Source organism: Aureimonas sp. AU4 (assembly GCF_001463765.1).
Taxonomy (GTDB): Bacteria; Pseudomonadota; Alphaproteobacteria; order Rhizobiales; family Rhizobiaceae; genus Aureimonas.
This window is the reverse complement of record NZ_BBWK01000048.1, coordinates 56,938-106,759: the sequence shown is the minus strand read 5'-3', so window position 1 is coordinate 106,759 and position 49,822 is coordinate 56,938. Positions and strand designations below refer to the sequence as shown.

Annotated in this window: 46 protein-coding genes, 2 tRNA genes and 1 pseudogene (1 of these 49 cut by a window edge); 33 read left to right on the top strand and 16 right to left on the bottom strand. The window is 65.7% G+C overall.

Annotated elements, in window-relative coordinates; translation table 11 throughout:
- Window positions 1–653, top strand: a 653-nt coding sequence (locus tag AUL35_RS22625) for a hypothetical protein (protein WP_192847103.1), incomplete at its 5' end; no start/stop codon positions are given.
- A gap of 46 nt (window positions 654–699) precedes the next feature.
- Here AUL35_RS22625 and AUL35_RS14700 read toward each other — a convergent pair.
- Window positions 700–912 carry a hypothetical protein gene (locus AUL35_RS14700; RefSeq protein ID WP_062016032.1) on the bottom strand — a complete coding sequence of 71 codons (213 nt, stop codon included), beginning with the start codon at window positions 910–912 and terminating at the stop codon, window positions 700–702.
- Window positions 913–1,098: 186 nt separating this feature from the next.
- On the opposite strand from AUL35_RS14700, the gene AUL35_RS22205 reads away from it, so the two are divergent.
- The 3 genes and pseudogenes from AUL35_RS22205 to AUL35_RS22935 all read left to right on the top strand — a co-directional run.
- On the top strand, window positions 1,099–1,386 hold the full coding sequence (locus AUL35_RS22205; RefSeq protein WP_156418010.1) for a hypothetical protein: 288 nt from the start codon (window positions 1,099–1,101) through the stop codon (window positions 1,384–1,386).
- A gap of 209 nt (window positions 1,387–1,595) precedes the next feature.
- Window positions 1,596–2,714 carry an acyltransferase gene (locus tag AUL35_RS14695; protein ID WP_062016030.1) on the top strand — a complete coding sequence of 373 codons (1,119 nt, stop codon included), beginning with the start codon at window positions 1,596–1,598 and terminating at the stop codon, window positions 2,712–2,714.
- A gap of 38 nt (window positions 2,715–2,752) precedes the next feature.
- Window positions 2,753–3,724: pseudogene (locus AUL35_RS22935) on the top strand (transposase); the annotation flags it as partial.
- Here the strand turns inward: AUL35_RS22935 and AUL35_RS22930 are convergent.
- Together AUL35_RS22930 and AUL35_RS14680 are read right to left on the bottom strand one after the other, a co-directional pair.
- On the bottom strand, window positions 3,655–4,026 hold the full coding sequence (locus AUL35_RS22930; RefSeq protein ID WP_244493786.1) for a HEPN domain-containing protein: 372 nt from the start codon (window positions 4,024–4,026) through the stop codon (window positions 3,655–3,657). The pseudogene AUL35_RS22935 and the gene AUL35_RS22930 sit on opposite strands and share 70 nt — an antisense overlap.
- 419 nt (window positions 4,027–4,445) lie before the next feature.
- Window positions 4,446–4,521: transfer RNA gene (locus AUL35_RS14680), tRNA-Val, on the bottom strand.
- A gap of 349 nt (window positions 4,522–4,870) precedes the next feature.
- Here AUL35_RS14680 and AUL35_RS14675 point away from each other — a divergent pair.
- The 22 genes from AUL35_RS14675 to bla all read left to right on the top strand — a co-directional run bounded on the left by AUL35_RS14675 (window position 4,871) and on the right by bla (window position 28,329).
- A tRNA-Asp gene (locus tag AUL35_RS14675) sits at window positions 4,871–4,947 on the top strand.
- A 349-nt stretch (window positions 4,948–5,296) separates the two neighbouring features.
- The gene (locus tag AUL35_RS14670; protein WP_062016025.1) at window positions 5,297–5,662 is read left to right on the top strand and encodes an NADH-quinone oxidoreductase subunit A; all 366 of its coding nucleotides are present in this window, start codon (window positions 5,297–5,299) and stop codon (window positions 5,660–5,662) included.
- A complete protein-coding gene (locus AUL35_RS14665; protein WP_374754498.1) occupies window positions 5,653–6,213 on the top strand; it encodes an NADH-quinone oxidoreductase subunit B family protein in 561 nt (186 codons plus the stop codon). Before AUL35_RS14670 ends, AUL35_RS14665 begins: the two co-directional genes overlap by 10 nt.
- 2 nt (window positions 6,214–6,215) lie before the next feature.
- Window positions 6,216–6,815, top strand: coding sequence for an NADH-quinone oxidoreductase subunit C (locus tag AUL35_RS14660; RefSeq protein ID WP_082666348.1), 600 nt, complete (start codon window positions 6,216–6,218; stop codon window positions 6,813–6,815).
- A 102-nt stretch (window positions 6,816–6,917) separates the two neighbouring features.
- Window positions 6,918–8,111: an NADH-quinone oxidoreductase subunit D gene (locus AUL35_RS14655; protein ID WP_062016019.1), complete on the top strand. Its 1,194-nt coding sequence runs from the start codon at window positions 6,918–6,920 to the stop codon at window positions 8,109–8,111.
- A gap of 179 nt (window positions 8,112–8,290) precedes the next feature.
- On the top strand, window positions 8,291–9,502 hold the full coding sequence (gene nuoE / locus AUL35_RS14650) for an NADH-quinone oxidoreductase subunit NuoE (RefSeq protein WP_062016018.1): 1,212 nt from the start codon (window positions 8,291–8,293) through the stop codon (window positions 9,500–9,502).
- Between the two features lie 11 nt (window positions 9,503–9,513).
- Entirely contained in the window at window positions 9,514–10,821 is a 1,308-nt protein-coding gene (gene nuoF / locus AUL35_RS14645; protein ID WP_062016016.1) for an NADH-quinone oxidoreductase subunit NuoF, read from the top strand.
- A 72-nt stretch (window positions 10,822–10,893) separates the two neighbouring features.
- Window positions 10,894–12,969, top strand: coding sequence for an NADH-quinone oxidoreductase subunit NuoG (nuoG, locus tag AUL35_RS14640; RefSeq protein WP_062016014.1), 2,076 nt, complete (start codon window positions 10,894–10,896; stop codon window positions 12,967–12,969).
- A 10-nt stretch (window positions 12,970–12,979) separates the two neighbouring features.
- A complete protein-coding gene (nuoH, locus tag AUL35_RS14635) occupies window positions 12,980–14,035 on the top strand; it encodes an NADH-quinone oxidoreductase subunit NuoH (RefSeq protein WP_062016012.1) in 1,056 nt (351 codons plus the stop codon).
- 128 nt (window positions 14,036–14,163) lie between these two features.
- On the top strand, window positions 14,164–14,655 hold the full coding sequence (gene nuoI / locus AUL35_RS14630; protein WP_062016009.1) for an NADH-quinone oxidoreductase subunit NuoI: 492 nt from the start codon (window positions 14,164–14,166) through the stop codon (window positions 14,653–14,655).
- A gap of 129 nt (window positions 14,656–14,784) precedes the next feature.
- Entirely contained in the window at window positions 14,785–15,399 is a 615-nt protein-coding gene (locus AUL35_RS14625) for an NADH-quinone oxidoreductase subunit J (protein WP_062016057.1), read from the top strand.
- A 25-nt stretch (window positions 15,400–15,424) separates the two neighbouring features.
- Window positions 15,425–15,733 carry an NADH-quinone oxidoreductase subunit NuoK gene (gene nuoK / locus AUL35_RS14620; RefSeq protein ID WP_062016007.1) on the top strand — a complete coding sequence of 103 codons (309 nt, stop codon included), beginning with the start codon at window positions 15,425–15,427 and terminating at the stop codon, window positions 15,731–15,733.
- An 8-nt stretch (window positions 15,734–15,741) separates the two neighbouring features.
- The gene (gene nuoL / locus AUL35_RS14615) at window positions 15,742–17,730 is read left to right on the top strand and encodes an NADH-quinone oxidoreductase subunit L (protein WP_062016005.1); all 1,989 of its coding nucleotides are present in this window, start codon (window positions 15,742–15,744) and stop codon (window positions 17,728–17,730) included.
- Window positions 17,730–19,238: an NADH-quinone oxidoreductase subunit M gene (locus AUL35_RS14610; protein ID WP_062016003.1), complete on the top strand. Its 1,509-nt coding sequence runs from the start codon at window positions 17,730–17,732 to the stop codon at window positions 19,236–19,238. Before nuoL ends, AUL35_RS14610 begins: the two co-directional genes overlap by 1 nt.
- Before the next feature lie 18 nt (window positions 19,239–19,256).
- A complete protein-coding gene (gene nuoN / locus AUL35_RS14605) occupies window positions 19,257–20,702 on the top strand; it encodes an NADH-quinone oxidoreductase subunit NuoN (RefSeq protein WP_062016001.1) in 1,446 nt (481 codons plus the stop codon).
- Entirely contained in the window at window positions 20,663–21,496 is an 834-nt protein-coding gene (locus AUL35_RS14600; RefSeq protein WP_306304376.1) for a biotin--[acetyl-CoA-carboxylase] ligase, read from the top strand. Before nuoN ends, AUL35_RS14600 begins: the two co-directional genes overlap by 40 nt.
- Window positions 21,497–21,612: 116 nt before the next feature.
- Window positions 21,613–23,223 carry a ribonuclease J gene (locus tag AUL35_RS14595; protein WP_082666346.1) on the top strand — a complete coding sequence of 537 codons (1,611 nt, stop codon included), beginning with the start codon at window positions 21,613–21,615 and terminating at the stop codon, window positions 23,221–23,223.
- Between the two features lie 83 nt (window positions 23,224–23,306).
- Window positions 23,307–23,573 (top strand): DUF1467 family protein, encoded by a 267-nt coding sequence (locus tag AUL35_RS14590; protein ID WP_062015997.1) that lies wholly within the window; start codon window positions 23,307–23,309, stop codon window positions 23,571–23,573.
- Window positions 23,574–24,056: 483 nt separating this feature from the next.
- On the top strand, window positions 24,057–25,382 hold the full coding sequence (proS, locus tag AUL35_RS14585; protein ID WP_062015995.1) for a proline--tRNA ligase: 1,326 nt from the start codon (window positions 24,057–24,059) through the stop codon (window positions 25,380–25,382).
- Entirely contained in the window at window positions 25,379–26,689 is a 1,311-nt protein-coding gene (locus AUL35_RS14580; protein WP_062015993.1) for a lipoprotein-releasing ABC transporter permease subunit, read from the top strand. The genes proS and AUL35_RS14580 overlap by 4 nt, the downstream gene beginning before the upstream one ends.
- Window positions 26,690–26,703: 14 nt before the next feature.
- Window positions 26,704–27,399: an ABC transporter ATP-binding protein gene (locus AUL35_RS14575; RefSeq protein WP_062016053.1), complete on the top strand. Its 696-nt coding sequence runs from the start codon at window positions 26,704–26,706 to the stop codon at window positions 27,397–27,399.
- 54 nt (window positions 27,400–27,453) lie between these two features.
- Window positions 27,454–28,329 carry a class A beta-lactamase gene (gene bla / locus AUL35_RS14570; protein ID WP_062015991.1) on the top strand — a complete coding sequence of 292 codons (876 nt, stop codon included), beginning with the start codon at window positions 27,454–27,456 and terminating at the stop codon, window positions 28,327–28,329.
- Between the two features lie 2 nt (window positions 28,330–28,331).
- On the opposite strand, the gene AUL35_RS14565 is transcribed toward bla, so the two are convergent.
- Window positions 28,332–28,760, bottom strand: coding sequence for an organic hydroperoxide resistance protein (locus tag AUL35_RS14565; protein WP_062015989.1), 429 nt, complete (start codon window positions 28,758–28,760; stop codon window positions 28,332–28,334).
- Window positions 28,761–29,280: 520 nt separating this feature from the next.
- On the opposite strand from AUL35_RS14565, the gene dnaE reads away from it, so the two are divergent.
- Window positions 29,281–32,745, top strand: coding sequence for a DNA polymerase III subunit alpha (gene dnaE, locus AUL35_RS14560; protein WP_192847101.1), 3,465 nt, complete (start codon window positions 29,281–29,283; stop codon window positions 32,743–32,745).
- On the opposite strand, the gene AUL35_RS14555 is transcribed toward dnaE, so the two are convergent.
- From AUL35_RS14555 to AUL35_RS14545, 3 genes are all read right to left on the bottom strand, one after another.
- Window positions 32,742–34,079, bottom strand: coding sequence for a DNA polymerase IV (locus AUL35_RS14555; protein WP_062015987.1), 1,338 nt, complete (start codon window positions 34,077–34,079; stop codon window positions 32,742–32,744). The two genes, dnaE and AUL35_RS14555, sit on opposite strands and share 4 nt — an antisense overlap.
- Before the next feature lie 86 nt (window positions 34,080–34,165).
- Window positions 34,166–34,828 (bottom strand): hypothetical protein, encoded by a 663-nt coding sequence (locus tag AUL35_RS14550; RefSeq protein WP_062016050.1) that lies wholly within the window; start codon window positions 34,826–34,828, stop codon window positions 34,166–34,168.
- Window positions 34,829–34,833: 5 nt separating this feature from the next.
- Window positions 34,834–35,145: a DUF3572 domain-containing protein gene (locus tag AUL35_RS14545; RefSeq protein WP_062015985.1), complete on the bottom strand. Its 312-nt coding sequence runs from the start codon at window positions 35,143–35,145 to the stop codon at window positions 34,834–34,836.
- 117 nt (window positions 35,146–35,262) lie between these two features.
- Here AUL35_RS14545 and AUL35_RS14540 point away from each other — a divergent pair, with 117 nt between their 5' ends.
- Complete coding sequence (locus AUL35_RS14540; protein WP_062015984.1) at window positions 35,263–35,634, top strand: response regulator; 372 nt, start codon at window positions 35,263–35,265, stop codon at window positions 35,632–35,634.
- Window positions 35,635–35,640: 6 nt separating this feature from the next.
- Window positions 35,641–36,999, top strand: coding sequence for a PleD family two-component system response regulator (locus AUL35_RS14535; RefSeq protein WP_062015982.1), 1,359 nt, complete (start codon window positions 35,641–35,643; stop codon window positions 36,997–36,999).
- A 347-nt stretch (window positions 37,000–37,346) separates the two neighbouring features.
- Here the strand turns inward: AUL35_RS14535 and rpmG are convergent, their stop codons facing one another.
- The 8 genes from rpmG to AUL35_RS14495 form a co-directional block, all read right to left on the bottom strand.
- Window positions 37,347–37,514 (bottom strand): 50S ribosomal protein L33, encoded by a 168-nt coding sequence (gene rpmG, locus AUL35_RS14530; RefSeq protein ID WP_007626161.1) that lies wholly within the window; start codon window positions 37,512–37,514, stop codon window positions 37,347–37,349.
- Window positions 37,515–37,720: 206 nt separating this feature from the next.
- On the bottom strand, window positions 37,721–38,164 hold the full coding sequence (locus tag AUL35_RS14525; protein WP_062015980.1) for a DUF983 domain-containing protein: 444 nt from the start codon (window positions 38,162–38,164) through the stop codon (window positions 37,721–37,723).
- Complete coding sequence (gene rnr / locus AUL35_RS14520) at window positions 38,161–40,422, bottom strand: ribonuclease R (protein WP_062015978.1); 2,262 nt, start codon at window positions 40,420–40,422, stop codon at window positions 38,161–38,163. The genes AUL35_RS14525 and rnr overlap by 4 nt, the downstream gene beginning before the upstream one ends.
- Before the next feature lie 2 nt (window positions 40,423–40,424).
- Window positions 40,425–43,154 (bottom strand): type I DNA topoisomerase, encoded by a 2,730-nt coding sequence (gene topA, locus AUL35_RS14515; protein WP_062015976.1) that lies wholly within the window; start codon window positions 43,152–43,154, stop codon window positions 40,425–40,427.
- A gap of 112 nt (window positions 43,155–43,266) precedes the next feature.
- Window positions 43,267–44,379 (bottom strand): DNA-processing protein DprA, encoded by a 1,113-nt coding sequence (gene dprA, locus AUL35_RS14510; RefSeq protein WP_062015974.1) that lies wholly within the window; start codon window positions 44,377–44,379, stop codon window positions 43,267–43,269.
- Entirely contained in the window at window positions 44,376–44,990 is a 615-nt protein-coding gene (gene plsY / locus AUL35_RS14505; RefSeq protein ID WP_062015972.1) for a glycerol-3-phosphate 1-O-acyltransferase PlsY, read from the bottom strand. The genes dprA and plsY overlap by 4 nt, the downstream gene beginning before the upstream one ends.
- Entirely contained in the window at window positions 44,987–46,297 is a 1,311-nt protein-coding gene (locus tag AUL35_RS14500) for a dihydroorotase (RefSeq protein WP_062015971.1), read from the bottom strand. The genes plsY and AUL35_RS14500 overlap by 4 nt, the downstream gene beginning before the upstream one ends.
- On the bottom strand, window positions 46,294–47,253 hold the full coding sequence (locus AUL35_RS14495) for an aspartate carbamoyltransferase catalytic subunit (protein ID WP_062015969.1): 960 nt from the start codon (window positions 47,251–47,253) through the stop codon (window positions 46,294–46,296). The genes AUL35_RS14500 and AUL35_RS14495 overlap by 4 nt, the downstream gene beginning before the upstream one ends.
- Before the next feature lie 158 nt (window positions 47,254–47,411).
- Between AUL35_RS14495 and AUL35_RS14490 the strand changes: the two genes are divergently transcribed.
- Window positions 47,412–47,933 carry a hypothetical protein gene (locus AUL35_RS14490; RefSeq protein WP_062015967.1) on the top strand — a complete coding sequence of 174 codons (522 nt, stop codon included), beginning with the start codon at window positions 47,412–47,414 and terminating at the stop codon, window positions 47,931–47,933.
- Window positions 47,933–48,265 (top strand): DUF6105 family protein, encoded by a 333-nt coding sequence (locus AUL35_RS14485; RefSeq protein ID WP_062016048.1) that lies wholly within the window; start codon window positions 47,933–47,935, stop codon window positions 48,263–48,265. The genes AUL35_RS14490 and AUL35_RS14485 overlap by 1 nt, the downstream gene beginning before the upstream one ends.
- On the opposite strand, the gene ruvX is transcribed toward AUL35_RS14485, so the two are convergent.
- Window positions 48,205–48,696 carry a Holliday junction resolvase RuvX gene (gene ruvX, locus AUL35_RS14480; protein ID WP_062015965.1) on the bottom strand — a complete coding sequence of 164 codons (492 nt, stop codon included), beginning with the start codon at window positions 48,694–48,696 and terminating at the stop codon, window positions 48,205–48,207. The two genes, AUL35_RS14485 and ruvX, sit on opposite strands and share 61 nt — an antisense overlap.
- 98 nt (window positions 48,697–48,794) lie before the next feature.
- Here ruvX and AUL35_RS14475 point away from each other — a divergent pair, with 98 nt between their 5' ends.
- Entirely contained in the window at window positions 48,795–49,496 is a 702-nt protein-coding gene (locus AUL35_RS14475; protein ID WP_062015963.1) for a metal-dependent hydrolase, read from the top strand.
- A gap of 99 nt (window positions 49,497–49,595) precedes the next feature.
- Window positions 49,596–49,822 carry the 5' portion of an Asp-tRNA(Asn)/Glu-tRNA(Gln) amidotransferase subunit GatC gene (gatC, locus tag AUL35_RS14470; RefSeq protein ID WP_062015962.1) on the top strand. Its footprint extends 61 nt past the window's final position, so 227 of the gene's 288 nt are visible here — the first part of the coding sequence; its start codon is at window positions 49,596–49,598; its stop codon lies off the right edge, out of view.

The following is a 49,822-nucleotide window of genomic DNA, read 5'->3' as shown; positions in this document are numbered from 1 at the left end:
TGGAGCGAGTCGACGCGTTGCTTGCCCGACCGGAAATTGCGCCGGGTGACGCCGAATCCAATCTGACAAACGAGCGCGCCGAGCGCTGCCGGATCGGCATCGCATATGTGCGTGAGTCCGTGTTCTTGATGGTCGTCGAACCGGGCGACTTCGTCCACCGTGATTTTGTCGCCTTCATGCGTCGCGACGGAGACGAGACGGGACGGCAAATCGAGCAAGGTTATCTTTGGTCCGAGGGTGGCCGCTCTTTGTTTGAAACTCGGGGGCTTTCAGCGCACAGAACAGCGTATCAGATCGTTCGAACGACGTTCTACGACCTCGACGGCGACGGTCGAGAGGAACGGCCCGTCGCTGACTTGTCGATCTATCTCGACGCGGCGGCCGTCGCTAAGGAACACGATCGACGCGGCATACCACTGCGCGCGCTTCCTTTTGCCGGTGTCGTGCACCGGGTCTCGACCCATGGTCGTCGACCTGAAGAGCAGCGGTCGGATGGGGCGGGGCGGAGGCTCCCCGTCTTGCTGCTCCGCTATGTGCTGGGCCTGCGCTTGTTGACCAAAACGATGCGGGACCAATTCGGCATGGAAATTGCCGGAAGTTCCGACGTCGTCGCGGGGATGCATCCGGCGACGCGGACGGTCGATCTGGGTTGAGTCTGGCGCGCGCCGACCGGCCGCTCGCGCGACGCGCCGCTGTCCACTACCAGAGAATATGAGCCACGAGCATGCATATGGCGACGATGGCTGCGAGCGGGACCGCAGCACCTGCGAGCACGATCAGCGCCGCAAAGGTTAGGTTCGGCGGCATGGGCTCCTCCTGAAAGGTAGGATGGAGCGCCTCGTCATGCGCGACGAAGCTGCGCGTGATGCGTGGTGTCGCCAAGAAATCGGTGCGGTGCGTATCGGTAGTCATCGTTGTGGCCTCAACTGTCGCCACTCATAACATCAACTTACCCGTGCGCTTTCGCATCCCCCGATTGAGGTAGGCAGCATGAAAAGTCGGCGCAATCCTGGTTGAAATAACCGTTTGGGCGCGTTGTCTCGCCGAGTCCGGTTGCGAGCCATATGTTAGCTACGCGGAAGACAGGAGATCAGTGACATGAGACGCGCGATTCTTGCTGCCGTTTGCCTTGCTTTGGGTGGCGCAGTCCCGCTGGCACCGGCTTACGCGCAATCGACGGACGCGAGCGACTTGCGGCAGCGCCTCGAAGACCAGCGCACCAGCGACCGTCGGACCGTTGGTGAGCGCTCTCTCGAACGGACGAACACCGAACTCGAGCAACGGCGCAGACTTCTGATTCGGCGGCAAACGGGAACGGTCGGTGCGGCGCGCAGCATCCCGATTCCGCCGAAGTCGAACAGCTCCAGCGTTGTGGTCAACCAGTAGGACCGGGCTACAGACATCAGCGCCATCACTCACCGACGAGATTGGCCTGGGCGTTAGGGGTAGCATCTAAAGGGCCACGCAAGGCGTCCAACCGCGATGCGGATCGTCGCGTAACCGAGAGGACGCAACACGCCTTGCCGACGTAGGGGAAATCGGCTCAGTACGCCGCGACGCCGAGAGTTGTGGGCGACTGGGGCTGAGGAGCCGCGATGGCATCGATCAATCAGGCGCGGACCCAGTATCCGATTCAATATCTGCGCGGCCTGGCAGCGAGCCTCGTGGTCTTCCACCACACGGCGTTCCAGGTGGTCAGCGCACGGACCGATCCTTTCGTTCTGCGGGAGCACCCGGCGATTTGGGAATTTGGTGCCGCCGGCGTCGACATCTTCTTCGTCATCAGCGGGTTCATCATATTCTACACGATGGGCGCAGCAACGGGGGTAAGGGCGGCCGGCCTCCACCTGTGGCATCGCTTCACGCGCGTCGTGCCTCTCTACTGGTTCTGGACGACCATCCTTCTCGGCGCCATGACCGCGGGCCTCGCACTGGCAAACACGCGACTGACGTTCGGCTGGATCGTCGCGTCCTACGCGCTGATACCGTTTGAACGTGCGCCGGGCCAGGTCCACCCCGTCCTCGATCAAGGTTGGACCCTCTCGTTCGAGCTCTACTTTTATGCCGTCGCGGCAGTCATGATTCTTTTCCTGCCGCTGCGAAGGCGTTTGCTGGGTCTGGCGGTCGCGATGGTCGCTCTTCAGGCCCTAACCCTCGCCGCCGTCGAGACATTCGCCTTCCGCCAGTGGCTCGGATCGTCCTTGATCTACGAATTCCTAGCGGGCGCTGCGATCGCTTGGTGGGTGCGCTTCGGCCAGACGCGGCCGATGGTGCGGCAACCGATTCCTGCCGTCGTTCTCACCATCGTCGGCCTCACTTGGTTGGCCGCGACTATAGCCTTCCCGTTCGACGGCGCTCCCCGGTTCGTCACCTGGGGCGTGCCGTCGATCTTCCTCGTCCTTGCGGCTGTCATCTCGAACAGACCGAGCTCGAATCGCATCGAACATGCACTCTTCCAGCTCGGTACGGCATCCTATTCGTTGTATCTGACCCATACGCTCGCAACGGTCACGCTGGGGGGGCTTTTAAAGCGAGGCTTCCTCTCGAGCATCGATCCGACACTGATCACGATCGTCGCGACGCTCATCATCATCGTCGGCGGCTCGCTGAGCTACTGGATCGTCGAGAAGCCGATTCTCGCCGTCTTCCGCCGTAAACGCCAACCGCCCTTCACGGAACATCTCGGACCGACCGAGGCTGTGTCAAAACCCTAATCTGAGTTAAGCTTGCGGTCTCACCTGAGGAGGCCGGCATGGGTCGGTTCATCGAAGGGGAAGATCGGCGCCAGTCCTGGCTTCTTCCCACTTCGCTAGACGACTACGTGACCGAGGACAACCCGGTGCGCGTCGTCGAAGCCTTCATCGACGAACTCGATTTGAGTGCGCTAGGCTTTGCCCGTTCGGAGCCTGCTTCGGCGGGACGTCCGGCCTACGATCCGGCGACGCTACTGAAGCTCTACCTCTACGGCTATCTGAACCGCGTCCCGTCCAGCCGCCGACTGGAGCGCGAGGCGCAGCGCAATGTCGAGGTCTTGTGGCTGGTGGGCCGCCTGGCGCCCGACCACAAGACGTTCGCCCTGTTGCGGCGCGACAACGGGCTCGCGATCCAGGCGGCGTGCCGGCACTTCGTGGTGCTGTGCCGCCAGCGTGGGCTCTATGCCGGAGCGGTGGCAGCCATCGACGGCTCGAAGTTCAAAGCCGTGAACAACCGCGATCGCAACTTCACCGCGGTCAAGGTGGCCAAGCAGATCGAGCAGGTCGATGCCAGCATTGTCCGCTAACCTTGCGGCCCTCGACCGGACCGACAAGGAGCCGAACGATGTTCCCGAAGCCGGGTCCAGCGCATCGGGGAGAAGATCGCGGGGCTGCGCCGTCAGATGGCGTTCCTGTGCCAGATGCAGCTTGAAGTCGGAGCATCCGAACGGGGACAGGTCTCGCTGACCGACCCCGACGCGCGCTCGATGGCAACCAGCGGGCGCGGCACCGGCATCGTCGGCTACATCGTCCAGATCGCAGAGGATCCCGAGCACCATCTCGTTGTCGCGCATGACGTCGTCAACGAGGGGCACGACCGCACGCAGCTCGTCTCGATGGGCGGCAAGGCCCAAGAGGCGATCGGTGCCACGCAGGTCACGGTCGTCGCCGATCGTGGGTACTACAACGGCGAAGAGGTGCTGGCCTGCGAGGGCACGAGCATCCTGCCTGTCAAGATCCCGGAAACGAGCTTCTGCAACCCTTCCAGGATGGGCCTCAGGGGCCGCTCGATCGTGTCCTCGCCCGGGTTCAGACCGAGCTCGCTCGCGACCATGTTGTAGAGGGTCCGGATGTCGCCCTGACTCGCCTTGAACTCGACGCCTCGTTCCCGCAGGACCGCCTTCAGGAGCTGCTCGACCAGGTTGTAGCAGTACAGGATGGCGTCGGCGTACTCGCCGGCCGCTAGATCCTCGTTGGCCTTCGCGATGTGTTCGTGGACCGCTTCCTCCGTCGCCGCCGTGAGATCCCGCACGTCGACGGTCCGGACTGTCATGCTCGCCGACACCAGGCGGCCGTTCTCTCGCTTGAAACCGTCACGCTCCAACCGAGCGATGAGACGGTCGAAGGCTCGTGCCCTCTCTGCGTCCGTCGCGTCGTGGAGCTGGAAGAGGACCTCTTCGAACACGAGTAGGAGTGGGGCGACGGACGTCGGGGACGTGAAGTCGATGCTGGCGTAGAAGCCCTCGACCTGCGATCGACGATGACCTGGCGCGACGTCGGTCTCGCGCCATGGGATGTCGACGATCGAGAACGCGTCGTCGATCGTCCTGAGCGTGAAGAGGCTGACGAACACCTCGCGAAACTCGTCGCGGATGCCCTTGGAGATCAGATCGCGAGGCGTGCCAGACCGGGTTTCCTCCGCGGTTTTCTCCGCGGATCTCAAGGGCCGAGCGTCGAAAGGCCTGCAAACGATGGTGGGCGATGAGAGACTCGAACTCCCGACATCCTCGGTGTAAACGAGGCGCTCTACCAACTGAGCTAATCGCCCGCCCGAGCTGCGAAATCGCTGGATAAAGCCTCGCGGGCGGTCTCGCAAGACGTTTGTCGTCCATTCCTTTGTAAGGGGTCAGGGCGAGACATGCGGGCTGGAGAAGCCAGCCTTCGACGGTTGTCGGGTCCGACCTCCAGTCGAACCTGCTGCCGCGCTGGCGCATCGCCATTTCGCTCTCATGATGCCTCGAGCGCCCGGTTGTTCGCAGCCGCACATGGCACGAGGCGGCATTGCGGAAGAATCTTCGAGCGTCCGAGCGATAAGCGACGAAGGGCTGTTGACAGGGGCGGGCAGCTTCCGTAAACCGCCGCTCATGCCGCTGACGAACACGCCAGCGGCACCAAGCGCGGGTGTAGCTCAGTCGGTTAGAGTGCCGGCCTGTCACGCCGGAGGTCGCGGGTTCGAGCCCCGTCACTCGCGCCATTTTCGGTCTCATATGTTCATATGATGATCGATAGGACGTCTCCTCCTGTCCTCACCATTCCGAACCAAGTCCCTTGTTCCGCGCTCGATAGTCCGCGTGTCGGCCCAAACTGTATCGTGTCGCCGACGCTCCTAAATTCGCATCGGGCATCGCGTCGCGCTGCCTTGCGCGTAGTTTGGGAAGGGTCTAAGCGTCGCTGCAGATGCGAAGGGTCGGCCGTGGCCGTTGGACGCATTGCGGCAACCCTTCCAGTGCTTACCTGACCCGTGCGATCCGATGCTTTCCGCAGCGGGTCGTCCGGGTGCAGGCGAACGCCGTTTTAGGCGAGTCGAACGAGGTCTGCGAGCGGTGAATCAGCTTCTGGGATCGTATCTTCCGATCGTCATATTCGTGGGCGTCGCCCTCCTTATCGGGCTGGCGTTGCTGATCTCGCCGTTCCTTCTCGCCTTCAAGGCGCCGGACGACGAGAAGCTCTCGGCCTACGAATGCGGCTTCGATGCCTTCGACGACTCCCGCATGAAGTTCGATGTCCGCTTCTACCTCGTCTCGATCCTGTTCATCATCTTCGACCTCGAGGTCGCCTTCCTGTTTCCGTGGGCGGCGTCGTTCGGCGAACTCGGCTGGGCTGGTCTCTGGTCGATGATGGTGTTCTTGGGCGTGCTCACGGTCGGCTTCGTCTATGAATGGAAGAAAGGTGCCCTCGAATGGGATTGAACCCCGCTTCCGCGCCGTTCGCCGCGCGTTCTGACCTGCAGAAGGTTTCGCCGGCCGCTGACCCCTTCGTCGCGGACGTCGATAACGAGCTCGCCGACAAAGGCTTCATCGTCACCTCGACCGAAGATCTCATCCAGTGGGCCCGCACGGGCTCGCTCATGTGGATGACCTTCGGCCTGGCGTGCTGCGCCGTCGAAATGATGCAGATGTCGATGCCGCGCTACGACGCGGAGCGCTTCGGCTTCGCGCCGCGTGCCAGCCCGCGCCAGTCGGACGTCATGATCGTCGCCGGCACGCTGACCAACAAGATGGCCCCCGCGCTCCGAAAGGTCTACGACCAGATGCCGGAGCCGCGCTACGTTATCTCCATGGGATCGTGCGCCAACGGCGGCGGCTACTACCACTACAGCTATTCGGTGGTGCGTGGCTGCGACCGGGTCGTGCCGGTCGACATCTACGTTCCCGGCTGCCCGCCGACCGCCGAGGCGCTGCTCTACGGCGTTCTGCTTCTCCAGAAGAAGATTCGCCGCGTCGGAACGATCGAGCGTTGATGATGGCCCTGGCTGAACTCTCCGACCATCTCGCTGAGCGCTTCGGCGATAAGCTGCTGGCGCGCGACGTCGCTTTTGGCGACCTGAGCGTCACCGTTGCGCCCAGCGATCTGCCCGAGCTCGTCACCTTCCTGCGGGACGACGCGCGGTGCTTGTTCACCTGCTTCATCGATCTGTGCGGTGTGGACTATCCGAACCGCCCGGACCGCTTCGAGGTCGTCACGCACCTTCTGTCGCCGCGCCACAACATGCGCATCCGAGTGAAGGTGTCGACCGAGGAGGACGAGCCGGTTCCCTCGATCACCGGCATCTTCCCGGGTGCGGACTGGTTTGAGCGCGAAGCCTACGATCTCTACGGGATCCTGTTCACCGGGCATCCGGATCTTCGCCGCATCCTGACGGACTACGGCTTCGAGGGACATCCGCTACGCAAGGACTTCCCGATGACCGGCTTCGTCGAGGTCCACTATGACGAGCACCTGAAGCAAGTCGTCTACGAACCCGTCGAGCTTCGCCAGGAAATGCGCTCCTTCGACTTCCTCTCGCCTTGGGAGGGTACGGACTACGTGCTGCCGGGCGACGAGAAGGCAAAGGCCAACTGACGGCAGGGGCGGGCCCGTTCGGTCTGCCCTCCATTGAATGAGACTGCGGGTCTTGGCGCGCTCCGACGCGACGAGACCTTCTCCCCGACAAGAGGTGTCGCCATGGCCGAGATGATCGACGTCCGGAACTTCAACATCAACTTCGGACCGCAGCATCCGGCGGCGCACGGGGTTCTGCGTCTCGTTCTCGAACTCGACGGCGAGAACGTCGAGCGCGTCGATCCGCATATCGGCCTTTTGCATCGCGGCACCGAGAAGCTGATCGAACAGAAGACGTATCTGCAGGCGATCCCGTATTTCGACCGTCTCGACTACGTCGCGCCGATGAACCAGGAGCACGCCTTTTGCCTGGCCGTCGAGAGGCTGGCCGGCGTCGAGGTGCCGATCAAGGCGCAGCTGATCCGCGTTCTCTACTGCGAAATTGGCCGCATCCTATCCCACCTTCTCAACGTCACGACGCAGGCCATGGACGTCGGCGCCCTGACGCCTCCGCTCTGGGGCTTCGAGGAGCGCGAGAAGCTGATGGGCTTCTACGAGCGGGCGAGCGGCGCGCGCCTGCATGCGGCCTACTTTCGTCCGGGCGGCGTCCATCAGGATCTCGACCCGCAACTGGTCGACGATATCGGCGCGTGGTGCGACCCGTTCCTGAAGGCGGTCGCCGACATCGACGAGCTGCTCACTGGCAACCGCATCTTCAAGCAACGTAACGTCGACATCGGCGTGGTCGCGCTGGACGACGCCTTTGCGCTCGGCTTCTCCGGCGTGATGGTGCGCGGTTCCGGCGCCGCATGGGACCTGCGCAAGTCGCAGCCCTACGAGTGCTACGGCGAGATGGAATTCGACATTCCGATCGGCAAGAACGGCGACTGCTACGACCGCTACCTCATCCGCATGGAGGAGATGCGTCAGTCTACCTCCATCATGAAGCAGTGCATCGAGCGCTTGGCCGGCCGCGACCGCGCCGGTCCGATCGCCTCGACCGAAGGCAAGGTCGTGCCGCCCAAGCGCTCGACCATGAAGCGTTCGATGGAAGCGCTGATCCACCACTTCAAGCTCTATACCGAAGGCTTCCACGTGCCCGAGGGCGAGATCTACGCGGCGGTCGAGGCGCCCAAGGGCGAGTTCGGCGTCTATCTCGTCGCCGACGGCACCAACAAGCCCTACCGCTGCAAGATCCGTGCGCCGGGCTTCGCCCATCTCCAGGCGATGGACTTCCTGTGCCGCGACCACATGCTGGCGGACGTGTCGGCGATCCTCGGATCGTGCGACATCGTCTTCGGCGAGGTCGATCGCTGACGTTGAACGCCTGACCGTCCGACATGCGCGAGCCCATCGCCGCGCCGGACGAAAGCCTTGCGCGACAGGCCGTCGCGATCCGGCTGTCGGAGCTCCGGCGGCTGGCCTTTTGTCGATACTGTGATAGAACGCGCCGCAAAACGAGCGTGTCCTTGGAACCGTTCTGAAATCGAGGTCCGATGTCCGTCCGACGCCTTGCGGAAGAGGCCGCACAACCCCAGACCTTCGCCTTCTCCAGCGACAACGAGGCCTGGGCCGAGACGCTGATCCGTCGCTATCCGGAAGGGCGGCAGCAGTCCGCCGTGATCCCGCTCCTGATGCGGGCGCAGGACCAGGACGGCTGGGTGACGAAGGCCGCGATCGAGCATGTGGCCGATCGGCTGCGCATGCCGATGATCCGCGTCCTCGAGGTCGCGACCTTCTATACGCAGTTCCAGCTGAAGCCGGTCGGCACACGGGCCCACGTTCAGGTCTGCGGCACGACGCCTTGCATGCTGCGCGGGTCGGACGAGCTGAAGCGCGTCTGCCGCGAGAAGATCCATCCAGAGCCGCTGCACCCGAACGCATCCGGCACCCTGTCCTGGGAGGAGGTCGAGTGCCTGGGCGCTTGCGTGAACGCGCCGATGGTCATGATCTTCAAGGATACATACGAGGATCTCACGGGCGAGCGCCTGGGCGAGATCATCGACGAGTTCGAAGCCGGCCGCGGCGAGAGCGTCCGCAAGGGGCCCCAGATCGATCGTCACCTTTCGGTGCCTGTCGGTGGCCTGACGACGCTCACCTCGTTCCGGGACGAGGGTGACCAGAGCGGGAATCGCGTTGAGCGCACACCTGCCGCGAACGACGCGCCAGCGCAGGGAGCCGGTGCGGGCGGGAATGTTTCGGCCGAGTCGCAGGCCGCTCGCGTCGATACGCATGCCGCTGAAACCGACAGTTCGATGAAGGGGCCGAGCCCGGCGGCCGCGGCAGCAGCCGACAATCGGGCTGATGATGCCGCCAGCGTCGATCCCTCGAAGGGCGCCAAGACGCCCGGTGCCGGGCGCGAGGGTGGCTCGAAGCAGGGTCCGACCGGGCAGGTCGAGCGGGATGCCGCCGAGTTCGGCGAGGCCGCCGGCAACAGCGACGGCGAGCCCCGCTCCGATGGTCCGCTGAAGACCAAGGGCGAGGCAGCCGAAGACCGCGTCGTGCAGGACTTCAAGCGCGTCCCGGGCGACGCGCCACCGGCAGCTAGCGGTGCCGAAGATCTCGGCAATCGGAATGCCAGCGCCTCCGGCACGTTCGAGGGCGAGCGGCGGAACACGAGCGACGAGGCCGTCAATCCCGCAGCCTCGACGCCATCGGGTGCGGAGAACCGTTCGCAGCCCAAGACCGACCGCGATACGAAGGACTGAGGAGCCGAGCGATGCTGCAGGATCAGGACCGTATCTTCACCAATATCTACGGCCTTCGGGACAAGAGCCTGAAGGGCGCGATGAAACGCGGCCACTTCGACGGAACGGCCGACCTCATCGGCAAGGGCCGCGACTGGATCATCAACGAGATGAAGGCGTCGGGCCTTCGCGGTCGCGGCGGCGCCGGCTTCCCGACGGGTCTCAAGTGGTCCTTCATGCCGAAAGAGGTCGGCGAGCGACCGCATTACCTCGTCGTCAACGCCGACGAGTCGGAGCCCGGGACCTGCAAGGACCGGGAGATCATGCGCAACGATCCCTTCACGCTGGTGGAGGGCTGCGTCATCGCCGGGTTCGCGATGGGCGCGCACACCGCCTACATCTACGTGCGAGGCGAATACATTCGCGAGCGCGAGGCGCTCCAGCGCGCGATCGACGAGTGCTACGAGGAAGGCCTCCTCGGTCGCGACAACAAATGCGGCTGGGACATGGACATCTTCGTCCATCATGGTGCCGGGGCCTACATCTGCGGCGAGGAGACGGCGCTTCTCGAAAGCCTCGAGGGCAAGAAGGGCCAGCCGCGCCTGAAGCCGCCGTTCCCGGCGAACATGGGCCTCTACGGTTGCCCGACGACCGTCAACAACGTCGAGTCCATCGCGGTCGCGCCGACCATCCTGCGTCGCGGCGGCGCGTGGTTCGCCGGCATCGGCCGCCCGAACAACACGGGCACCAAGCTCTTCTCCATCTCGGGGCACGTGAACAAGCCCTGCACGGTCGAAGAAGCCATGGGCATCCCGTTCCGCGAGCTGATCGACAAGCATTGCGGTGGCGTCCGCGGAGGTTACGAGAACCTTCTGGCGGTCATCCCAGGCGGCTCGTCCTGTCCGCTGGTTCCCGGCGAGCAGATCCTCGACGCGCCGATGGACTTTGACGGCATGCGCGAGGTGAAGTCCTCCTTCGGCACCGCCGCCGTGATCGTGATGGACAAGTCGACCGACATCGTGCGGGCGATCGCGCGACTGGCCTATTTCTACAAGCATGAGAGCTGCGGCCAATGCACGCCCTGCCGCGAGGGCACCGGCTGGATGTGGCGCGTCATGGAGCGCATGGTCGTCGGCAACGCGCAGAAGCGCGAGATCGACATGCTGCTCGACGTCACCAAGCAGGTCGAGGGTCACACGATCTGCGCGCTCGGCGACGCGGCGGCCTGGCCGATCCAGGGACTGGTGCGCCACTTCCGTGCCGAGATCGAGCGCCGCATCGACGAGTTCTCGCGCAACGCCGACATGGACCGCCGTCCGGTCCTGCAGGCCGCCGAATAGGATTTTCTCGCACGCCTGCCGCCCCGCGAGGGACGAACGGTTCGCTGGTGCGTCCAGACTGAGAAGAAGAAGATGGCAAAGATCAAAGTCGACGGCCGCGAGATCGAGGTTCCCGATCACTACACGCTGCTGCAGGCGGCGGAGGAGGCGGGTGCCGAAATCCCGCGCTTCTGTTTTCACGAGCGCCTGTCGGTCGCCGGCAACTGCCGCATGTGCCTCGTCGAGGTGAAGGGCGGACCGCCCAAGCCTGCGGCCTCCTGCGCCATGGGCGTTCGTGACCTGCGTCCCGGCCCGAACGGCGAGGCGCCTGAGATCTTCACCAACACGCCGATGGTGAAGAAGGCCCGCGAGGGGGTGATGGAGTTTCTCCTGATCAACCACCCGCTGGATTGCCCGATCTGCGACCAGGGTGGCGAATGCGACCTGCAGGACCAGGCCATGGCCTTCGGTGTCGACAGCTCGCGCTACACGGAGAACAAGCGCGCGGTCGAGGACAAGTATATCGGTCCGCTCGTCAAGACGATCATGACGCGCTGCATCCACTGCACGCGCTGCGTCCGCTTCACGACCGAGGTCGCCGGCATCTCCGAGCTGGGCCTGGTTGGTCGTGGCGAGGACGCCGAGATTACGACCTACCTCGAGCAGGCGATGACGTCGGAGCTGCAGGGCAACGTGATCGACCTTTGCCCGGTCGGCGCGCTGACGTCGCGTCCCTATGCCTTCCAGGCGCGCTCGTGGGAGCTGACGAAGACCGAGTCCGTCGACGTCATGGACGCGGTCGGCTCGGCGATCCGTGTGGACACGCGCGGCCGCGAGGTGATGCGCATCCTGCCCCGCACCAACGATCTGGTGAACGAGGAGTGGATCTCGGACAAGACGCGGTTCGTTTGGGACGGCCTTCGCACACAGCGACTGGATCGTCCGTATCTGCGCCGCGACGGCCGCCTCCAGCCGGTCTCCTGGCCCGAGGCGTTCGAGGCGATCCGGCAGAAGCTGCAGGGCGTGCCCGGCGAGCGCGTCGGCGCGATCGCCGGCGATCTCTCGGCGGTCGAGGACATGTGGGCCGCCAAGGGGCTTCTCGCTTCGCTCGGCTCCGCGAACGTCGACTGCCGCCAGGACGGCGCGCAGCTCGATCCGGCTGACGGCCGCGCCTCGTACATCTTCAACACGACGATCGCCGGTATCGAGGACGCGGACGCGCTCCTCATCATCGGCGCCAACCCACGCTTCGAGGCGCCGGTCCTCAACGCGCGCATCCGCAAGCGGTGGCGGCGCGGGGCGTTCCCGGTCGGCATGATCGGCGAGAACGTCGACCTTCGCTACGCCTACACCTATCTTGGTGCCGGCCCGCAGACGCTGGCCGACATCGAGGGGGCGAACCGCGACTTCTTCGATGCGCTGCGCAACGCTTCCAAGCCGATGATCATCGTGGGGCAGGGGCCGCTGGCCGGTGCCAACGGCGCCGACGTGCTCGCGGCGGTCGCCGCGCTCGCGCGCGAGATCGGGGCGGTGAAGGACGGCTGGAACGGCTTCAACGTCCTGCATACGGCAGCCAGCCGCGTCGGCGGCCTCGACATCGGCTTCGTGCCGGGCCGGGGCGGCAAGACGGCCCGCGAGATGGCGGCAGGCGGCGTCGACGTCCTCTTCAACCTCGGCGCGGACGAGATCGAGATCGCGCCTGGCCCCTTCGTCGTCTATCTGGGCACGCATGGCGACCGGGGCGCGCACCGCGCCGACGTGATCCTGCCGGGCGCCGCCTATACCGAGAAGTCGGGCACTTGGGTGAACACCGAGGGACGCGTCCAGGTCGGTAGCCGGGCGGCCTTCCCGCCGGGCGAGGCCCGCGAGGAGTGGGCGATCTTCCGCGCGCTTTCGGCCGTTTTGGGCCAGAAGCTTCCCTACGACTCCCTCGGCGCCCTGCGCCGCGAGCTTGTCGGCGCCGTCGCCGCGATCCGTCCGGGCGATCCCGTCGCGTCGGATGCCGGCGTCATCACGGCGCTGGCCGACCGGGCCGGCACGCCGAGCGGCGAGGCTTTCGCCTCGCGTCTGGGCGACTTCTATCTCACCAATCCGATCGCCCGCGCCTCGAAGGTGATGGCGGAGTGCTCGCGCCTCGCGCGGGCCGAGCACCTCGAAGCCGCGGAATAGGACCGAGCTCATGGAAACCTTCTCGACCTATGTCTGGCCGGCGCTGGTGATCCTCGGGCAGAGCCTGCTCTTCCTCGTCGTTCTTCTGGTGCTGATCGCCTACATCCTTCTGGCGGACCGCAAGATCTGGGCCGCCGTGCAGATGAGGCGCGGCCCCAATGTCGTCGGACCGTTCGGCCTGTTCCAGTCCTTCGCCGACCTTCTGAAGTTCGTCCTGAAGGAGCCGATGATCCCGGCCTCGGCCGACAAGCCGGTCTTCCTGCTCGCGCCCCTGGTCGCGGTGACGCTGGCGCTCGCGACCTTCGCGGTCGTGCCGGTGGCCGACGGCTGGGTGATCGCCGACATCAACATCGGCATCCTCTACATCTTCGCCATCTCCTCGCTTGAGGTCTACGGCGTGATCATGGGCGGCTGGGCGTCGAACTCGAAATACGCCTTCCTCGGCGCGCTTCGCTCGGCGGCCCAGATGGTGTCCTACGAGGTGTCGATCGGCTTCGTGATCGTCACCGTCCTGCTCTGCGTCGGATCGCTGAACCTGACCGACATCGTCATGGCGCAGGCGACCGGCCCCGGCACCATGGTTGGCCTGCCGTCGAGCTTCCTCGACTGGCACTGGCTCGCTCTGTTCCCGATGTTCGTGATCTTCTTCATCTCGGCGCTCGCGGAGACGAACCGGCCGCCCTTCGATCTGCCGGAAGCCGAGTCGGAGCTCGTCGCGGGCTTCATGGTCGAGTACGGCTCGACCCCGTACATGATGTTCATGCTCGGCGAGTACGCGGCGATTACGCTGATGTGCTGCCTGATGACGATCCTGTTCCTCGGAGGCTGGCTGCCGCCCTTCGGCTTTGCGCCTTTCACCTGGGTGCCCGGGGTCATCTGGTTCCTTGCCAAGGTCGCGTTCTGCTTCTTCCTGTTCGCGATGGTGAAGGCGTTCGTGCCGCGCTACCGCTACGACCAGCTGATGCGCCTCGGCTGGAAGGTGTTCCTTCCGATCTCGCTTGCGATGGTCGTGATCGTCGCCTTCGTGCTGCAGATCATGGGCTGGGGCGCGGCGGCCGTTTCCTGACGGATCGGCACCCCAGACCTCTCGTCCGGCGAAGACCGGACGAGGTGCTATGAGATTGACGTGGCGCGCAGACCGATCGGCGCGCCCACCCCGTTCTGGCTCCGGAGACGGAGACGAGAGGCCACTCGATGACCGCGCTGACCCAGACCATACGATCCCTGTTCCTGATCGAGTTCGTGAAGGCCTTCGGGCTCTCCATGCGCTACTTCTTCGCGCCTAAGGCGACGGTGAACTACCCGTTCGAGAAGAACCCGGTCAGCCCGCGGTTTCGCGGCGAACACGCGCTGCGGCGCTATCCCAACGGCCAGGAGCGTTGCATCGCCTGCAAGCTCTGCGAGGCGGTGTGTCCGGCACAGGCCATCACCATTGAGGCCGGTCCGCGACGCAACGACGGCACGCGCCGCACGGTGCGCTACGACATCGACATGGTGAAGTGCATCTATTGCGGCTTCTGCCAGGAAGCCTGCCCGGTGGATGCGATCGTCGAGGGGCCGAACTTCGAGTTCTCGACCGAGACGCGCGAAGAGCTCTACTACGACAAGGAGAAGCTCCTTGCGAACGGCGACCGTTGGGAGCGCGAGATCGCTCGCAACATTGCGCTGGACGCGCCTTACCGTTAATCGGTCGCCGCAGGGGCGGGGCTCGTTGAGTCCCGGCTCCAGTCTCGATCGCACCGATACGCGCCGCCGCCGACCCTTGAGGGTGTTCGGTGGCTGGACGTCGAACCCAGATCAGGGGAGCCCGGCATGTTGGGGCTGCAGGCCTTTTTCTTCTACCTCTTCGCGCTGGTCGCGGTCGGCTCGGCCCTCATGGTCGTCCTGGCCCGCAACCCGGTCCATTCGGTCCTTTTCCTGATCCTGACCTTCGTCGCGGCCGCCGGCCTCTTTCTCCTGACTGGGGCCGAGTTCCTCGCGCTGATCCTGATCGTCGTCTATGTCGGCGCGGTGGCGATCCTGTTCCTCTTCGTCGTGATGATGCTGGATCTGGACTTCGGCCGCATCAAGCAGGGCGCGCTCGAATATGCGCCGATCGGAGCGATCATCGGCGTCGTTCTCCTGGCGCAGCTCGTGATCGCGGTATCGGGCGGCTACTTCGACCCGCAGCTGTCGGGCTCGACGGTCATGCCGATCCCGCCGCTGGAGCAGATGTCGAACATTCAGGCGCTCGGCGCGGTGCTCTACACCCGCTACGTCTTCTTCTTCCAGGTCGCGGGCCTCATCCTCTTCGTTGCCATGGTCGGAGCGATCGTCCTGACCCTGCGCCGCACCCACAACTCCAAGCGCCAGTCCATCCCGGTCCAGGTCGCGCGCGATCCGGCTTCCGCCATCGAGATCCGCAAGGTCGAGACCGGCAAAGGCATCTGAGGAAACGGTTCAAGGAACGAAAGCCATGGCCGTCGGCCTCGGACACTATCTCACGGTTGCCGCCATCCTGTTCGTCACGGGCGTGTTCGGCATCTTCATGAACCGCAAGAACATCATCACCATCCTCATGTCGGTGGAGCTGATCCTTCTCTCGGTGAACCTCAACCTCGTCGCCTTCTCGCACTTCCTCAACGACCTCGCAGGACAGGTCTTCGCCCTGTTCATCCTGACGGTCGCGGCGGCCGAGGCGGCCATCGGCCTCGCGATCCTGGTGGTCTTCTTCCGCAACCGCGGCTCGATCGCGGTCGACGACGTCAACACGATGAAAGGCTGAGCGCGGCGATGTACACGCTGATCGTCCTTCTCCCGCTCATTGGCTTCCTCATCGCCGGCCTCTTCGGCAATGCGATCGGTGCCAAGAACTCCGAATATGTCACGTCGGGCCTGTTGATCGTCGCGGCGGTCCTGTCCTGGATCGCCTTCCTGGTGGGCGTCGACGGTGTCGAAAGCATCAAGGTCCTGCAATGGATGAAGGCCGGGACGCTCGACGTATCCTGGTCCCTGCGCATCGACCGGCTGACACTCGTCATGCTGGTCGTCGTCAACACGGTGTCTGCGCTCGTTCACGTGTACTCGATCGGGTACATGCACCATGACGACTCCCGGCCGCGCTTCTTCGCCTACCTCTCGCTCTTCACGTTCGCCATGCTCACGCTGGTGACGGCCGACAACCTCGTTCAGATGTTCTTCGGCTGGGAGGGCGTCGGTCTCGCCTCCTATCTCCTCATCGGCTTCTGGTACCAGAAGCCCTCGGCCAACGCGGCGGCCATGAAGGCCTTCGTCGTCAACCGCGTCGGCGATTTCGGCTTCGCGCTCGGCATCTTCGGCCTGTTCGCGGTGTTCGGTTCCGTGAACCTCACGGACATCTTCGCGGGCGCCGGCCAGATGGTGGCGCAACTCGGCGGCGAGCACGGCGCGGCGGCGGGCGAGGCGGCCGAAGCAGGCCAGCCAATCCTGCAGTTCGCGGGATACTCGCTTTCGGCTGCCGGCGCGATGACGGCGATTTGCCTGCTCCTGTTCATGGGCGCCATGGGCAAGTCGGCGCAGATCGGCCTGCACACCTGGCTGCCGGACGCGATGGAAGGCCCGACGCCGGTCTCGGCGCTGATCCATGCGGCGACCATGGTGACCGCAGGGGTGTTCATGCTCGCGCGCATGTCGCCGGTCTTCGAGCTCAGCCACTCGGCGCTGACCTTCGTGACGTTCATCGGCGCGACGACGGCGTTCTTCGCCGCGACGGTCGGTCTCGTCCAGAACGACATCAAGCGCGTCATCGCCTACTCGACCTGCTCGCAGCTTGGCTACATGTTCGTGGCGCTCGGCGTCGGCGCCTACGGAGCGGCGGTCTTCCACCTCTTCACGCACGCCTTCTTCAAGGCGCTTCTGTTCCTCGGTGCCGGCTCGGTTATTCACGCCGTCGATGGCGAGCAGGACATGCGCCACATGGGCGGCCTTCGGAAGCACATCCCGGTCACCTACTGGACCATGATGATCGGCACCCTCGCGCTGACCGGCTTCCCGTTCACGGCCGGCTACTATTCCAAGGACGCGATCATCGAGAGCGCGTTCGCGGGCGAGAACGCCTTCGCGATGTACGGCTATATCATGACCGTCATCGCGGCGGCTCTGACGAGCTTCTATTCCTGGCGTCTCGTGTTCATGACCTTCCACGGCAAGCCGCGTGCGAGCCATGAGGTCATGCACCACGTCCACGAGTCGCCCAAGGTGATGCTCGTGCCGCTCTACGTCCTGTCGGTCGGCGCGCTGCTGGCGGGCATCGTCTTCTACCCGTTCTTCCTGGGCGGCTCCTACGACGCCTTCTGGAACGGCGCGCTCTTCTCGGGTCCGGAGAACCACATTCTCCATGAGTCGCATGAGGTGCCGGGGCTCGTCGTCTGGTCACCGACCATCGCGATGGCGCTGGGCTTCATCGTCGCCTACGTCTTCTACATCCGCTCGCCCGAGAAGCCGGCGCAGCTCGCCGCCCGCAATTCGGGGCTCTACAAGTTCCTTCTCAACAAGTGGTACTTCGACGAGCTCTACGACTTCCTGTTCGTTCGCTCGGCCAAGTGGCTCGGCCGCTTCCTGTGGAAGAAGGGTGACGGCGCCGTCATCGACCGCCTGGGTCCCGACGGCATCTCGGCGCGGGTTCTCGATGTCACCAACCGCGTCGTGCAACTGCAGACCGGCTACCTATACCACTATGCCTTCGTCATGCTGATCGGCGTCGCGGCGCTCGTCACCTTCATGATGTTCGGGGGAATGCGCTGATGTCCGGCTGGCCGATCCTATCGACCATCACCTTTCTTCCGCTGATCGGCGCGCTCCTTATCCTCTTCACGAACGAGGATGCGCCGGGCGGACGAGACAACATCCGTCGCATCGCGCTCTGGACCTCGGGCTTCACCTTCGTCCTGTCGCTCTTCATCTGGATCGGCTTCGACGAGGGCGTGGCAGGCTTCCAGTTCGTCGAGGAGGCGGAGTGGCTTTCGGGCGGCATCGCCTACCGGATGGGCGTCGACGGCATCTCGATGCTCTTCGTGATCCTCACGACCTTCCTTCTGCCGATCTGCATCCTCGCCAGCCGCGAGGCGATCCAGACGCGCGTGAAGTCCTACATGATCGCGTTCCTTGTCTTGGAGACGCTGGTCGTCGGCGTCTTCTGCGCGCTCGACATCGTGCTGTTCTACGTCTTCTTCGAAGGCTCGCTCATCCCGATGTTCCTGATCATCGGCGTTTGGGGCGGCAAGCGGCGAATCTACGCCTCGTATAAGTTCTTCCTCTACACCTTCCTCGGCTCCGTGCTGATGCTGGTTGCGATCATGTCGATGTACGCAGTGAGCGGCACGACCTCGATCCCAGACCTCCTGCGCTACCAGTTTCCGGCTTCGATGCAGACCTGGCTCTGGCTCGCCTTCTTCGCGTCCTTCGCCGTGAAGATGCCGATGTGGCCCGTCCACACCTGGCTGCCGGACGCGCACGTCGAGGCGCCGACCGCAGGGTCGGTGATCCTCGCCGGCATCCTCCTGAAGCTCGGCGGCTACGGCTTCATCCGCTTCTCGCTGCCGATGTTCCCGTTGGCATCGGCCGACTTCGCGCCATTCGTCTTCACGCTCTCCGTCGTCGCGATCATCTACACGTCGCTCGTCGCGTTGATGCAGGAGGATATCAAGAAGCTGATCGCCTACTCGTCGGTCGCGCACATGGGCTTCGTGACCATGGGCATCTTCGCGGCGAACGAGCAGGGATTGCAGGGCGCGATCTTCCAGATGCTGAGCCACGGCCTGATCTCGGGTGCGCTCTTCCTCTGCGTCGGCGTCGTCTACGACCGCATGCACACCCGCGACATCACCGCCTACGGCGGTCTCGTCAACCGCATGCCGGCTTATGCCGCGATGATGCTGCTCTTCACGATGGGCAATGTCGGCCTGCCGGGCACGTCGGGCTTCGTCGGCGAATTCCTGACCCTCATGGGCGCGTTCCGCGCCAATTCCTGGGTCGCGATCTTCGCCACCACCGGCATCATCCTGTCGGCGGCCTATGCGCTCTGGCTCTTCCGTCGCGTCATTCTCGGCGCGCTGACGAAGGAGAACCTTCGCACCATCCTCGACCTCTCGCCGCGCGAGAAGCTGCTGCTCTACCCGCTCGCTGTTCTGACCGTCTTCTTCGGCGTCTACCCGATGCCTGTCTTCGATGTCACGGCCGCCTCGGTGGACAACATTCTAAGCAGCTACACGGCGGCCCTTGAGGCGGCCAGCAGCGTCGCCTCGGCGCAATAAGAACGGCAGGAGACACTCATGTTCTCGCAATTCGTCGCGGACAGCCTGCCGATCGTCGGGCCTGAACTCATCATGGCCGTCGGTGCCATGGGCCTTCTCATGGTCGGGACGTTCCTGGGCGAGCGCTCGGGCCGGACCGTTCTGTCGCTGGCCGTCGGCCTGACCCTGTTTGCGGCCTTCTGGCTGATGTTCGTCGCGCCGGACGGCGTCGCCTTCGGCGGCTCCGTGATCCTCGATCCGTTCGCGCGCTTCATGAAGACGCTCGTTCTGATCGGCTCGGCCGCGGCGCTCCTGATGTCGGTGAACGTCGCGACGGCGCAGCATTTCGATCGCTTCGAGTTTCCAGTGCTCGTGGTCCTGTCCACCATCGGCATGATGCTGATGGTCTCGGCCGGGGATCTCATCGCGCTTTATCTCGGTCTCGAACTGCAGTCGCTGGCGATCTACGTCATCGCCGCGATCGCGCGCGATCAGGTGAAGTCGACGGAGGCGGGACTTAAGTACTTCGTTCTGGGCGCTCTGTCGTCGGGCATGCTCCTCTACGGCGCCTCGCTGGTTTACGGGTTCACAGGACAGATCGAGTTCACTGCCATCGCGGCTCATGTGGCCCAGGAGGGCGCTCGCTCCGTCGGCCTGCTGGTCGGCCTCGTGTTCGTGCTGTCCGGGCTCGCCTTCAAGATGTCGGCCGTGCCGTTCCACATGTGGACGCCGGACGTGTACGAGGGAGCGCCGACGCCGGTGACAGCGCTTCTCGCCGGTGCGCCCAAGGTTGCGGCCGTTGCGCTGCTCACGCGCTTCACGGTGCAGGGCTTCGGCCCGCTCACGCCGGACTGGCAGCAGGTTCTCGTCTTCATCTCGATTGCCTCCATGGTCTTCGGCTCGTTTGCCGCGATCGGCCAGCGCAACCTCAAGCGCCTCATGGCTTATTCGTCGATCGGTCACATGGGCTACGTGCTCGTCGGTCTCGCCGCGGGAACGGAGCAGGGCGTGCAGGGCGTTCTGATCTACATGGTAACCTACGTCGCCATGACGCTCGGCACCTTCGCGGTCATTCTCGCCATGCGCCGCTCCGAAGGGATGGTCGAGCACGTATCCGACCTGTCGGGCCTGTCGCGTACGCATCCGATCCTCGCGATCGCACTGTCGGCGCTGATGCTCTCGTTGGCGGGCCTGCCGCCGCTGCTCGGGTTCTGGGGCAAGTACTACGTCTTCGTCGCGGCCGTTCAGGCCGGTCTCGTTCCCCTGGCCGTGATCGGCGTCGTCGCGTCGACGATCGGCCTGTTCTACTACCTGCGGGTCGTGAAGGTGATGTGGTTCGACGAACCGGTCGGCGGCTTCGAGCCGATGGGGACCGAGCTCAAGGTCGTGATGGGGGCGGCGACGCTGTTCGTCTTCCCGGCCTATATCGTGTTGGCCGGACCGATATTCGCGGCCGCCGCGGCCGCAGCTCAGTCCTTCTTCTGAGCGTTTCGTCGACCACCCGATCAGCCGCCGTCCGGCGGCTGGCGCTCGACGAGGTCGGGTCGACCAACAGCGTCGCCCTCGAGGCGGCCCGCGCCGGTGATCCCGGACCCTTGTGGGTCACCGCCGAACGCCAATCCGCCGGCCGGGGGAGGCGCGGGCGTACATGGGTTTCCGAGCGTGGAAATCTCTACGCGTCGCTTCTCCTGATCGATCCGGCTCCGGTGGCCGCTCTTTCCAATCTGCCGCTCGTCGCAGCGCTCGGTGCACGCGACGGGTTGGCTCGTCTCCGCGGTCTCGATCCCGATACCGTCGAGATCAAGTGGCCGAACGATGTTCTGGTCGGCGGCGGTAAGGCGGTCGGTATCCTTCTGGAAAGCGAGCGGCTTGCGAACGGTCGGCAAGCCGTCGTCATCGGCTGCGGCGTCAACGTCGCGCACGGTCCGACGCAAGCTCCGTATCAAGTCGCGACCTTGCGCAGCGCCGGCGTCGACGCTTCGCTCGACGACGTGTTCTTCGCGCTGGCGTCGGGCATGCGGCAGGCTCTGGACATCTGGTCATCCGGACGCCACTTCGCCCTCATACGAGAACGTTGGCTCGGTCACGCGCGGGGAGTTGGCGAGCCCTGCCGGGTGAACCTCCCGGATGGATCCGCGATTTCCGGTCTGCTGCGTGACCTCGACGAGAACGGCCGTCTGATCCTCGAACTCCCCGGCGGTGAGCTTCGTCTGTTTTCCGCTGGCGACCTTTTTCTCCTGCCCGGCGCGCCGAACGGCCGCGACGGCTTCGCTAATTGATGGCGGGCAAGGTCCCACGCCGAACTGAACTGTGACTGCCCGAACGGGCGAATTCGAAGAGAGATAGTGTGAACGAACTGGTATTCGTGCCGCTGGGCGGCATTGGCGAGATTGGTATGAATCTCGCCCTCTACGGCTATGGGCCGGCGGACAAGCGCGAGTGGATCGCGGTGGATTGCGGCGTGTCCTTCGCGGGACCCGAGTTCCCCGGCGTTGATCTCGTCCTGCCCGACATTTCCTTCATCGAGGCTCGCAAGGGACAGCTCAAGGGCCTCGTCATCACCCACGCGCACGAGGACCATTACGGCGCGGTCCTCGACCTTTGGCCGCGCCTGAAGGTTCCGGTCTACGCGACCGCCTTCACCGCCGCGCTGCTCGCCGCCAAGCGGGAAGGCGAGCCGGGCGCGGCTAAGGTGCCGGTGACGCTGTTCAAGGCGGGCGACCGATTCGATCTTGGTCCCTTCTCGATCGAGGCGGTCAACGTCACGCACTCGATCCCCGAGCCGGTCGCACTTGCGATCCGCACGCCAGCGGGCACCGTCGTTCATACGGGCGACTGGAAGATCGACCCGACCCCCGCACTCGGCGACCCGACCGATGAGGCACGGTTGCGTCAGATTGGCGACGAGGGCGTCCTCGCGATCGTGTGCGACTCGACCAATGCGATGCGTGAGGGTGTGTCTCCCTCCGAGCGCGATGTGAATCAGTCCCTGACCGAAATCATCCGCGAGGCGGAAGGACGGGTCGCGATCACGACCTTCTCGTCCAACGTCGGCCGCATCCGCTCGATTGCGGAAGCGGCACGCGACGCCGATCGTCAGGTCCTCCTGATGGGCCGTTCGATGAAGCGCGTCGCCGATGTCGCGAACGAGCTCGGCTACCTCGACGGCATTCCGCCGTTCCTCAGCGAACAGGACTTCGGCTACATCCCGCGCGAGAAGGCAGTCATCATCCTGACGGGAAGCCAGGGTGAGCCACGCGCGGCGCTGGCGCGCTTGTCGCGCGATGAGCACCCGTCCGTCGCATTGTCGCGCGGCGACACGGTGATCTTCTCCTCGCGCTCCATCCCGGGCAACGAGAAGGCCATCCTCGAGATCAAGAACGACTTGATCGAGCGTGGCATCAAGGTGGTCGAGGACCACGATCGCCTCGTGCACGTTTCCGGCCACCCGCGCCGGTCCGAGCTCCGGCAGATGTACGAGTGGATCCGCCCGAAGATCTCGGTGCCGGCTCATGGCGAGGCGCAGCACCTGCGGGCGCATGCTGAACTCGCCCGGGAGCTGGGGATCGGCGAGGTCGTTTCGCTGCGCGACGGTAAGATGGTGCGGCTCGCACCGGGACCGGCCGAGATCGTGGACGAGGTTCCCTTCGGTCGCTGGTACAAGGACGGCTATCTGATCGGCACCGCCGAGCAGATGGGCATCGGCGAACGGCGCCGCCTCTCGCTGGCCGGTCACGTCTCGGTTCTCGTGGAAGTCGACGCGAAGCTGGAGCTGGTGGACGATCCTCAGGTCGTCGCCATGGGACTTCCCGAGAAGGACGAGGAAGGCGAGAGCATCGTCGAGGCGCTGATCGACGCTGCGGCCGGTGCCGTTGAGTCGATCCCGCGTGGCCGCCGGAAGGATCTGGAGACCGTGCGGGAGGCCGTGCGCCGCGCCGTTCGTGCCGAAGCCAACGATGCTTGGGGCAAGAAGCCGGCCGTTACCGTCTTCGTGTCGCGCGCCTGAGGCGCCCATCTTCGGTCCGAATGCTCGCCTAGCGTTCGGATCAAGGCTCGCGCACCGCGTGCGCGAGCCCACCAGGAGCGGCCATGGGTATCGTCACCACACTCGCCTTCTACTTCGTGATCTGGTGGACCGTGCTCTTTGCGATCCTCCCGATCGGCATGCGCTCGCAGATCGACGAGGACGACGTGATCCTCGGCACCGCGCATAGCGCGCCGGCACGCTTTTCCTTCGCGCGCAAGGCGGCCTGGACGACGCTCGTCTCGGCGATCGTCCTTGGCTTGTTCTTTCTCGTGACCGAGGTTCTGGGTATCGGCCCGGACAGCTTCCCGCACATGATCCCCGGCACGTGAGGTCTTGGCCGCAGGCGGGTTGAGCGGCTGGAACGCTGCCTCCGACGCCAGCGGCAGACGGGCGTGATGCCCGGCGATAGCGCAAAAAAAATGCGAGGCTTTCGCCTCGCATATCTGAATGGCCGGTCTGGATCTTCTGCCGGCAACGTTGGCCGGGGCAGCATGTCCATGCGCCGAAGATCGCGTCCTCCCAAACGAGACCGGCGGTGTTGGTGCGTCTTTGCAACGCTCCCTTTCACAAAACAAACATACTCCGCTCCCGATCGCGCTGTCGATACGGTCTGACGCGTCTTTCAGCATTTTTTGCACCAGAAAGCGCAAGACTTGCGCAATCGCGTCTCATCGCTCGCGAAAGCTTGGAACGATAGGCCTTGGTATCGACGCTGTCGCAGCGCTTTGCCAAGGGCGGGGCGAGCCGGTAGAACGCCGCCTTGGCCGGAAACGCCGGCCCGCCTATCCACCGTCTCCACACCGCGAGTCGCCATGCGTCTGTCCCGCTACTTCCTGCCCATCCTCAAGGAGACGCCGAAGGAGGCCGAGATCGTCTCGCATCGCCTCATGCTGCGCGCGGGCATGATCCGGCAGCAGGCGGCCGGTATCTACGCCTGGCTTCCGCTGGGCAAGCGGGTTCTCGACAAGGTCTGCGACGTCATCCGCGAGGAGCAGAACCGCTCCGGAGCCATCGAGATGATGATGCCGACCATCCAGTCGGCCGATCTCTGGCGCGAGTCGGGTCGCTACGACGACTACGGCAAGGAGATGCTGCGCATCCAGGACCGGCACGAGCGCGACCTTCTGTTCGGGCCGACCAACGAGGAGATGATCACCGATATCTTCCGGTCCTATGTGCGCTCCTACAAGGACCTGCCGCTCAACCTCTACCACATCCAATGGAAGTTCCGGGACGAGGTGCGGCCGCGCTTCGGCGTGATGCGCTCGCGCGAGTTCCTGATGAAGGACGCCTATTCCTTCGACCTCGACTACGAGTCGGCCAAGGTCGCCTACGACCGGATGTTCGTCGCCTACCTCAGAACCTTCGCGCGGCTCGGCCTGAAGGCCATCCCGATGCGGGCCGATACGGGGCCGATCGGCGGCGAGCTCAGCCACGAGTTCATCATCCTCGCCTCGACCGGCGAGAGCGAGGTCTTCTGCCACCGCGACTTCCTGGACATGACGGTGCCCGGCGAGGGCGTCGACTTCCGCGATGGTACCGGGCTCGCCGACATCGTGCGCGCCTGGACGACGCCCTATGCGGCGACCGAGGAGATGCATGACGCTGCGGCCTTTGCCGCCATTCCGGAAGGTGATCGGGTAGCGGCGCGCGGCATCGAGGTCGGCCACATCTTCCATTTCGGTACGAAATACTCCGAGCCGATGGGCGCCGCCGTCACAGGTCCCGACGGTCGTGAGACGCCGGTCTTCATGGGCTCCTACGGCATCGGTCCGAGCCGCCTGATCGCCGCGATCATCGAGGCGAGCCACGACGAGAACGGCATACGCTGGCCGGCCTCCATCGCGCCCTTCCGTGTCGGCCTCGTCAACATGAAGCCGGGCGACGCCGACTGCGACGCCGTCTGCGAGCGGCTCTACGCCGAGCTCGAGGCCGCCGGTCTCGACACGCTCTACGACGACGAGGACACGCGCGCCGGTGCGAAGTTCGCGACCATGGACCTGATCGGCCTGCCGACACAGGTGATCATCGGTCCGCGCGGCGCCAAGAGCGGCGAGGCCGAGATCAAGGACCGCGCGACCGGCGAGCGCCAGACGCTGCCTGTCGACGACGTGGTCCGCAGGCTCCTCGCCGCATGACCGCCGCAGCGGACACGGGCGTCGACGGCGTGCCGGCGCGCGCCACGGGCGGGACCCGCCCGTTCTCGCGCTTCGAGTGGATGATCGCCGGCCGCTACCTGCGATCGCGCCGCCGCGATGCCGGGGTGTCCGTGATCGCCGGCTTCTCCTTCGTCGGCATCATGCTTGGCGTTGCGGCCCTCATCATCGTCATGTCGGTGATGAACGGCTTTCGCGCCGAGCTCCTGACACGCATCCTCGGCGTCAACGGCCACGTGATCCTGCAGCCCATGGACCGGCCGCTGACCGACTTCGAGGACGTCGCGGCGAAGGTCGAGACCGTGCCCGGCGTCGCCTTCACCATGCCGCTCGTGCAGGGGCAGGTTCTGGCGAGCGGTGCGAACGGGGCAAGCACCGGTGCGCTGGTGAAAGGCGTGCGCGGCGCCGACCTCGCCAAGCTCGCGCCCATCTCGAGCAATGTCCGTCAGGGCACGATCGACAACTTCGATACGAGCCAGGGCGTCGCCATCGGCCAGCGTCTCGCCGACAACCTCGGCCTTCGATTGGGCGATACGATCACGCTCGTATCGCCGGACGGCGACGTCACGCCGCTCGGCACGACACCACGCGTGAAGGCCTATCCGATCGTCGCGATCTACGAGATCGGGCTGTCGGAATACGACGCCGCCTATGTCTACATGCCGCTCGGCGAGGCGCAGCTCTTTTTCAACGCGGAGAACCAGGCCCAGTCGATCGAGATCTTCGTGAACGACCCCGATCAGGTCATGGCGCTTCAGGGCGCGATCGAGCAGGCGGCGGGACGGCCGGCCTACACGGTCACGTGGCAGACCCAGAACCAGAGCTTCTTCTCCGCGCTCGAGGTCGAGCGCAACGTCATGTTCATCATCCTGACGCTGATCGTGCTGGTGGCCGCGCTCAACATCATCTCGGGTCTCTTCATGCTGGTGAAGGACAAGGGGCGCGACATCGCCATCATGCGCACGATGGGGGCGACGAGCGGCTCCATCATGCGCGTCTTCCTGATCACGGGCGCCTCGATCGGCGTCGCCGGAACGATTGCGGGCTTCGTGCTGGGCACGCTGTTCTGCCTCAACATCGAGAATCTGCGCCAGTTCTTTTCCTGGGTATCGGGGACGACGCTCTTCAACCCGGAATTCTACTTCCTGAGCCGCCTGCCGGCCGAGATCGATCCGAGCGAGGTGGCGACCGTGGTGCTGATGGCGGTGGGGCTGTCGTTCCTGGCGACCGTCTTCCCTTCCTGGCGTGCCTCGAAGCTCGATCCGGTCGAAGCGCTGCGTTACGAATGAGCCTGTCGCCTCCCATGACCGACCATCCGCCTGCCCTGCGGCTCGACCGCGTCGAGCGCCGCTTCCATCAGGGCGAGACGGCGCTCACGATTCTTGACGGTGCGGACATGGTTCTGCGCGCCGGCGAGATGGTTGCGCTTGTCGCGCCGTCCGGCGCGGGCAAGTCGACGCTGCTCCATATCGCCGGCCTCCTCGAGCGACCGGACGGCGGCGACGTGATCGTCAACGGCGTCTCTTGCGGCCAGATGGACGATGCGGCGCGCACGCAGATGCGTCGCGGGACGATCGGTTTCGTCTACCAGTTCCATCACCTCCTGCCGGAGTTCTCGGCGCTCGAGAACGTGATGCTGCCGCAGATGATCAGGGGGCTGTCGCGCGCGGTCGCGGCAGAGCGGGCGAGGGAGCTTCTCGACTACATGCGCCTCGGCGCGCGGACGAGCCACCGGCCGGCCGAGCTTTCGGGCGGCGAGCAGCAGCGCGTGGCGATCGCCCGGGCGGTCGCGAACAACCCCTACGTCCTTCTGGCCGACGAGCCGACCGGCAATCTCGACCCGGTGACCTCAACCTATGTCTTCGATGCCCTGACGGCTCTCGTCCGTCAGGCAGGTGTCGCGGCCTTGATCGCGACCCATAACCATGACCTCGCCCGTCGCATGGACCGGGCGGTGACGCTGCGAGGCGGTCACATCGTGGACCACGTTCTGGATTAGGTCTTGGATCCGGCCGAACGCCGGACCTACCGAATCATTCCCGGAATACATGACATGCTGATCCTCGACCGCCGCCGCTTCGCGACCCTGGCAGGCTGCCTCGCCCTCATGGTCACAGGGCGCGTGCGCGCCGCGGATCGGCTCGAAGACGTGATCGGCCGCGAGGAAAAGGCGATAGGCGCCCGCCTTGGCGTCGCGATCCACGACACGCATGAGGATGTCTGGTGGCGCCATCGCTCCGACGAGCGATTTCCGATGTGTTCGACGTTCAAGGTGTTGGCGGGTGCCGCCACGCTCAAGCGCGTCGAGCGGCGTGAAGACGATCTGACGAGGCGCGTCTCGATCGCTCCTGGCGACGTCGTGACCTACTCGCCGGTCACCGAGAAGCGGGTGGGCGAAAACACGATGATCTTGGCCGAAGTGCTGCAGGCGGCACTGACCATGAGCGACAACACGGCCGCCAATATCCTCATCGACAGGCTCGGCGGACCCGAGGCTGTGACGCGCTTTGCGCGGTCCATCGGCGACGGTACGACGCGCCTCGACCGCCGGGAGACGGACCTCAACGAGGCGACGCCTGGCGATCCGCGCGATACCACCACACCCGAGGCGATGACGCGCACCTTGGAGAAGCTCATCGTCGGCGATGCGCTTCAGCCGACGACGCGCCTGATGCTGGAGGGATGGATGGTTGCCAACACGACTGGAGACGCGAAGCTGCGTGCCGGTCTGCCTCCATCGTGGCGCGTGGGGGACCGGACGGGCGGCGGCGCCCACGGGACGATGGGCGACATCGCCGTGATCTGGCCGATCGATCGAAAGCCCGTGGTGGCCAGCGTCTACATAACCGAAACGGACGCAAGCGTCGATCGCCGCAACGAGACCATCGCGGCGATCGGGAAAGCGCTGGCGAGCGAGCTCGCGCGCTAGCGTCAGACGATGGTCAGGCCGACATCAAGGTTGTTGCGCGTGGCATTCGAGTAGGGGCAAATCTCGTGGGCGGCCGCCACGAGTTTCTCCGCCTCCGCCCGGTCGAGACCCGGCAGGTTGATCGTCAGATCGGCCGTGATGCCATAGCCACCCTCGGACCGCGGTCCGAAGCCCACCTCGGCCTGGACGGTCGTGCCGTCGGGAACCTTGACGCCGACCTTGGGCGCGATGCCGCGCAGGGCGCCGAGGAAGCAGGCCGAATAACCGGCTGCGAACAGCTTCTCCGGGTTGGCGCCATTGCCGCCCGGGCCGCCCATTTCCTTCGGCACCACCAGATCCACATCGACCGACCCATCGTCGGAACGAGCGTGGCCGTTGCGTCCGCCGCCGGTGGCTGTCGCGCTGGTCTTGTAGATGACGTTGACGGGCATGACGGTCTCCTGTGCGCGCAACCGGACGTCCGGCCGCACATATCCTTCACCGAGCGATTTTTATCGCGATAATTGTTTACGGCGATTCGTCGACGCTGTCCATGGCGACTTGCGTTTGGACCGATGACCACGCGGCAGCTCCGTACCCCCTTTGTTCACTTTACGTACCATTTTCAATTGACCTTCGGCTTCAATTTGAACAAAAAGGGAACATAAGAACCGAGGAGCAGACCGATGGCTGTCATACGTGAACTGGCGTCCTTGAGCGCGATCACGCTCTTCATCGCAGCGACCGCGATGTTGGCTCACATGATGTGAGCCGCTCCCAAATAAGCGTGGATGACGGGCCGCCGGCCCCGCCATCACAAGATTGCAGGATGGACTCCTGACCGTGGATTGGAACACTGCGGAATCTTCCGCCGAAGGGACGGACCTCGATTCGCTGCCTGGCGATGACGAGGAAAGCCCACGGCTTCATCCCGGCATCGACGATGCCTGGGACGAAAGCGAGGATTTCGTCGTGGCCGACGCTCCAACGGGTCCTGCCCCGGAACTCAAGTTCATCCACCTGCGGGTGCACAGCGCCTTTTCGCTGCTGGAAGGCGCGTTGCGCGTCGAGCAGATCGTCAAGTTCGCCAAGAGCGAGGGCGTGCCGGCGATCGGCATCGCGGACACGAACAATCTGTTCGGCGCGCTCGAATTCTCCGAGAAGGCCGCCAAGAGCGGCATTCAACCCATCATCGGTTGCCAGCTCGAGGTCGATTTCCGCGACGTCGAGGTCAACCCGCGCGACCGCTCGGGATTCGGGCCGGGTGCGCCGCTCGTCTTCATCGCGGCGACCGACAAGGGCTACGAGAATCTCGTTGAACTCGTGTCGCTCTCCTATCTCGCGCACGACGGCAACCAGAGGCCCCATATCCTTGCCGACTGGCTGGACGGGCGAGCCGAGGGCGTCATCGTCCTGACCGGCGGTCCGCTCGGACCCATCGGCACCGCGATCGCGGTCGGGCAGGGCGGCTTGGCGCGCTCGCGCCTCAAGCGGCTGAAGGCGCTGTTCGGCGACCGCTGCTATGTCGAGCTGCAGCGACACGAGAACCGGGGCCGCCGCACCGAGTTCGAGACCCTTTCGCTCGCCTACGAGCTGGAACTCCCGATCGTCGCGACGAACGAGCCCTTCTTCTTCTGCGACGAGGACTTCGATGCGCATGACGCGCTGATCGCCGTCGCGGCGAACCGCCTCGTCAGCCACGAGGACCGCCGCCGCCTGACGCGCGACCATTGCCTCAAGTCGCAGGACGCGATGGCGGAGCTCTTCGCCGACCTGCCGGAGGCGCTGGAGAACACGATCGAGATCGCACGGCGCTGCTCGACGCGCGTGCGCACCCGCAAGCCCATCTTGCCGCGCTTCGCGGGCGCCGACGCCGTTGCCGAGGAAGCCGAGCGCGCGGAGGCCGCCGAACTTCGTCGTCAGGCGGAAGAGGGTCTGGAGCGGCGCCTCGCCGCGCATGGACCGGCCCCCGGTCAGACGGCCGAGATCTACCGGGAACGCCTGGAGTTCGAGCTATCCGTCATCGAGCGGATGAAGTTTCCCGGCTACTTTCTGATCGTGTCGGACTTTATCAAGTGGGCGAAGGCCAACGGCATCCCGGTCGGGCCGGGGCGTGGTTCGGGCGCGGGTTCGCTTGTCGCCTACTCGCTGACCGTTACGGATCTCGATCCCCTGCGCTTCGCTCTCCTGTTCGAGCGCTTCCTCAACCCCGACCGTGTCTCGATGCCGGACTTCGACATCGACTTCTGCCAGGACCGGCGCGAGGAGGTGATCCGCTACGTCCAGAAGAAGTACGGGCGCGAGCAGGTGGCCCAGATCATCACCTTCGGCTCGATGCAGGCGCGCGCCGTTCTGCGCGACGTCGGCCGCGTGCTCGAGATGAGCTACGGCCATGTCGACAAGCTCTGCAAGATGGTGCCGGCCAACCCGGCCAATCCGGTAACGCTGGCGCAGGCGCTCGAGGGCGAGCCGCGCCTGCAGGAAGCCCGCGAGAAGGAGGAGGTCGTGGATCGCCTCCTGACGATCTCGCTGAAGCTGGAGGGCCTTTATCGGCACGCCTCGACGCATGCCGCCGGCATCGTGATCGGTGATCGCCCGCTCTCGCGGCTCGTCCCGATGTATCGCGATCCGCGCTCCGACATGCCGGTCACCCAGTTCAACATGAAATGGGTCGAGCAGGCGGGACTGGTGAAGTTCGACTTCCTGGGTCTGAAGACGCTGACCACGCTGAAGACCGCGGTCGACCTCATCGCGCGTCGCGGTGTCGAGATCGACCTCGGCGCGCTGCCGCTCGACGACAAGCCGACCTACGAGCTTCTCACGCGCGGCGAGACCGTCGGCGTGTTCCAGGTGGAATCGGTCGGCATGCGCAAGGCGCTGATCGGCATGCGCCCGGATTGCTTCGAGGACATCATCGCCCTCGTCGCGCTCTACCGCCCGGGACCGATGGAGAACATCCCGGTCTACAACGCGCGCAAGCATGGCGAGGAAGAGGTCGAGATCATCCACGAGAAGATCGAGCCCATCCTGCGCGAGACGCAGGGCGTGATCGTCTACCAGGAACAGGTGATGCAGATCGCCCAGGTCCTGTCGGGCTACACGCTCGGCGAGGCTGACCTCCTTCGCCGCGCCATGGGCAAGAAGATCCGCGCCGAGATGGATGTGCAGCGCGTGCGCTTCGTGGAGGGCTGCGAGCGCGGCGGCATCAAGAAGGCGCAGGCGAACACGATCTTCGACCTGCTCGCCAAGTTCGCCGACTACGGCTTCAACAAGAGCCACGCGGCCGCTTACGCGCTGGTCTCGTATCAGACGGCCTATCTCAAGGCGAACTACCCGGTGGAGTTCCTGGCGGGGTCGATGACCCTCGACATGGGCAATACCGACAAGCTCAACGACTTTCGCCTCGATGCCAAGCGGCTCGGTATCGAGGTCGTGCCCCCATCCGTCAACGTCTCGTACCGCGCCTTCGAGGTCGAGAACGGCAAGATCCTCTACGCGCTGGCCGCCATCAAGGGCGTCGGCCAGCAGGCCGTCGACCATATCGTCGAGCAGCGCGTGGCAGGCGGCCTTTTCAAGAGCCTCGAGGACTTCTGCGCTCGCATCGATCCGAAGATCGTCAACAAGCGCACGCTGGAGCACCTGATTTCGGCCGGTGCGCTCGACTGCTTCGGCCATGACCGGTCGCGCCTCGTCGGTAACCTCGACAAGCTCGCGGCCTACGCGGCGCTCGCTGCGGGCGGGCGCACCTCCGGCCAGCACGACATGTTTGGAGGCGGATCCGAGCCCGAACCACTGCGCCTTGCCGTGGTGGACGGGTGGACTACGGCCGAGAAGCTCCTGCGCGAGTTCCAGACGATCGGTTTCTACCTGTCGGCCCATCCTCTCGACGAGTATGGGGCGACGCTCAAGCGTATGAAGGTCCAGACTTACGCTGACGTCGTGGCCGGTGTGCGCAAGGGTCAGTCTGCCGGACGCCTTGCCGGGACGGTCACGTCGCGCCAGGAGCGCAAGACGCGGACCGGCGGCAAGATCGGCATCGTCCAGCTTTCCGATCCTACGGGCCAGTATGAGGTCGTCCTCTTCACTGAGACCCTCGTTGCCTTCCGCGACATGCTGGAGCCGGGCGCCTCGGTGATCGTGACGGTGGCGGCGGAAGATCGCCCGGAGGGTATCTCGCTGCGAGCGGCCGGCGTCCAGTCGCTGGAGGCCGAGGCCGAGCGCATGCAGCGCGGCCTGCGCATCTTCCTGCGCGATGCCAAGCCCTTCGAGCGCGTGCGCTCTCAGCTTCGCGATGGGGGCGAGAGCGAGGTTTCGCTGATCCTCATCCGGGACGAGGGAGAGGTGGAGATCGCGCTTCCGGGCAGGTTCCGCGTTTCACCCCAGATGGCGAGCGCGATCCGCGCCGCGCCCGGTGTCGTGGATGTCGAGCTCGTCTAGCGCCGGTCGGCTGGCCGGATAACGGCCGGCCTCGCAGCGCGGCGCCGCACATCGGCGTCTCGCTCTGCGGCCGAGCGAAAGGTAAGGCCCATCTCGATCGCCCCATCGCCGAAGCGGTGCCGCAGATCGAAGAGGGCATTTTCGGCAACGGCGCGCCGCGCGCCGCCCTCGTTTAGAAGGTCGACCGGATCGGCGCGCGAAGCTTCGGCGAACTCGCTGCAGCCGATGCCGATCAGGCGAAAGCGCGTTTCTCCGTCGAGTTCCCGTATGAGAAGATCGCGTCCCGCCTCGAAGATCCGGTCGGCCAGGCGTGTCGGATCGGTGAGGGTGCGATTGCGCGTGCGCAGGCGGAAGTCCGAAGACTTCAGTTTGAGGACGATGGCCGTGGCCGAGAGGTCCGTCGCCTTCAGACGCAAAGCCACCTTTTCCGCAAGCCGTCGCAAGATCGGCAGAAGCTCCCGCACCTGGGCGAGGTCTGTCGAAAAGGTCGTCTCGGCCGATATGCTCTTGGCCTCGCCGCGCGGCGAGACCGCCCGGGCGTCGATGCCACGCGCGAGACGCCAAAGACGCTGCCCCATCGCGCCGTAGCGGCGCGCGAGAGCCGCCTCGTCCATCTCCTGCAACTGACCGATCGTGCGCAGCCGATCGGCCTCCAGCCGACGCACCGTGACCTCGCCGATCCCCCAGATGATTGAGATCGGCTTGTCGGCAAGGAAGCTCTTCGTTTCCGCCCGACCGATCACTGAGAAGCCGCGCGGCTTCTGCAGGTCGCTTGCGACCTTGGCCAGGAACTTGTTGTGCGACAGGCCCACCGACAGCGAGATGCCGAGTTCGCGCTCGACCTTATTTGCCAGACGCGCCAGCGTTTCGGCGGCCGAACACCCATGCGCTCGTTCGGTGCCGGTGAGGTCCAGAAAGGCCTCGTCGATGGACAGCGGTTCGACCAGCGGCGTGACCGCACGCATCCGCTCGCGCACGGCACGACCGACGCTTGCGTATTTCGCCATGTCGGGCCGCACTACGACCGCCTCGGGGCAGAGCTTGAGCGCCTGGAACATCGGCATGGCCGAGCGCACGCCTTTGATGCGCGCGATGTAGCAGGCGGTCGTGACGACGCCGCGGGTGCCACCTCCAACGATCACGGGAAGGTCCACGAGCTCGGGGCGGTCGCGCTTCTCGACCGCCGCATAGAACGCGTCGCAATCGAGATGTGCGATGGTCAGCTCGCGAAGCTCAGGATGCGAAACGACGCGCGGGCTGCCACAGACCGCGCACCGTCGCGTGGCAGCCGAAGCGAGACAGTCGCGGCAGAAGGACAATGTTGCCAAAGGCATGGCCGAGACCGGAATCGTTTGGACGGCGATATGAAAAGGAATATATACCTTTTCACATGAGCGCCAGACGCCCGCTCAGTCGGTCTTCAGGCGTCCTGCGGTGCTACGAGGTTCCGCAGGATGTTTTCAGCCTCGACCCAATCGGTCGCCTCGAACGTACCGGCGGGCAGCGGCGGCAGGTGCGGACGGAAATTCTGGTCCGCCATAAGGTGGAGGAGATGGACGTCGGGAACCGATCGGCGCACGCCTTCGAGGTTGGACGGAAGGTCGTCGACGAAGGCGATCGGCCCGCTCCAGCGCTGCCTCATCTCGGCGATCAACGCGCCCTTCGAGCGCTGTGTGGCGATCATCGGCCGGTGCGCCAGACCCTCGCGGTCGAGGAGGCGCCGGCGCGGTTCGTAGTGATGAGGTGGCATCGCCGTCAGAAACACGACGTCGCAACGTGTACCCAGCCGCTCGATCGCCGCCTGTGCGCCCTCGACCAGCGTTTGTCGCGCCTCTTGCTCGCGAAACAGCTGCTCGGTCGAGCGGTCGAGCTCATGCCCCGTCAGCGCCGCGCCGGTGGACTGGGAGCGTACGTTGCCCGTCATCTTGAAGCTGTCGAAATGCAGCCTCGCGCCGAAACTCGCCAGGAGATCCTGGAACGGCGCAATGAAGTGCAGGACCACCTCGTCCACGTCGAGGACGATCAGCGCGTCATGGTTCCTGGGAAGCTCCAGAACGGCAGGGCCGGCCGTCGTATCGGTCATCGAGCTCAATACTGGTTTCCTTCTGCGAATGTCGTTCCAAGCTCCCGACGGGCCTCCGCGATACGCTCAGTGGGCAGGGCGGTCTGGTCCGCGAAGGCGACGACAAGCCTCTCGTCGGAGAGGACGAAGTCGAGCACACCCGCCAGGAAGGCAGGCTCGCCGGCGGCGGAGCGCAGGTTCTCGAGCTCCAGTCCCGTCAGGCGAAGGAAGCGGCTGAACACCACGGGATCGCCCGCGATGAAGGAAAGAGCCTCGATCGCCAGCTCCTCCGCGCCCGGTGTCGCGTCGTCCCCGTTGCCGTCGTTTCTCATGTTCATGGACGAGCCGACTCCCAACCCTGTCAATTCCCAATTTCTTAAATCAAATCGGCTTAAGTCTGGAGGGCAGGTGCCGGGAAACCGGCCGACGTGGCGTCTGGCAATGAGGTATCGCGTATGACCAAGACCGTCATGATCGTCGAAGACAACGAGCTCAACATGAAGCTCTTCCGGGACCTGATCGAAGCGCATGGTTACCGGACGGTTCAGACGCGCAGCGGTCTTACGGCCGTCGATCTGGCGCGCGAGAGCCGTCCGGACCTCATTCTCATGGACATCCAGTTGCCGGAGATATCGGGCTTGGAGGTCACGCGCCGGCTGAAGAACGATCCGGAGCTGAAGCCGATCCCCGTGATCGCCGTGACCGCCTTCGCCATGAAGGGAGACGAGGAGCGGATTCGGCAGGGCGGCTGCGAGGCCTATATCTCGAAGCCCATCTCGGTCGTACGCTTCATTGAAACGATCAAGTCCTTCCTCGGGGATCGCTGAGTCGCCATGACCGCCAAGGTACTCGTCGTCGACGACGTGCAGATCAATCTGCGCCTGATGGAGATCCGTCTTCAGGAGGAATATTACGAGGTTCGCACCGCCGGAAGTGGACAGGAGGCAATCGCTATCTGTCAGGCAGAGCCGATCGACATCGTTCTTCTCGACGTCATGATGCCCGGGATGGACGGCTACGAGACCTGCCGCCGCATCAAGGCGGACCCGGCGACCCACCACATACCCGTCGTTCTCGTGACCGCGTTGGACGGAGCGGAGGATCGGGTGACGGGGCTGGAATCGGGTGCGGACGATTTTCTCGTCAAGCCCGTGCGCGACCTCCCGCTCTTCTCGCGCATCCGCTCGCTGACGCGCCTGAAGATGCTGACGGACGAGTTGCGCGTTCGAGCGCAGACGACGCTTGCGATCCTAAGCGAGGACGGCTTCGTCGCCGACGTGGCGGGGACGGACGGGTCCATCGTGCTCATCGAGGAGAACCCGCTGGAAAGCGACCGGCTCACGCGCATGCTGCGCGGCGAGCAGCGCGTGACCGCCGTCGGCTCGCTCGATGAGTTGTCCGCGATGCTGGCCTCGGGATCCCAGCCGGATCTCGTGATCGCGGATCTGGCAAGCCGTCGGCACGATGCCTTGCGCCTGTGCTCGCGGCTTCGCTCCGACGAGGCGACCCGCCAGCTTCCTATTCTCGTGATCGCGCCGACCGATGAGGAGAAGCGGGTCGCGCGGGCTTTGGAACTCGGTGTCAACGACTACCTCGTCCGGCCCATCGACCGGAACGAGCTTCTCGCGCGCGTCCGCACGCAGGTCAAACGCCGCCGCTACAGCGAGAACCTGCGTCGCAGCCTGCAGGAAACGATCGAGCTCGCGACGATCGATCCGCTGACCGGCCTGCACAATCGTCGCTTCCTCGACGGGCATCTTCCCAAGGCCGTGGAGCGGTCGAGGCAGGAGGGCAAGGCGCTGTCCGTCCTCGTCGTCGACATCGACCATTTCAAGCAGATCAACGACCGTCACGGGCACGACGTCGGTGACGAGGTTCTGCGCGAGTTCGCGGTCCGGCTGCGCGAGAGCCTTCGCGCAAGCGATCTGGCCTGCCGCCTGGGCGGGGAGGAGTTCGTCCTTCTTCTGCCGGATACGGACTCCGCATCGGCCAACGTGATCGCCGAACGACTTCGCCTGCTCGTTTCCACCACGGCCATCGCCGTAGGCGACGGCATTCGCCTGACGATCAGCGCCGGCTGCGCCACGCTCGGGCTACCCGACACGGACGCCACGCTCCTGAAGCGAGCCGACATGGCGGTCTATGCGGCTAAGCATAACGGCCGCAACCGCGTCGTGACGCTCGCCGCGTGACGGGCAGGGCTTGGGGTTAACCAAGCGTGAACTTGCGTGGTATAAACGTTGGCGAACCGGTTGATTGCGAATCGATTCTCGGCAAGTCTTCCGGCGTCAGGGATCGTGACGGCAGGGTCTGAAACCCGCCGTCCTCAGGTCCCCATGGAGTGCTCAGGTCCGCCGCATCTCCTGGGTTCCGTGGGGCGGTCGGCCGGCATGCGGTCATATGCGGTGTCCTCGTACCGCGACCGTAGCGCCGGCCGGCCACATTCGTGAAACCCGCCAGCCAGCCTAATTTCTGAACATCGATCAAACGAAAACGCCGCCCGAAGGGCGGCGCTGATAAGGTCCGATGAGGCTCGGGCTTACTTGATCTTGGTTTCCTTGAACTCGACGTGCTTGCGCGCGACCGGGTCGTACTTCGTCTTCGTCATCTTGTCCGTCATCGTACGGCTGTTCTTCGTCGTGACGTAGAAGAAGCCGGTATCGGCGGTCGAGAGGAGCTTGATCTTAATCGTGGTCGCCTTGGCCATCGGTCGTGCTCGTATCTAGGGTCCGCCAAGCCTCGCCGCTCAAGGGAGCGCGTGCCAGGGGCGAACGGGTTTCAAAAAGGGGACGGGCATCGAACCGGCGAGCGGACCAAAGGCCCCGAGCGGCCCGGCCGAGCCGTTCCGTTCATCGCGCGGACACTACTCACGGGGCGCATGAAGTCAAGAGGCGCGCCGCACCCGCGCCGCGATCAGTGGTCGTGCGCAGGCTCGCTGTCGCCGAAGCCATGCATGCGCAGCGCCCATTGCAGCCCGATCGTCCCGCCCTTGAGCGGACGCAGAAGCGCAAGCGAGAGCAAGAGCGTCGCCGGAACCCAGATCGCCAGATGCGCCCACAGCGGTAGCGACCACAACTCCTCGACCCCCATGAAGAGGCCGACCACGAGATGGCCGACGATGAAGACGGTGAGGTAAGGCGGCAGGTCGTCCGCCCGGTGGTGATGCATTGTCTCGCCGCAGACGGCGCAATGGTCGACGCTTCGCAGGAACCCGGCGAAGAGCTTGCCCTCGCCGCAGTTCGGGCAGCGCATGAGAAGCCCGCGACCGATCGAGCGCCACAAGGGACGGGTCGTGGCGGTCTCTGTCCCGGCATGCCGGGGCGCCTCGAAGGCGAGTCCGTCGGTCTGTGTCGTCATCGTCTCTTCCTGACCCGCCCCGCCACGTTCTTTGGAGGTCCGCCGCGCCGTCCGCGACGCAGGTTGCTCTTGTGGAACGAGGCACTACCGCCCGGCAGCTTGCGCGGCTCGGTCAGCATCTCGAACCGCATGGAGCCTGCGAGCGGCTGGGCTTCCACGAGCCGCACCCGAACCGTGTCTCCCAAACGAAACCCCAATCCCGAGCGTTCCCCCACCAATGCGTGGCCGGCTTCGTCGTAGCGGAAGTAGTCTGAGCCCAGCGTCGAGACCGGCACGAAACCATCCGCGCCGAAGGCCGGCAACTGGACAAAGAGTCCGGACTTGGTGACGCCCTGGATCTTGCCGTCGAATTCCGCGCCGATCTGGTCGGCGAGGTGATGGGCGATCAGGCGGTCCACCGTATCGCGCTCGGCTGCCATGGCACGCCTCTCCGCCCGGCTGATCTCCTCCGCCGTCTCGTCGAGAACCGCTTCCTCCTCGCGCGTCAGGGCGCCGGGACCGAGTTCCAGTGCCAGCACCAGCGCCCGATGAACGATCAGGTCCGCGTAGCGGCGGATCGGGGAGGTGAAGTGCGCGTATCGCTGCAGGTTGAGACCAAAGTGCCCGATATTGTCGGGCGAGTAGACCGCCTGGCTTTGCGAGCGAAGCACGACTTCGTTCACGAGACTCTCGTGTTCCGTACCGCGCACCGTCTGCAGGAGGCCGTTGAAGTGACCCGGCCGCAGCGCACCGCTCTTGGCGAGCGGAAGCTCCAGCGTCCGCAGGAAGTCGCGCAGCGCTTCCAGTCGCGCGAGCGACGGCGCGTCGTGAGCGCGGTAGATCAGCGACTGCCGGTGCCGCTCCAGCTCCTCGGCCGCCGCGACGTTGGCCTGGATCATGAACTCTTCGATCAGGCGATGGGCCGCAAGGCGCTCGGGCACGACGACGCGGTCCACGCGGCCCGCGTCGTTCAAAATGATCTTTCTTTCCGGCAGATCGAGATCGAGCGGCTGGCGACGCTGGCGCGCATCGGACAGCTTGGCATAGGCCGACCAGAGAGGGCGAAGCACCGTCTCGACGATCGTCGGTTCGACCTCGTTCGGCAGCCCGTCGATCGCCGCCTGCGCTTGCTCGTAGGCGAGCTTGGCATGACTGCGCATCATGATGCGATGGAAGGAATGCCGTCGCTTGTCGCCACGCGCGTCGAAGACGAGGCGCACGGCCAGAGCGGGGCGGTCCACGTCCGAGCGCAGCGAGCAAAGATCGTTGGAGATGCGCTCGGGCAGCATCGGCACGACCCGGTCGGGGAAGTAGACGGAGTTGCCGCGCAGCCTTGCCTCGCGGTCGAGCGCGGTGCCGGGCCGAACGTACCAGGAGACGTCCGCGATCGCGACGGTCGCGATGATTCCGCCGGGGTTGCCCGGGTCGTCGTCGGCGCGCGCGTGGACCGCGTCGTCGTGGTCCTTCGCGTCTCGCGGGTCGATGGTCACGAGCGGCAGGTCGCGCCAGTCCTCGCGATGCTCCATCGTCGCCGGACCTGCTGCCTCGGCCTCGGTCAGTACCGACTTCGGAAAGACATGGGGGATCGAGTGGGCGTGGAGCGCGATCGTCGTGATGGCGCGCTCGGTACGCATCGAGCCGACGACGGCCACGACCGATCCGGTCGGCAGGCCGGCACGCAAGCGCGTGCTCGGCTCGATCTCGACGAGATCGCCATCTCGGGCGTCCATCGTGTCGCCCGGGCCGACAGCGTATTCGAGTTGGCGACGCTCGACCGGGTCCACGCGGCCTCCGCCTCCCGGCTCGCTGCGGAAGACGCCGATCACCCGCGCGCGCTGGCGTTCGAGGGCGCGGATCACGGTGGCGACAGGGCCGCCCTCCGCATCGTAGTCCAGCTTGGCGAGGACGCGCTCGCCCACGCCCGCCGCTCGTCCGGCCTCCTGCCGCAGCCGGAAACGCGGGCGCTCCACCGTCTCGCTCTCCCACGCAACCGGGTCGGCCAGCAGGCCACCCTCGTCGTCGCGGGCGCGGATCTCCAGAACTGCGACGCTCGGCAGGAGGTCGGGTTGCGAGTAGCGCTTGCGGCCGCCCGCCAGAACGCCCTCCGCCTGCAGGTCGGCCAGGATATCCTTCAGAAGGACGCGTGCCTCGCCCTTCACCCCGAACGCCTTGGCAAGGTCGCGCTTCGTCGCCCGGTCCGGGTTGCTGGCGATGAAGCGAAGGACCGCCTCGCGGCTCAGCGTATCGACGCCGTCACGGGATGCCCCTCGCTTCGACATGGCTACTCCGCCTTTGCTTTGGAGCGCGGACCCTTGACCAGTTCGGTCTTGGGCGCGGCGCGTGGGGCCGGCGCGGCCTCCGCCTTCGGGGCCTTGGCGGCGACGCGCTTGGCGGGCGTCTTCTTTTCTCCTGCGGCGGCGGTCTTCTTCGCCGCGGGTGCCTTCTTGGCCGTCTTCTTCGGTGCCTTGCCGCTCTTTTCGGCCCGCTCGTTCAGAAGCTGGATCGCCTCCTCCAGCGTGACAGAAGCCGGGTCCTTCGACTTCGGCAACGTGGCGTTGACCTTGCCGGCGTTGACGTAGGGACCGAAGCGGCCCTCACGAACGGTGATCGGACCGCCAATATCGGGATGCTCGCCGAGCGTCGCGATCGCGGCCGGCGTCGAGCGGGACCGCCCGCCGCGCTCCTTCTTCTCGGCGATCACCGTGACCGCACGGTTGAGACCGATGGTCAGGACGTCCTCGATCGTCTCCAGGTTGGCATAGGCCCCGTCGTGCTGGAGGAACGGCCCGTAGCGGCCGAGACCCGCCAGGATCGGCTTGCCGGTCTCGGGATGGGTGCCGACCTCGCGCGGCAGCGACAGAAGCTGCACCGCCTTCTCGAGGTCGATGTCGGCCACCAGCCATCCCTTCGGGAGCGACGAGCGCTTGGCTTCTTTGCCCTCGCCACGCTGGACATAGGGGCCAAAGCGCCCGGAGCGCAGCGTGACGGTTTCGCCCGTCGCTGGGTCCACGCCCAGCTCGCGCGGCTCGTTCAAGCCGCCGTCGCCCTCGGTGCCGTCGGCCTGGAGGTTGGTGCCGAGCTGCCGTGTAAAGCCGCACTCGGGATAGTTCGAGCAGCCGACGAAGGCGCCGAACTTGCCGAGCTTCAGGCTAAGACGTCCCTGGTTGCAGCGAGGGCAGGTGCGCGGGTCCGAACCGTCGCCGCGATCGGGGAAGGCGAGGGGGGCCAGCTCCTCGTTCAGCGCGTCGAGGACGTCGGTGACGCGCAACTCCTTGGTCGAGTCGATCTGTGCCGAGAAGTCGCGCCAGAAGTCGCGCAGCACGTCCTTCCAGGCGAGGTCGCCGGCCGAGATACCGTCGAGCTTGCCCTCGAGGTCGGCCGTGAAGTCGTACTCGACGTAGCGCTCGAAGAAGTTGTGCAGGAAGGCCGTCACCAGCCGACCCTTGGAGTCGGGCAGGAGCTTGCGGTTCTCCTGGACGATGTACTCACGGTCCTGCAACGTCTGGACGGTCGCCGTGTAGGTGGAGGGCCGCCCGATGCCGAGCTCCTCCATCTTCTTGATCAGCGAGGCCTCGGAGTAGCGTGGCGGGGGCTCGGTGAAGTGCTGGGTCGGCGTGACGGCCTTGCGGTCCAGCCGCTCGTCGCGCCGGATCTCGGGGAGGCGGGCCGAATCCTCTTCCTCCTCCGCCTGGTCGGCTTGCGTCTTGGAATCGTCGCGATGGTCCTGGTAGGCGGCGATAAAGCCGTCGAACCGCACGACGGAGCCGGTGGCGCGAAGCTGCGCGGCTTGGCCGCCGTTCTCGGCGCGGATCTCGGCCGTGGTGCGCTCGAACTCGGCGGACGCCATCTGGCTCGCGATGGCCCGCTTCCAGATCAAGTCGTAGAGACGCGCCTGATCGCGGTCGAGAAAGCGCTCCATGTCCTTGGGATGCCGGTCGAAGCTTGTCGGACGGATCGCCTCGTGGGCCTCCTGCGCGTTCTTCGCCTTCGTGGAATAGACGCGCGCCTTGTCGGGCACGTAGCGTGCGCCGAAGGTCGAACCGATTGTCACCCTGGCGGCATCGATCGCCTCGCCGGCCATCTGAACGCCGTCGGTTCGCATGTAGGTGATCAGGCCGACCGTCTCACCCCCGACGTCCATGCCCTCGTACAGACGCTGGGCGATCTGCATGGTGCGGGCCGCGCCGAAGCCGAGCTTGGCGGAGGCGGCCTGCTGCAGCGTCGAGGTCGTGAAGGGCGGGCTCGGATTGCGCTTGGCGGGCTTGGCCTCGACGCTCGTCACACTGAAGGCGGCGCCGTTCAGCATGTCGCGCATGGCGAAGGCGCGCGTCTCGTTGCCGATCGAAAGACGCTGGAGCTTCTCGCCCTCGAAGACCGTCAGACGCGCGTCGAACTGATCGCCCCGCGGCGTCGCGAGGCGCGCCACGATCTGCCAGTACTCGTCGGTCTTGAAACGCTCGATCTCGGCCTCGCGGTCGCAGACGAGACGCAGGGCCACGGACTGGACGCGGCCCGCTGAGCGGGCGCCCGGCAGCTTGCGCCACAGGACCGGCGACAGGTTGAATCCGACGAGATAGTCGAGCGCCCTGCGCGCCAGATAGGCGTCCACCAGCGGCCCGTCGATCTCGCGCGGGTTCGCGATTGCCTCGAGGATCGCCTTCTTGGTGATGGCATTGAAGGCGACGCGGCGAACCGGCTTGTCCTTAATCACCTTCTTCTGGCGCAGGACGTCGAGCACGTGCCAGGAGATCGCCTCGCCCTCGCGGTCGGGGTCGGTCGCCAGGATCAGGGCATCGGCGCTCTTCATCGCCTGCGCGATCTCTGACAGGCGCTTGGAGGAAGGGCCGTCCACGGCCCAATCCATCGCGAAGTCGTCGTCGGGACGCACGGATCCGTCCTTGGCCGGCAGGTCGCGCACGTGGCCGAAGGAGGCGAGCACCTTGTAGTTGCTGCCGAGATACTTGTTGATCGTCTTCGCTTTGGCAGGCGACTCGACGATGACGAGTTCCATGTTGGCTTGGATCCTGGGAGGAGGGGTGCCTTGGGGTCGGTCACCCCGCATGTCGTCCGTTCACATGGACAGTGGCGAGACGCCGGTCAACCCCGGCGCGACCAGCGCGGCCTCAGCCCAGGAGCGAGACGTTGCCGCCCGGATGGCGTTCGAGCCGGCCCGCAAGTTCGAGTTCGATGAGCACGAGCTGAAGCGTGGCCGCGTCGACCCCGGCATGCGCGAGAAGGTCGTCGTGCGCCGTCGGTGCGATGCCCAGCGCCTGGACGACGCGGTCCCGATCCGTCTCGGGCGCGTCGAAGATCGGCGCCTCCGCAGGCTCGGCTTCCGCGAGCGGCATCGGGGCTCTCACCAGGGGCGCCAGCTCGTCGAGAAGGTCCTGTGGCTCGAGCGCGAAGCTCGCGCCGTCCTTGAGAAGGGCGTTCGTGCCGGCGGCGCGGGGTTCGAGCGGCGAGCCGGGAACCGCGAAGACGAGACGCCCCATCTCGGCGGCGAGGCGCGCCGAAATCAGCGAGCCCGAGCGCTTGGCCGCTTCGACAACCAAAACGGCAAGCGACAGCCCGACGACGATGCGGTTGCGTCGGGGAAAGTCCACCGCGCGCGGCTCCCAGCCGAACGGCATCTCCGTCATGAGGCATCCGCCGCGGTCGACGATGCTCCGCATCAGCGGCCGGTTCTCGTCGGGATAGGGTTTGTCGAGCCCCCCTGCGAAGACGCCGACCGTCCCGGTCTCGAGACTTGCGCGATGCGCCGCCGTGTCGATGCCGCGTGCGAGCCCCGATACGATCGTACAGCCCGATGCCCCGAGCGCGGCGGCGAAGGTCTCGGCCAGTCGCATGCCGGCCGCCGAAGACTTGCGCGAGCCGACGATCGCGACCGGCGTGCGGGCGAGGATCGTCGGCTCACCCATGACGGCAAGGAGCGGCGGGGCCGCGTCGGCGGCGCGAAGCGTCGCGGGATAGGCTGGATGGTCGATATCGAGGAACCACGCCCCCATGCGCCGGGCGGTTCCGAGTTCGGCCTCGGCCGCCGCGAGCGGGTAGGGCATGATCCGGCTCCGCGCTCCGCCGCGCCGGGCGAGGTCGGGCAGCGCGTCGAGGGCTTCGCGCGGGCCGCCGAAGCGGGTGACGAGATGGCGGAAGGTAACCGGGCCGACATTGTCGGACCGGATCAGGCGTATCCAGTCGAGAAGCGTTTCGTCCGCAAGCCGCGAGCGCCCTTCACTCAACCCTTGGCTCCAATGCGGCCTTCCGTCCCGGCGCGCAGCCGCCGGATATTGGGCGCGTGCTTCCAATAGACGAGGATCGTGAGGATCGCAGAGAGCTCGGCCGCCATCAGGTTGCCCATCAGCAGATAGCCGACGGGGACGACAAGCGTTGCCAGAAGGGCCGCGAGCGAGGAATAGCGCCAGACCTTGGCCGCGCCCAGCCAGACCGCGGCGAAGACGAGCACGCCCCAGGGCGCGAAGCCGAGCAGAATGCCGATATAGGTCGCGACGCCTTTTCCGCCCCGGAAGCCGAGCCAGACGGGGAAGAGGTGGCCGAGAAAGGCGCCGAGGCCGGCGGCCGCCGCCGCCAGCGGTCCGAAGCGCCAGAAGACGAGGATCGGAACCGTGGCCTTCAGGAGGTCGCCGAGCAGCGTCAGCGCCGCGACCTTCTTGTTGCCCGTGCGCAGGACATTGGTCGCCCCGATATTGCCGGAGCCGATCGAGCGCAGGTCGCCTAGGCCGAAGAGCCTCGTCAGGATCAATCCGAAGGCGATCGTGCCGCAGAGGTAGCCGACGCCCAGAGCCAGGAGGACGGTTCCGGCCGGCGTCCCGGTCCAGTCGAACTGCATCATGCCGCAACGCTCCGCGCATCGTGCTCGAACACCGTCCGACCCCCCACGATCGTTCGCATTACCGCGCCCTGGAAGCGTGCGTTTTCAAAGGCCGTGTTCTTCGAGCGCGAGCCGATCCGGTCCTTGGTGAAGACGAAGGGGGCGTCGAGATCGACCAGCGTGAGATCGCCGGGGCGGCCGGGCTGGAGCGTGCCGCGATCGAGCCGCAACAGCTCGGCCGGCGCCGACGTCACCGCCTCCAGAAGCCGCAGCAGCGGAACGCGGTCGGTATGATGGAGGCGCAAAAGCGCGGGAAGAAGCGTTTCCAACCCGATCGCGCCGCTCTCGGCCTCCGCGAAGGGGCGGCGCTTGCCGTCCGCGTCCTGCGGGTCGTGCGAGGAACAGACGATGTCGATCGTCCCGTCGGCCAGCGCCTCGATCATGGCCTGGCGATCGTCTTCGCTGCGCAGGGGCGGCGACAGACGGAAGAAGGTCCGGTACTCGCCGATGTCGTTCTCGTTGAGCGAGAGATGGGCGATCGAGACGCCTGCCGTCGCCCGGACGCGGTCGCGCTTGGCGCGGCGCATGGCCTCCGCCGAAAGGGCGGTGGAAATCTGGGCCGCGTGATAGCGAGCACCCGTCAGGGCGGCGAGGCGAAGGTCGCGCTCGAGCGGGATCACCTCCGCCTCGCGCGGTATCGCCGGCAGGCCCAGCCAGGAAGCCAGCAGGCCTTCCGTGACGACGCCGGACCCCGCGAGATCCGCATCTTGCGTCTCATGCATCACGAGCGCGTCGAAGTCGCCCGCATAGGTCATGATCCGCCGCATCAGGCCGTTGTTGCGCAACGTATGCCGGCCGTCCGTGAAGGCGCGCACGCCCGCCCCAGACAGGAGGCCGATTTCCGTCATCTCCTCGCCGCGCAGGCCGCGCGTCAGCGCGGCGGCGGGAAAGACGTTGACGGCCGAGGTCTCGCGCGCCGTGCGCACGATGAATTCCGCCAGCGCCACGTCGTCGATCACCGGATCGGTGTCGGGCATGACGAGGATGGACGTGACGCCTCCGGCCGCCGCGGCACGGCCCGCCGAACGGATCGTCTCGCGGTGCTCGCCGCCCGGCTCCCCGACGAAGACACGTGCGTCCACGAGGCCGGGCAGGCAGGCGAGGCCCGAACCGTCGATCGTCTCCGCACCATCGGGAACGGCGGCGGCCCCGCCGGAGGCCGAGAGAATCACGCCGTCGCGCACGAGAACCGTGCCCACCGCGTCGAGTTTGCGCGAGGGGTCGAGGATGCGGACGTTCGTGACCGCAAGCGGACGCGCGGTGTTCATCGGGCCGCTCCAGCCGCGTTCGCGTCCATCATCCACTCCATCACGGCCATCCGGACGGCGACGCCCATCTCGACCTGTTCCTCGATGACGCTCTGCGGTCCGTCCGCAATCTCGGATGCAATCTCGACGCCCCGGTTCATGGGACCGGGATGCATGACCAGCGCATCGGGCTTGGCGTGACCGAGCTTCTGCGCGTCGAGGCCGAAGAAGCGGAAGTACTCGCGCACGGAGGGCACGAAGGAGCCCTGCATCCGCTCGCGCTGCAGCCGCAGCATCATGACGACGTCGGCGCCCGCGAGCCCTTCCTCCATGCGACGGAAGACGCGCACGCCCATGTCCTCGATGCCGGCCGGGAGCAGCGTCGATGGCGCGACGACGCGCACCTCCGCGCCGAGCGCGTTGAGAAGCAGAATGTTGGAGCGCGCGACGCGGCTATGCAGGACATCGCCGCAGATCGTCACGATGAGGCGCGCAACGCGTCCCTTGCGGCGACGGATCGTGAGGGCGTCGAGCAGCGCCTGCGTCGGGTGTTCGTGCGCGCCGTCTCCGGCGTTGACGACCGAGCAGGCGACCTTCTGCGCCAGGAGCGCGACCGCGCCTGCCGCATGGTGACGCACGACCAGGATGTCTGGCCGCATGGCGTTCAGCGTCATCGCCGTGTCGATGAGCGTCTCGCCCTTCTTCACCGAAGAGTTGGCGACCGACATGTTCATGACATCGGCGCCGAGGCGCTTTCCGGCCAGCTCGAAGGACGCCTGCGTCCGCGTCGAGGCCTCGAAGAAGAGGTTGATCTGGGTCCGGCCCCTGAGCGCCGTCTTCTTCTTGTCGAGCCCAAGGCTCACCGACACGGCAACGTCGGCGCGATCCATCAGCTCGTGAATGTCGGGAAGCGACAGCCCGGCTATGCCAAGCAGGTGTCGGTGCGGAGCGGTTCCGGGGCGCGTGGGGTCTGTCATCCTGAAGCCGGGCTATAGGCGATGGCATCCCGCTCCACAAGGCGATCGGCCGCACGGTCGCCGTTCCGTTAACCCTAACGAATGGTATCGTTTGCGGCGCGGGAGCCGATCCCAGACCCTGCCGTTAACGCCTTGTTAACGGATGCAGGAGAGCGCCGGTGATTCGCCTTCCCAGTTCCTTCGCGCTGGCCGCCTGGTCCGGCTTCCACGCGGTGACCGCGCTGACCCAGCTTACCGCGACGTCCGGTCGTGAGGTTTTGTTCGGCGTCCCGCTCGACCCGCCGGCGGCAGGCGGCGCGGAGCAGGGCCTGCTCGTCGTTCTCTCGATGGGCGCCGCGGCGATTCCGGCCGCTGCGCTTTTTCACATTCACTCGCGCGATGCCGAAACCGTCCGACGGGGCGAGGGCCTCGCCTTCGTCGGTCTCGGCATCTCCTTCGCCTTCGTCCTGGCGGCCCTTCTGTTCGACGCACCCTTTGCCAGCGTCGTGTCGCGCGTCGATCTGGCCTTATGGTCGGTCGCGCTCACGGTCCTCGCCTTTGCGTTCGACAACTGCCTGTTCGCACCGGATGAACCGGAGGACGAGATGGAGTTGCGCCGGGCGCTTCTCGCGTTGGACGCCTCGATCCCCCGCCAGCCGCGAGGCGGTGAGTTGCCGGGCACCTCCGAAAAGAGGGGATGATGCGCTGGTTTCTCACACTGTGGTTCGCGCCGATGTCGTTTCTCGCGCTGTGGCTCGGCCTCGCCTCCCACGACCTGAACTTCGGCATGCTCTTCTTCTCACGCGCGCTCTACGACCATGTCTTCGGTCTCTACGCAGCGGCGCTGGGCGTGGCGCCTGAGACCCTGCCGCCTCTCGTCGTTCGGGCGCTGATTCTCGACTCGCTGATCGTGGTTTCCGTCTTCGCGTTCCGCAGGCGAAGAGCGGTTGGGGCCTGGTTCAGCGCGGTGCGTCAGCGCAACTCCCGCTCATCTGCCTCGAACAGAACCGCGAGCCTGTCCAGCGCGCCCTGAAGGATGAAGCTCGCCGCCGCCGCGTCGATTCGCTCGGCGCGGCGGCGGCGCGACAGGTCCATCTCGATCATGCCCCGCTCGGCGGCCACCGTCGAAAGTCGCTCGTCCCACAGGACGATCGGGCGCGGGTCGAGACGCGCGTAGTTGCGGGCGAAGGCGCGACTCGACTGCGCACGAGGTCCCTCCGAACCATCCATGTTCAGCGGCAGACCGAGCACGATCGCGCCGGCGCGCGCCTCGTCGAGCGCGCGGCGCAGTTCCTCGGCGTCCTGCGTGAACTTGCGCCGGGCGATGGTGTGGCGCGGCGTCGCGAAGGCGAGGCCGAGATCCGAGACGGCGACGCCGATTGTCTTCGTCCCGAGGTCGAGCCCCGCGATCGTCGAGTTCGACGGCAGGCAGGCGAGCAACTCGCCGATATCGATGATTCCCACTCACACCTCGTCTTGATCGGTCGCGCGCGATCCTAGCTTAGCGTCTGGCCGGCCACGACGCGTCGGCCGGCTATTTGCGCGAGGAGTCGGACCCGCCCATGAAGATGACCTATTTCGGCCATTCGGCCTTTCGAATCGAGAGCGGATCGGCGGTGATCCTGATCGACCCGTTTCTGACCGGGAACCCTCACTTCAAGGGCGACGTTGCCGAGGCGACGAAGGGGACGACCCATATCGTCCTGACGCACGGCCATTTCGACCATGTCGGCAACACGATCGACATTGCCAAGCGCACGGGTGCCAGCGTCGTCGGCACGTTCGAGCTCGTGCAGTGGCTGTCGAAGAAGGGCATCGAGAAGATCGAGCCCGCCAATACCGGCGGAACGGTCAAGTTCGACGACTTCTCCGTCACGCTGACCCAGGCCTTCCACTCCTCGGGCTCGGTCGAGGAGAACGGAACCGTCACCTATCTCGGCATGCCGAACGGCGTGGTGCTCCATTTCGCCGAGGGCGGCAGCGTCTATCATATGGGCGACACGGACATCTTCGGCGACATGGCGATCATCGAGGAGCTTCACCATCCCAAGATCGGCCTCGTCCCGGTCGGCGACCGGCTGACCATGGGCGCGGCGGTCGCGGCGCTCGCCTGCCGCCGCTACTTCAACTTCGAGAAGATCATCCCGCTGCACTACGGCACGCTTTCGATCCTCGATCCCAATCCGGACAAGTTCAAGGACGCCATGGAGGACGAGGCCAGCCGCATTCTCGTGCCCGAGGTGGGTAAGCCCTTCGATATCTGAGCGGCTTCGCGCGAAGGCTCTCGCGCCGCGCGCGGCGTTGCGCGGGTCCGGACCCGCCGGTATAGCGTCGGCATCCATTGCCGACGCTGAAGGAACCGCATGTCAGTCGATCCCGCTACCGTTCGCCGCGTCGCACGCCTTGCCCGCATCGCGGTGTCGGACGAGGACGTCGTGACGATGCAGGCCGAGCTGAACGCCATCCTCGGCTTCGTCGAGCAGCTCGGCGAGGTCGACGTTTCCGGTGTCGAGCCGATGACCTCGGTTATTCCGATCGAGATGAAGAAGCGCCGGGATGTCGTCACGGACGGCCACAAGGCCGACGACAT

Excerpts from the sequence above, each read along its gene's own strand:
- AUL35_RS14700 (WP_062016032.1), bottom strand. The coding sequence starts at position 912 with ATGACTACCGATACGCACCGCACCGATTTCTTGGCGACACCACGCATC.
- AUL35_RS22205 (WP_156418010.1), top strand. The coding sequence starts at position 1,099 with ATGAGACGCGCGATTCTTGCTGCCGTTTGCCTTGCTTTGGGTGGCGCA.
- AUL35_RS14695 (WP_062016030.1), top strand. The coding sequence starts at position 1,596 with ATGGCATCGATCAATCAGGCGCGGACCCAGTATCCGATTCAATATCTG.
- AUL35_RS22930 (WP_244493786.1), bottom strand. The coding sequence starts at position 4,026 with ATGACAGTCCGGACCGTCGACGTGCGGGATCTCACGGCGGCGACGGAG.
- AUL35_RS14665 (WP_374754498.1), top strand. The coding sequence starts at position 5,653 with ATGGGATTGAACCCCGCTTCCGCGCCGTTCGCCGCGCGTTCTGACCTG.
- AUL35_RS14660 (WP_082666348.1), top strand. The coding sequence starts at position 6,216 with ATGGCCCTGGCTGAACTCTCCGACCATCTCGCTGAGCGCTTCGGCGAT.
- AUL35_RS14655 (WP_062016019.1), top strand. The coding sequence starts at position 6,918 with ATGGCCGAGATGATCGACGTCCGGAACTTCAACATCAACTTCGGACCG.
- nuoE (WP_062016018.1), top strand. The coding sequence starts at position 8,291 with ATGTCCGTCCGACGCCTTGCGGAAGAGGCCGCACAACCCCAGACCTTC.
- nuoF (WP_062016016.1), top strand. The coding sequence starts at position 9,514 with ATGCTGCAGGATCAGGACCGTATCTTCACCAATATCTACGGCCTTCGG.
- nuoG (WP_062016014.1), top strand. The coding sequence starts at position 10,894 with ATGGCAAAGATCAAAGTCGACGGCCGCGAGATCGAGGTTCCCGATCAC.
- nuoH (WP_062016012.1), top strand. The coding sequence starts at position 12,980 with ATGGAAACCTTCTCGACCTATGTCTGGCCGGCGCTGGTGATCCTCGGG.
- nuoI (WP_062016009.1), top strand. The coding sequence starts at position 14,164 with ATGACCGCGCTGACCCAGACCATACGATCCCTGTTCCTGATCGAGTTC.
- nuoK (WP_062016007.1), top strand. The coding sequence starts at position 15,425 with ATGGCCGTCGGCCTCGGACACTATCTCACGGTTGCCGCCATCCTGTTC.
- nuoL (WP_062016005.1), top strand. The coding sequence starts at position 15,742 with ATGTACACGCTGATCGTCCTTCTCCCGCTCATTGGCTTCCTCATCGCC.
- AUL35_RS14610 (WP_062016003.1), top strand. The coding sequence starts at position 17,730 with ATGTCCGGCTGGCCGATCCTATCGACCATCACCTTTCTTCCGCTGATC.
- nuoN (WP_062016001.1), top strand. The coding sequence starts at position 19,257 with ATGTTCTCGCAATTCGTCGCGGACAGCCTGCCGATCGTCGGGCCTGAA.
- AUL35_RS14595 (WP_082666346.1), top strand. The coding sequence starts at position 21,613 with ATGAATCTCGCCCTCTACGGCTATGGGCCGGCGGACAAGCGCGAGTGG.
- AUL35_RS14590 (WP_062015997.1), top strand. The coding sequence starts at position 23,307 with ATGGGTATCGTCACCACACTCGCCTTCTACTTCGTGATCTGGTGGACC.
- proS (WP_062015995.1), top strand. The coding sequence starts at position 24,057 with ATGCGTCTGTCCCGCTACTTCCTGCCCATCCTCAAGGAGACGCCGAAG.
- AUL35_RS14580 (WP_062015993.1), top strand. The coding sequence starts at position 25,379 with ATGACCGCCGCAGCGGACACGGGCGTCGACGGCGTGCCGGCGCGCGCC.
- AUL35_RS14575 (WP_062016053.1), top strand. The coding sequence starts at position 26,704 with ATGACCGACCATCCGCCTGCCCTGCGGCTCGACCGCGTCGAGCGCCGC.
- bla (WP_062015991.1), top strand. The coding sequence starts at position 27,454 with ATGCTGATCCTCGACCGCCGCCGCTTCGCGACCCTGGCAGGCTGCCTC.
- AUL35_RS14565 (WP_062015989.1), bottom strand. The coding sequence starts at position 28,760 with ATGCCCGTCAACGTCATCTACAAGACCAGCGCGACAGCCACCGGCGGC.
- AUL35_RS14555 (WP_062015987.1), bottom strand. The coding sequence starts at position 34,079 with ATGCCTTTGGCAACATTGTCCTTCTGCCGCGACTGTCTCGCTTCGGCT.
- AUL35_RS14550 (WP_062016050.1), bottom strand. The coding sequence starts at position 34,828 with ATGACCGATACGACGGCCGGCCCTGCCGTTCTGGAGCTTCCCAGGAAC.
- AUL35_RS14545 (WP_062015985.1), bottom strand. The coding sequence starts at position 35,145 with ATGAACATGAGAAACGACGGCAACGGGGACGACGCGACACCGGGCGCG.
- AUL35_RS14540 (WP_062015984.1), top strand. The coding sequence starts at position 35,263 with ATGACCAAGACCGTCATGATCGTCGAAGACAACGAGCTCAACATGAAG.
- AUL35_RS14535 (WP_062015982.1), top strand. The coding sequence starts at position 35,641 with ATGACCGCCAAGGTACTCGTCGTCGACGACGTGCAGATCAATCTGCGC.
- rpmG (WP_007626161.1), bottom strand. The coding sequence starts at position 37,514 with ATGGCCAAGGCGACCACGATTAAGATCAAGCTCCTCTCGACCGCCGAT.
- AUL35_RS14525 (WP_062015980.1), bottom strand. The coding sequence starts at position 38,164 with ATGACGACACAGACCGACGGACTCGCCTTCGAGGCGCCCCGGCATGCC.
- rnr (WP_062015978.1), bottom strand. The coding sequence starts at position 40,422 with ATGTCGAAGCGAGGGGCATCCCGTGACGGCGTCGATACGCTGAGCCGC.
- topA (WP_062015976.1), bottom strand. The coding sequence starts at position 43,154 with ATGGAACTCGTCATCGTCGAGTCGCCTGCCAAAGCGAAGACGATCAAC.
- plsY (WP_062015972.1), bottom strand. The coding sequence starts at position 44,990 with ATGATGCAGTTCGACTGGACCGGGACGCCGGCCGGAACCGTCCTCCTG.
- AUL35_RS14500 (WP_062015971.1), bottom strand. The coding sequence starts at position 46,297 with ATGAACACCGCGCGTCCGCTTGCGGTCACGAACGTCCGCATCCTCGAC.
- AUL35_RS14495 (WP_062015969.1), bottom strand. The coding sequence starts at position 47,253 with ATGACAGACCCCACGCGCCCCGGAACCGCTCCGCACCGACACCTGCTT.
- AUL35_RS14485 (WP_062016048.1), top strand. The coding sequence starts at position 47,933 with ATGCGCTGGTTTCTCACACTGTGGTTCGCGCCGATGTCGTTTCTCGCG.
- AUL35_RS14475 (WP_062015963.1), top strand. The coding sequence starts at position 48,795 with ATGAAGATGACCTATTTCGGCCATTCGGCCTTTCGAATCGAGAGCGGA.